The organism is Dactylosporangium darangshiense (genome assembly GCF_039537565.1).
Classification (GTDB): Bacteria; Actinomycetota; Actinomycetes; order Mycobacteriales; family Micromonosporaceae; genus Dactylosporangium; species Dactylosporangium darangshiense.
The window spans coordinates 1-54,759 of record NZ_BAABAT010000032.1 but is presented as its reverse complement, the minus strand read 5'-3'; the positions used below and the strand labels follow the sequence as shown (position 1 = coordinate 54,759).

The window sequence follows — 54,759 nt, the reverse complement described above, 5'->3', positions numbered from 1 at the left end:
CTTCAGCGCGCAGAACACGCTGCCGGCCCTAGCGCTCTACCGCACGCACTTCCGCCCGTCGGCGCGCCTCGCCGAGCCGTACGCGATGGTCGCCGTCAGCGCGGTCGCGGCGCCCACCGACGAGGAGGCCGAGTTCCTGTCCGGCCCGAGCGCCCTGTCGTTCCTGAAGCTGCGCTCCGGGCGCCCCGAGCCCCTGGCCACGCCCGAGGAGGCGGCCGCCTACCCCTACAGCGAGCGCGAGCGGGAGTTCGTGCTGCAGCGCCGCGAAGGGCAGGCGCTGGGCTCGCCGGAGACGGTCCGCAAGCAGCTCACCGAGCTGCTGGAGGCGACCCGCGCCGACGAGTTCATGCTGACCTGCATGGTGTACGACTTGGAGGCGCGGGCCCGCTCGTTCGAGCTGATCCGCACCGAGGTCGCCCCGTCGCTGCGCACCGCGGCGGGCTGACACCCTGCCACGCCTCGCGGTAGCGTCACGCGATTACGGCGCAGCGCCCGATGGCGGCGTCCGCGAACTTCGGCGAAGATGGCGGGCGATCTTGCGGGCCGAGGTGAGGTGGGGAACCTGTGAACAACAAGACCTGGGTGCGGTTGCGGCCGGTGCTCGACGGCGACCTGGCGATGTTCCGCCGGTTCGCGACCGAGCCGGGCCTGGCCGGCGCGGCCTGGACCGGCTACCACGAGCCGAACGGCCCGGCGCGGCGCTTCGCGCACGACGGCTACCTCGGCGCCGAGGACGGCCGCCTCATGGTCGAGGCCGACGAGACCGCGGCCGGGTACGTGCACTGGTTCGCCATCGGGTCGGGGATGTCGCAGTACTGGGGCGTCGGCATCGTGCTGCTGCCGGAGTGGCGCGGCCGGGGGGTCGGTTGGCGCGCGCAGACGCTGCTGTGCGACTACCTGTTCGCGAGCACCCCGGCGCAGCGCGTCGAGGCCCGCGTCCAGCCCGAGAACATCGCCGAGCAGAAGGCCCTCGAAAAGGTGGGGTTCCTGAGCGAGGGCATCCTGCGCTCCGCCGAGTTCCGCGACGGTGCCTGGCGCGACGTGCTGGTCTACGGCCGCCTCCGCGGCGACCGCTGAGGAGGCGGCCTACTCGCCGTTGCGCGATCCGCGGGCGAACGCCACCGCGCCGGCCGCGACGACGACCGCCGCCACGACGACGCCGACAAGGGCCCACCGTCGCCGGCGCGGGCGGCGGATCTCGGGCAGGTGCAGTTGCTCTTCGCTGCTGAGGTCATGGGTCACGGCCGTGATGATGCTCGCCCGGCATGCGGAACGGATCGACCGCCCAGCCGACGTTTCATCGCCGAACGTCGGGGTGCGCCGCCAGGATCGCCTCGACGATCTCGTTCGGCGGCGGCTCGACCGGCACCACGGTCACGCCCTCGACCGGCTGCGGCGGCTCCAGGTCGGCGAACTGGCTGTCGAGCATCTCCGCGCGCATGAAGTGGCCGTGGCGGGCCGTGAGCCGGCGCGCGATCAGCTCGCGGGAGCCGTCGAGGAACACCACCCGCACCTGCGGGCGGCCCTCGCGCAGGCGGTCGCGGTAGACGCGCTTGAGGCCGGAGCACGTCACGACGCCGGGCTCGCCGGCGGCGGCGCGCTCGTCGATCCAGCGCCCGATCGCCGCCAGCCAGGGCTGCCGGTCGGCGTCGGTGAGCGGGACGCCGGCGGCCATCTTGTCCACGTTGGCGGCGGGGTGGAAGTCGTCGGCCTCGGCGTAGACCCATCCGAGCCGGCCGGCCAGCAGCGCGCCCACGGTGGTCTTTCCGGTGCCGGCGACGCCCATCACGATGAACACCGGCGGCGCGTCTGGCATGGCCACACGCTACCCGCGGAGGCGGGCGGCCACACCTGCGGCCGGGGTAGGGTCCGGTCGTGATCGTGCGCGACGCGACGGACGGCGACCGGGCCTGGATGGGTGCGGTGCTCGCGGCGAGCTGGGGCGAGGCCCGCGTCGTCGTGGACGGGCGCGCCCGCGACGCCGCGGCGCTGCCGGGGCTGGTGGCCGAGGACGGCGGGCGGCGGGCGGGGCTGCTGACGTACGAGATCGGGCCGGCCGGGCTCGAGGTCGTCACCCTCGACGCGCTCGAGCGCGGGCGCGGGGCCGGCTCGGCGCTGCTGGACGCGGCCCGCCGCACGGCCGCCGCGCACGGGCGGGCCCGGGTGTGGCTGGTGACGACGAACGACAACCTCGACGCGCTGCGCTTCTACCAGCGCCGCGGGATGCGTATCGCCCGCGTCCGGCCCGGTGCCGTGGACCGCAGCCGCCTGGTGAAGCCGGCGATCGCGGTCGACGGGGAGTACCACATCGAGATCCACGACGAGCTCGAGCTGGAGGTGACCGCGGCGCCCGCGCGGGTGCGCCCCGGCGGGCTCGACGATGTGCCGGCCGTGCTCGCGCTGCTCGACGGCGCGACCCGGTGGCTGGTTGAGCGCGGGCGGACCGGGCAGTGGGGCACCGAGCCGCACTCGGCGAACCCGCGCCGGCTGGCGACGCTGCGCAGCTGGGCGCCGCTGGGGCACCTGCATCTGGCCGAGATCGAGGGGCGCTGCGCCGGCGCGCTCGTCGTCGGCGCGGCACCCGACTACGTGCCGGCCGTCGAGGGGCCGGAGCTGTACGTCAACCTGCTCGTCACCGCCCGCGAGCACGCCGGCCTGGGGCTCGGCGGCCTGCTGCTCGACCACGCCCGGGCCCTGGCCGTGCGGCGCGGCCTGCCGCTGCTGCGCGTGGACTGCTACGCCGGCGACGACCGGGCCCTGGTGCGCTGGTACGAGCGGCAGGGCTTCACGCCCACGGAGCCGTTCACGGTCGGTTCCTGGCCCGGGCAGGTCCTCGAGCAACCCCTCTAGCTACGGTCGCAGAGGGCCTCCGCGAGGCGCTCCAGCAGCCACAGGTCGTACCGATAACCGGATGCGCCGGAGCGGCGCACGGCGACGAGGCCGCCGGCGCCGCCGTGCACGCGCACGTCGCGCCAGACCGGGCCGACCGCGGGCAGCGCGGCGAGCACGGCCGCCGCCGCCGGTGGGGCGCCCGCGTCGACGACGAACGTTCCGGCGGCGTTGCCGAGCGCCTGCAGATCGGGCACGGGGGCGCCGACCCGGGTGACCATCGCGCCGCCCTCGGCGCCGATCTCGACCGCCCGGCCGCCGCGGCTGCCGGCGAGGCGCACGCCGTCGTCGTCCTCGACCCGGGCCAGCCCGGCGGGCACGACCTCGGCGAGGAGTTCGGTCAGGCGCGCATCCACCCGTACAGGGTCACGGAGGGCGGCACCGAAAGCAGTGGTGCGCGCACCACAGTCAGCGGTCGGCGAGGTACAGCAGCACGGCGCCGACGCGGCGGTGGGTCTCGCCCTCCTCGGCGAGGCCGAGCTTGGCGAAGATGGAGTTGATGTGCCGCTCGACCGCGCGGACGGTGACGAACAGCCGGTCGGCGATCGTGGCGTTGTTCGCCCCGGTGGCCATCTCGGACAGCACCTGGCGCTCCCGGGCGGTCAGGTGGCGCAGCGCGCTGCTGGCCGGGCGGCTGCGGGCGGTGAGCATCGCCTCGACGATCCGCGGGTCGATGACCGAGCCGCCGCCGGCGACGGCGCGGACCGCCTCGGCGAGCTGCCCGGGCTGCGCGACGCGCTCCTTGAGCAGGTACGCCCGCCCGGCCACGCCGTCCTGCAGCAGGGCGGTGGCGTGCGCCGGGTCGTCGTACTGGCTGAGGACCACCACGCCGACCGACGGATGGCCGGCCCGCAGCGCGATCGCGGCCCGCACGCCCTCGTCGGTGTTCGTCGGCGGCATGCAGATGTCGGTGACCACGACATCCGGCGCCAATTGCTCCACAGTGGACAAAAGCTCGTCGTGGTCGGCGGCCAGTCCGATAACCGACAGGTCGGGCTGGTCGCTGAGCAGTGCCCGCACACCCTCCCGCACCAGCAGACTGTCATCGGCCACCACGACCCGGATTCCCATGGGTCCGTAACCTACCCGGAGCGACCCCGTGACACAGCGCCCCGCCGCCGACGTCGCCCTGCTGCTGCGCCTCGAGCACGCCGTCGCCGAGATCCTCACCGCGCCGCAGGCCGCCGCCGCGGTCCTCGACGCGATCGGGCAGGCCCTCGGCTGGAGCGCCGGCGCCCTGTGGCAGGTGCACGGCGGTGAGCTGCGCTGCGCCGCGACCTGGTCGGCGCCCGGGCGCGACTTTGCCGCGTTCGAGGCCGCCACCCGCACGCTCACGCTCGCGCCCGGCGAGGGGCTGCCCGGCGCCGTGTGGCGGGCCGGCGAGCCCGCCTGGGTGCGCGAGTTCGGCCGCGAGGCGTCGTTCCCGCGGGCCGCCGCGGCCGCGACGGCCGGCCTGGAGGCCGCGTTCTGCTTCCCGCTGCTGTCGGCCGGTTACGGCGTCGAGGGCATCGTCGAGTTCTTCACCGGCCGGCTCGAGGACCCGCCGGCGGAGCTGCTGGGCACCGCGAAGAGCCTCGGCCGGCGCATCGGCGAGGCCCTGGCGCGGGCCCGGGCCGACGAGGCCGTGCGCCGCAGCGAGGCGCAGCTGCGCGCCGTGCTGGACTCGGCGCTGGACTGCATCGTCATCGCCGACGCCGACGGCACCGTGCTCGAGTTCAACCCGGCGGCGTGCCGGACGTTCGGCTACGCACGGCACGAGGCCGTCGGGCGGGAGCTCGCCGAGCTCATCATCCCGCCGCAGTTGCGCCAGTCGCATCGTCAGGGGCTGCAGCGGTACCTCGAGTCGCAGCAGCCCCGCGTGCTGGACACACGGGTGGAGATCACCGGCATGCGCAGTGACGGCACGCAGTTCCCGGTCGAGCTCACCATCACCCGCGTCGCCGTGGAGGGCCGGCCGGTCTTCAGCGGGTACCTGCGCGACCTCAGCGCGCAGCACGCCGCCGCCGAGGAGCTGCGCGCCTCGCGCCGGCGCATCATGGAGGCCGCGGTCTTCGAGCGGCAGCGCCTGGAGCGTGACCTGCACGACGGCGCGCAGCAGCGCCTCGTCGGGCTCGGCATGACCCTCGCGCGGGCGCGCACCGCCCTGCCGGACTCCCCGGCCCGCGCCGCGGCGATCCTCGACGACGCGATCGGCGCCCTGGAGGAGGCCGCGATCGAGCTGCGCAACTTCGCCCGCGGCATCCACCCGAGCAGCCTGACCCGCTACGGCATCGGCGCCGCCCTGGCCGACCTGGCCCGGCGCAGCCCCGTCGAGCTGCGCGTCGGCGACCTGCCGGGCGAGCGCTTCCCGGCGGCGGTGGAGTCGGCGGCGTACTTCGTCATCAGCGAGGCCCTGACGAACGTGGCGCGATACTCGGGTACCGATGCGGCGCTCGTCACGGTCGCGGTCGAGGACGGCCGGCTCGTCGTCAGCGTCGCCGACGAGGGCCGCGGCGGCGCGGACGCGCAGCTCGGCAGCGGGCTGCGCGGCCTGGCCGACCGCATGGCGATGCTCGACGGGTCGCTGGAGGTGCACAGCCCCGCCGGCCAGGGCACGCTCGTGCGGGCGCGCATCCCCGTGTAGTGCTGGCACCACATCGGCGGTTGGTGCTCGCGCCCTGCGCCGCCGCACGGTTTTCGCGAAGACTCTGCATCGACGGCAACTCGAGATGGAGAGGAACGCACCGTGTACACATGGGCCGGCCCGACGCGCTAGTTTTCGTCAGACGCTGACCGCCGCGGCACCCGGGAAACGGTGCACGGCCAGCACCGCCGACATCGGCAGCGGGGCGTACAGGTGCGGGAACGTGCCGCCGCGCGGGCTTTCCTCCCAGCGCAGCCGCTCCCCCAGCGCCTCCGCATCAACGGCCAGGACGACGAGGTCCGGCTCCCCGGCGAAGTACCGCGCCGCGGTACCGCTCACCTGCTCACCGGTGGACAGGTGCACGTACCCGTCGGCGAGGTCCAGCGGCGACCCTTCGAACACCCCGGCGGCCTGGAACGCGTCCCACTGCGCCGGCAGCAGGATCTTGTAGATCGGCATCCGCCCACTGTGCCATTTCACCCGCCGCGGGTGAGCGCCGGGCGGCGCCGCCTCACCCGCCCGCGGCCTAGCGTGCCCCAACGATGAGCACAAGGGCATGGCAGTGCGTCGCGGGCGCGGCGCTGGTGGTCGGCACGCTGAGCGCGGCACAGGCGGCGAGGCGCCCCGACCCGCCGCCGATGGTGGAGCGCTCGAACACCACCACGATCGACCCGGGCGGCCCCGCCGGCGGCCTCTCACCCACCGACGACGTGCTCCTGGTCCTGTCCGGCTCCGGCCTGCTGGCCTTCGGCGGCATCGTCCTCGTCGGCGGCGTCGTCGGCCTGGGCGGCCTGCGCGTGCCCGGCGGCGTCTCGATGGCCGTCGGGCGGTCCCGCCTGTGGTACCGCAACGCGCGCCGTATCGGCACCCACCGCGCCCTCTGAGGTCAGATGGCACCGGGGCCGCCCTCGCGATGAGGACGGCCCCGGTGTTCAGTGTTGAGGCAGGTACGGCTAGGCGACGGGCTTCCACGGGCCGTAGGGGTCGCCGGGGGCCTGGTTGCGGGTCCACCACTTGGCGACGTACTTCTTGCCCTGGTACACCACGACGTCGCCGCTGGTGAAGACGCGCGTCGGGGTCCACACGGCGGTGCCGTCGGCGGAGACCACGATCTCCTGCCACGGGCCGTACGGGTCGCCGGGCGCCTGGTTCTGGGTCCACCACAGGGCCTGCCACGTCGAGCCCTTGTAGGAGACCTTGTCGCCCGCGGTGTACACCTTCGACGCGCTCCACGCGGGGGCGGTCGGGGTGACGGGCGGGTTCAGGCCGACGACGACCGGGTCGTGGTCGGAGGCGGCGAACGGGTCGCTGCCGTTGAACAGCAGGGTGGCGTTGTAGTTGTAGCGGCTGTAGGCGTACGCGATCGCCTCCTGCGCGTTGATCTGCCACACGTCCGCGCCGGTGACCAGGGCGCGGGCGCCCGCGTTGGCCAGGACGTGGTCGAGGGAGCCCTGCAGGCTGTTGAACGAGTACGTCGACTCCGACGGGTCGAAGCTCGAGCCCAGGTCGGTGTACCCGGCCGCGTAGAGCACCTGCATCGGGTCCTCCTGCGTGTAGGCGTTGAAGTCGCCGACGAGGAAGATGCGGTTGGTGCCCAGCGCCGCGGCGGTCTGCGACGCGAACGCGCTCGCGTCCTGGGCCTCGCGGACCCGGGTGGCGTTGAACGCGCCCTGGTCGACGGCCGGGGACGAGGTGTCCTCGGCGTCGCCGTCGTAGAGCGGGGTGCCGCTGCCCTTGGACTTCCAGTGGTTCGCCACGACCAGGAACGCGTCGGCGTCGGTCGCGCCGGACTTCTTGAAGGCCTGCGCGAGCGGCTCGCGGGCGATCGAGAACGGCTGGCCGGGGCCCGAGGACGTGGTGAGGATCTTCGAGGTCCCGACGAGCGCGACGTCGGCCGGCTTGTAGATGAACGCGGTGCGGATCACGTCCTCGTCGGCGACCGCCGGGCGCTGGTCGGCGGCCGGCGAGGGCACGTACGCCCACACGGTCGCGCCGGCGGCGGCGTTGAGCGCGTCGACGAGGGTGGCGAGCGCGGCGTCGCGGTCCATGCCGAACTTCGCCGAGTTCTCCACCTCCTCCAGCGACACGACGCTGGCGCCGAGGCGGTTGATGCCGGTGACGATCTTCGCCTGCTGCCGCAGGAAGCTGGCGTCGTCGGCGGCGCCGCGCGGCCCGGCGCTGTCGCCGGGGCCGGTGCAGGTGTTCACGGCGATGTGGTTGCCGGCGCGGTCGTTGTAGTACGTGCAGGTGCCCAGGCCCCGCGCGACGTACTCCTGCCCGGTCAGCGGGAAGTAGTTCTCGACGTTGAAGGTCGCCAGGCGGATCTCGCCGCCGACCATGGCCGGCTGCTGGTTGCCGGCCCGGGTGTCGCTGAAGCTCGCCACCGCGGTGCCGTCGTCGGTCACCTGCTTCGTGGGCTGGAAGTTCCAGAGCGAGAAGCGGTACTCCAGGATCACCGGCTGGTGGAACGTGACCTTCGACCCGACGCTGGCGGTGTTGCCCGCCGTGAACCACGGCAGCGGCGTGCCCGAGTTGGCGGCGGTGCTGTAGTTGACGCTCGCCCCGTCGTCGAGGGTCACCATCCGCGCCGCGTTGTCGGCGACGACGGCCTGCGCCTCGGCGCTGCCGGCCTTCCCGGCGTCGGTGGGCTGGCGCAGCGGCGTGTCGCCGGCGGCGAGGGTGAACGAGCCGTACCAGTTCGTGTCGAAGTTGTCCGACACGGTGAAGGTGCCCTGCGGCGCGACGAGCTCGCCCTCGTGGGCCTCCTTCTGCGCGTCGCCGGCCAGGCTCGCCCACGCGATGGTGTCGGGCCTCACGGCCGGCAGCGCGGTCGCGAGCTTCGTCACCGACGGCGAGGAGATCTCGGTCTCGCCCTGGAACTCCTGCACGGTACCGCTGACGCGCACGCTGTCGCCGATCGCGACCTGGGCGGCCGAGGCCGAGCCGAAGACGAACACGGCGTCGGAGGCGCCGGGCGTGGCGTCCTCGGACTCCGCGCCGCCGCTGCCGCCGGTCTGCAGGAAGAAGCCGTTGAACCCGCCGGTGGTGTAGACGGCGGTGACGACGCCCTCGGTGGTGACCGGCTGGCCGACCAGCGGCGACGTGTTCGTGTCGGTGCCCTGGATCGCGGCGATGGACACGACGGTGGTCGCGGCGGTCACGGTGTAGCCGAACGTCGCCGAGCCGCTCGCGCCGGTCGAGTCCGTCGCGGTGGCCGTCACCGGCGAGGTGCCGGCCGCGGCGGGCGTGCCGGAGACGACGCCGTCCGCGGAGATCGCCAGGCCCGCCGGGAGTCCGGTCGCCGTCCAGGTGTACGGCGGGGTGCCCCCCGAAGCGGCGAGCGTCAGCGGCGCGATCGCGGTGCCGGCCGTGGCGTTCTGTGCGCCCGGGTTCGTCACCGTCACCGGGCTGCTGCCCCCGTCGGAGGCCGCGTTCTGCGGCTGCGGGGCCGCGGTGCGGAAGTCGGCGACGTTGTTGTCGGTGTCGGCGCCGGCGTCATCGCGCTGGTAGCTCAGCACCAGCGAGTTGCCGGCCGCGGCCGTCCCCTCGGGCGCGTTGCTGGTCCCCCAGCCGATCCGGTCGATGACCGAGGCGTCGGTGGGCAGCACGCCGGCGGCGCTGGCCGCGATGAACAGCGTGCCGCCGCCTGCGCCCGGGTTGACGGCGGTGCCGGTGCTCAGGTCGGCCGCCGGCAGCGGCGCGCCCGGATTGGTGCTGGCGTTGTTGCTCGGCAGCTGGATGAGGAAGTGCCCGTGCGCGGCCACCGTGCCGGACAGCGCGAACACCTGCTGCCCGCTGGGCACCACCGTGCTGGTGGGCGCGCGGTACTGCAGCGTGTCCCCGCTGAGCGAGATCGGGCTCGACGTCGGGTTGTACAGCTCGACGAACTTGTTGAGGTAGCTCGCACCCGACGAGCCGCCGTTGACGTACGCCTCGCTGATGACGAGGCCGGTTCCGGCCGGGTTGGCGGCGGCCGGGCCGCCGAGTAACGGCCAGGCCAGCCCGGCTGTGGACAGTGACACGGCGAGGGTGACTCGCCGGACGAGCGCACGGGACATGGACCCGGACCTCCAGGTGGTCGGTGATTCGGCGCCGCGTCGTCGGCCCGACCTACGGGACGCTGGCGCCCGGGGGCTACCGCGCGGCGGCCGAAGTCTGAACGGCGTGTGACACGCTAAGGCACCTTCGCGGAATTGAACCCCGTGCCCATCCCCTATCGACGATTTGTATGTTTTCCGGCTCGCCGCGGGAGGTCATTCGAGGCCGTTCGCCCGGATCAGGGCGGCGTACCAGTGTGCGCTGCGCTTCGGGTGGCGCCGCTGGGTCGGGTAGTCGACGTAGTACAGGCCGTAGCGCACGCCGTAGCCCGAGGCCCACTCGAAGTTGTCCATGAACGACCAGGGGAAGAAGCCGATCAGCGGCACGCCGCGGGTCAGGGCGTCGTGTGCGGCGCGGACGTGGCCGTCGAAGAAGGCGATCCGCTCGTCGTCGGCGATCTCGCCGTCGGGGCCGGCGTAGTCGTGCAGGGCCAGGCCGGTCTCGGTGACGACGAGGGGTAGCTGCGTGTACTCCTTCGCGACCCGGTCGAGGATCTCGCCGAGGCCCTCCGGGTGCACGCCGATGCCGGTCACCGTCGGCCGCTCGGGCGGGACCCGCTGCCAGCCGCGGTCCGGGTCGCCCGGGTCGGCGCGGGCGTGGTGGCGCTCGTAGTAGTTGATGCCGAAGAAGTCGATCGGGGCCGCGATCTGCTCGAGGTCGCCGTCGCGGACGAAGCCGAAGTCGGTGACCGGAGCGTAGTGCGCGGCCGCGTCGTCCGGGTAGGCGCCGCGCAACAGCGGGTCGAGGTACATCCGGTTCTCGTGCAGGTCGAGCCGGCGCGCCGCCGCCACGTCGGCCGGGTCGTCGCTGGCCGGGTGCACCGACGTGAGGTTGCACGTGATGCCGACCCGGCCGGTCACCCCGCCGGCGCGCAGGGCGGCGACCGCCTTGCCGTGTGCCAGCAGCAGATGGTGCACGGCCGTCACGGCGATGCGCTCGTCGCGCAGGCCGGGGGCGTGGCGGCCCTCGAGGTGGCCGACGACGGCCGAGCAGTACGGCTCGTTGAGCGTCAGCCAGTACGGCACCCGATCGCCGAGCCGGGCGTGCACGACGGACGCGTAGTCGGCGAAGTGCTCGGCGGTGTCGCGCTCGGCCCAGCCGCCGGCCTCCTGCAGGGCCTGCGGCAGGTCCCAGTGGTACAGCGTGAGCATCGGCGTGATGCCGCGCTCCAGCAGCCCGTCGACGAGCCGCTCGTAGAAGTCCAGGCCGGCCGGGTTGACCGGTCCGGCGCCGGAGGGCACGACGCGGGACCAGGCGACCGAGAACCGGTACGCCCCCACGCCGAGCCCGGCCAGCAGGTCGAGGTCCTCGCGCCAGCGGTGGTAGTGCTCGCAGGCGACGTCGCCGGTGTCGCCGCGCAGGACCGCGCCCGGGGTGTGGCTGAAGGTGTCCCAGATGGACGGTCCGCGGCCGTCCTCGGCGACAGCCCCCTCGACCTGGTACGCGGCGGTGGCCGCACCCCAGAGAAAACCGTCGGGAAAGCGCATGGTGGTGGTTGCCTCTCTCTTATGCGGCCGCACCGCGGGCGAGGCGCCGGCGGCGGCTGACGGCGTCGAGCACGACGGCGACGACGAGGATGACGCCCGTGGCGATGTTCTTCACGGCGGCGGGCTCGCCGAGCAGGTCGAGGCCGTTCTGCACGCTGCCGACGACGAGCGCGCCGAGGATCGCGTGGTGGACCCGCCCGAGGCCGCCGAAGAGGCTGGTGCCGCCGATCACGGCGGCCGCGATCGCGTTGAGCTGCAGGGTCCCGCCGCCCAGCGCGTTGGAGGCGGAGAACTGCCGGGAGGCCTCGACGACGCCGGCGAGCGCGGCGATCGCGGAGACGAGGACGAAGACGACGATGACGGTCCGGTTGACCGGGATGCCGGCGCGGCGGGCCGCCTCCCGGTTGCCGCCGATCGCGGTGACGTGCCGGCCGAGCGGGGTGCCGGTCATCAGCACCCCGGCGCCGCCGGCGAGGGCGAGCAGGAGCACGAAGACCCACGGGATGCCGAAGTACGAGTTCAGCAGCCAGGTGACCGCGCCGACGAGCGCCGCCACGGCGGCGAGCGCGAGGGCCTCGCCGGACAGCGGCGGGTTGGCCAGGCCGTGCCGGGCGCGGCGCCGGCGGCGCAGCGCCCGCAGTCCGGCGAACCCGGCGACGACGAGCAGGGCGAGCACCCAGCCGAAGCCGGGCACGACGTAGCTCGACGCGATCGAGCGGATCGCGGTGTCCCGGATCGGGATCTGCCCGCCGTCGCCGACGAGGGCGAGCTGCGCGCCCTGCCAGACGAGCAGCCCGGCGAGGGTGATGATGAACGACGGGATGCCGGCCGCGGTGATGATCGTGCCGTGGACCAGGCCGATCGCCGCGCCGGTGAGCAGCGCCAGCGCGACGGCGAGCCAGGCGGACGCCCCTTGCTCGGCGATCAGCCGGGCCAGGACCGCGGCGCTGACGCCCGCGACCGCGCCGACCGACAGGTCGATCTCGCCGAGGACGAGCACCATCACCATGCCGACCGCGAGGGTGCCGAGCACCGCGATCTGCAGCAGCAGGTTGGAGAGGTTGCGCGCGGACAGGAAGTGGTGGTTGAGGGCCTGGAAGCAGCCCCACACCAGGACCAGCCCGACCAGGACCGTGACGGTACCGCTGCCCCGGCGGGTCACGACCGGCTCCCGGTGATCGCGGCGACGACGTCGTCGGTGGTGTCGCGGCCGGGCCGGAACTCCCCGGCGTTGCGGCCCAGCCTCAGCACGCTGATGCGGTCGGCGACGGCGAAGACGTCGGCCATGTTGTGCGAGATGACCACGATGGCCAGGCCGCGGTCGCGCAGGCGGCGGATGAGGTCGTACACCATCGCCGTCTGCGCCACGCCGAGCGCCGCGGTGGGCTCGTCGAGCAGCACGATCCGCGAGCCCCACAGCGCGGCCCGGCTGACTGCGATGGCCTGGCGCTGCCCGCCGGACAGCGCCGACACCGGCTTGTCGAGGTCGGGCAGGTGGGCGGCGAGGTCGGCCACGACGGCGGCGGCGTGGGCCTGCATCGCCTCGCGGTCCAGCAGCGCCGAGTGCCGCCGGCGCCGTTCCCGGCCGAGGTACAGGTTGGCGGTCACGTCGAGGTTGTCGCACAGGGCGAGGTCCTGGTAGACGGTCTCGATGCCCAGCGCCGAGGCCTCCTTCGGCGAGCCGATGGCGACCGGCTCGCCGTCGATCAGGATCTGGCCGGCGTCGATGCGGTGCGTGCCGGCGATGGCCTTGACGAGGGTGGACTTGCCGGCGCCGTTGTCGCCGACCAGGGCCACCACCTCGCCGGCGGTGGCCGTGAAGGCGACCTCGGTGAGCGCCGCGACGTGGCCGTAGCGCTTGACCACGCCGCGCAGCTCGAGCGTCGGGGGACTTACAGCTTGCACTGCTCGGCCGCCAGTCCCGCGCAGATCTTGTCCTTGGTGCTGTACCCGTCCTTGATCACCACGTCGGCGATGTTCTCCTTGGTGACCGCCACCGGGTCCAGCAGCAGCGCCGGGACCTTGCCGGTGCCGTTGTCGACGGTGACGGTGGTCAGCGCGGTGGCCCCGGCGGTGTCGCCCTTCGCGAGGGCCACCGCGATCTTCGCGGCCGCCGTCGCCTCGGCGCGGATGGACTTGTACACCGTCATCGACTGGTTGCCGGCCAGGATGCTGCCGAGGCCCGCGTCGGTCGCGTCCTGCCCGGTGACGAGGACCTTGCCGTTGAGCTTGCGGGCCGTGAGCGCGGTGATGACCGCGTTGGCGAGGCCGTCGTTGGGCGCGATGACGCCCTGGACGGCGTCGGCGAGCTTGGTCAGCCCCTGCTCCATCGCCTGCTGGCCCTTGGCGGGGTCGAAGCCGGGGGTGTCGGACTCGTAGCCGAGCTTGAGCCGGCCGGACTGGAACGCCGGGTCGAGGATCTTGTGCGCGCCGGCCTTGAACTCCCGGCCCGGCGCCGAGGTGATGTCGCCGTTGATCATCGCGACGGTGGCGCCCGGCGGCAGCTTGTCGAGCAGGTACTGGCCCTGCAGCTCGCCGACCTTCTCGTTCTGGAAGGAGATGTAGGCGGCGGGCAGCGCGCCCTCGATCGCGCCGTCGTAGGCGACCACCTTGGCGCCCGCGGCGTCGGCCTTGGCCACGATCGACGCGCCGGCCTCGGCGGTGAACGGGCTGACGACGAGGACCTTGGCCCCGTTGGTCAGCGCGGACTCGGCCTGCTGCAGCTGTGCCGCGGCGTCGCCCTGCGCGTTGCCGGCGATCACCTTGATGTTGGGGTCGATGGCCTTGACGGCCTCTTCGAAGTACGGCTTGTCCTTGCTCTCGAAGCGGTCGGCGCAGGTCGAGCAGGGCATCAGGAAGGCGATGGAGAGGTCCTTGGCGGGCGCGGCGGGGTTGTCCGCCGCCGGCGATCCCTGCGTGCAGGCGGCGGTGGCCAGGGCTAAGGCCAGCGCGGCCGGGGCGAGGAGGCGTCGCAGCATCGGGGTGTCCTTTTCTGGGTGTGCGGAAACCGCGCCGCCGGCTCGGGCCGCGGCGCCGGGGTGTCGGGTCTGTCTCAGGCGGTGAGGCGCTCCACGCCGGCGCCGGACTCGATGAGCTGGCTGATCGGCAGCGTGGCAGCGCCGAGAACCGCCGCCGCCGGGCCGAGCTGGGAGCGCACGAGGACGACCTCGCCGCCCGGCTGGTCCAGCGCGTAGGCGCGCACGGCGGCCTGCAGCTCGTCGAGGAGCTCGGCGGCGATCCGGTCGCCGAACCAGCCGCCGACGATGATCTTCTCGGGGTTGTAGAGGTTGACAAGGTTGGACAGTGCGAGCCCGAGGTGGCGCACCAGGCCGTCGATCGCGCGCTGCGCGGCGGGATCGCCGTCGCGCCAGGCGGTGAGGATCGCCTCGACGCCGTCGGTCTCGCGGCCGAGCCAGGTCTCGTCCGGCCCGCGCCACTGGTTGAGCACGGCCGACGCGCCGACGAAGGTCTCGACGCATCCGGCGCGGCCGCACCGGCAGTGCGGGCCGTCCAGGCTGATCTTCGTGTGGCCCCACTCGCCGGCACTGCTGGAGAAGCCGCGGTAGAGCCGCCCGTCGGTGATGATGCCGGCCCCGGCGCCCTCGCCGATGAGCACCATGACGGCGTGGTCGGTGTCGCGGGCCGCGCCGAACCACGCCTCGGCCTGCGTGGTCGACTTGGCGCCGTTGTCGATGTAGGCAGGGATGCCCAGGTGCTCGCCGAAGCCGGAGAAGTCGGCGCCGTGCCAGCCGACGACCTCGGCGTGCACCAGCTGCCGGTCCTCCTGCACGACCCCCGGCACGCCGAGGCCGAGCCCGACGACCCGCCGGGCGTCGACGCCGAGCTCGGCGAGCATCGCGGTGACCTGGTCGGTGATCGCCGTGCGGGCCTCGGCGACCTCGATGCGGCGGCCCTTGAACGGGTAGGTGCGGGCGGCGAGCCGGTTGAGGCCGAGGTCGAACACCTCGACGCCGATCTGTGTCTCGCCGACGTCCGCCCCGACGACCAGCCCGGCGTCGTGCGCGATGCGCACGATCGCCCGGCGGCGCCCGCCCTCGGAGTCCAGGAAGCCCTCCTCGCGCACGGTGCCCTCGGCGAGGAGCTCGTTCATCAGGTTGGTGACGGTGGCGGGCGACAGGCCGGTCGCCGCGCCGACCTCGCTGCGCGAGGTGGGGCCGCCGAGCCAGACCTGCCGCAGGATCAGCGCGCGGTTGCGCCGCCGCACGTCCTTGACCGACGCCTTCTTGGCCACCGCGACTCCAATCATTGGTTCAATGATTGTTTTATAGTCTGAAAAAAGTCCGGCCGCAAGACCCGCTAGGGCGTCATGACGAGCTTGCCGGTGGCCCGGTTGTCCTCCATGTACCGGTGGGCCTCGGCGAGGTCCTCCAGGGCGTAGACGCGGTCGATGTTGGGGCGGTAGACGCCGGCCTCCACCTCGTGGACGACGCGGCGCAGCACCGCCGCGCCCGCGGCGCCCTTGAGCGTGTCGCTGTGGAACGCGGTGAGCCTCGTCCCGGACGGGATCATCGCCACCGGCTCGAACCCGGGCAGTGCCCAGCCGCTGAGCGAGCCGGCCACGCACACCGTCCCGCCGCGGCGGACCAGGCGCAGCGAGTCGACGACCGTGTCCGCCCCGACGAGGTCCAGCACGTAGTCGGGGCCCTCGGGCCAGACCGCCGGCGAGGTGCCGTCGTCGACGAGCACGTGCTCGACGCCCAGCGCCGTCAGGGCGGCGGCCTTGCGGCGCTGGCGGGTGGTGGCCGCGATCTGCATGCCGTAGCCGGCCGCGATCGTCGCGGCGGCCATGCCCACCGACGAGGTGCCGCCGCGGATCAGCAGCCGGCCGCCCGCGCCCGGGACGATGCCCAGGGCGTCCAGGGAGCCGTGCGCGGTCAGGTAGGTCTCGGGCAGCGCGGCCAGCACGTCCCAGGCCAGCTCGGTAGTGAGCGGCATGAGCAGCGCGTTCGGCAGGAGCGCGTACTCGGCGTAGCCGCCGTCGAACGCCCGGCCCATCTCGCCCATCATCGCGGCGACCGTCGTGCCCTCCGGCAGCCCGGGATCGGTGGAGACGGCCACGGTGCCCACGCACTCGATCCCGAGCACGCGGGGGAACGTCACGCTCGGGGAGTGGCCCTGCCGCGTTCTCAGCTCGGACCGGTTCAGGCCGGCGCCCCGCACCCGCACCAGGCTCCAGCCGTCCCGGACCTCGGGCACCGGCAGGTCACGCAGCCGCAGCACATCCGGGTCGCCGGGCTGCACACAGACCATCGCTCGCATCGTCATGCGGGCAACTGTCGCCGGGGACTCCCCTGGCGGGCTACCGATAGAATGCCAGGCTATGCCCATAGACCGCCAAGGCCCGGTGTCGCGCCTGTGGCCCTCCGGGGGCGCGCACCTGTGGGCGTCGGGCGGGACGAGCGCCGCGGACTCGCATGCGCGCGGGCATCTGGTGTACGCGGCGCGTGGCGTGCTGTCGGTACACACGGCACGAGGCACGTCGATCGTGCCCGCGAACCGGGTCGGGTGGACGCCGGCGGGGTTCGCGCACCACCACCGCGCGCACGGGCACACCGACATGCGCATCGTGTTCCTGCCGGCGTCCCTGGCCCGCCTGATGCCCGGGCGGCCGGCCGTGTTCATGGTGTCCGGCCTGGCCCGCGAGGTCCTGCTCGCCCTCACCGGCGAGGACGGGCGGGGCGAGGGCGCGAGCGACCGGCTTCGCCGGGTGCTCGTCGACGAGCTGCACGAGGCGCGCGAGCAGGCGTTGCAGCTGCCGGAGCCGCGCGACGACCGGCTGCGGGGCGTTGCGCGGGTGCTGTACGAGAACCCGGCGGACACCACGTCGCTGGCCGGGCTCGGGCGGTCGGTCGGCGCGAGCGCCCGCACCCTCAGCCGGTTGTTGCACGACGAGCTCGGCATGACGTTCTACGAGTGGCGCACGCAGCTGCGCATCTACCACGCGCTGGTGCTGCTCGCCGAGGGGCACGACACCACCCGCGTCGCGCAAGCCTGCGGATGGGCCAACCCGAGCGGCTTCATCGCCGCGTTCACCGACGTGGTCGGGACGACGCCCGGGCGGTACCGAAGCGCAAGGACGTAAGGGGCCAAAGACGTTAAAGGGCCGGTGTGGCGGCTGCCGTGCTGCGGAAGGCGGATGACCCCGGTGGGTGTCATCTGCCGTCAGACCGGCCCGGCACCCACCTCACCACTTGAGGGCGGTCACACGGAAGGCGCCGCGCTGGGCCGTTTCGCCAAGCCTGCATCCACCGGATGGACGTTACTCGAACATCGAGTGGCGCTGGCCGTCCTCGCGGTGGCGGGCGCGGCGGCGCAGCTCGACCACGACCGCGTCGACCACAGCGGTCGCGGCCAGGACGAACAGGGCGATCGCCAGCCAGACGAAGCCGGCGGACAGGGACAGGGCGCCGAGCACGGCGCTGGTGAAGAAGCCGAACGTCGCCAGCGCCAGGCGGAGGTTCAGGGCGCTGTACGGGTGGCCGACGGTGCCGCGGGCGCCGCGGGGCTGGGCGCGCATCGAGGTCATCCCCTCACTTCAGGGTCGTGATCTTGTCCTTGAGGATCGTGGTGGCGATCGCGGCGCGGTGGGGCTGGCCGTGCAGGAACGCCTCGGCGAAGCGGACCGCCTGCTGGTAGGTGACCTTCGCGGGCATGGGGGGCTCGTTGGCGTCGACGGCGACGTCGACCAGGGCCGGGCCGTCGTGCGCGAGGGCCTCGGACAGGGCGCGGGGCAGGTCGGCGGGGTCGCTGACCTTTGCGCCGTAGCCGCCGCAGCCGCGGGCCCAGGCGGCGTAGTCGGGGGCGGGGTCGCCGAACCGGACACCGTACTCCGGGAAACCCAACACCATCTGCTCCCAGACGATCATGCCGAGGGCGTTGTTGTTGTTGATGACGACCTTGACCGGCAAGCGGTAGCGCGCGGCGGTGTGGAACTCGCCCATCAGCATGGCGAAGCCGCCGTCGCCGACGAGGGCGATGCACTGGCGGCCGGGGTACTCGTGCTGCAGCGCGATCGCGTAGGGCAGGCCCGGCGCCATGGTGGCCAGGGTGCCGGACAGGTAGAACTCGCGGCGGCCGACGATCTGCCAGTGCCGGGCGGCCCATGTGGCCACGGTGCCGGAGTCGCAGCACAGGATGGCGTCGGGCGCCGCGGCCCGGTCCAGGGCGGCGGCGAGGTACTGCGGCGCGATCGGGGTCCGCTCCGCGTTCTCCAGCGCTGCCATGCGCTCGCGCCAGTCGCGCATCTTCTCCTGGTACTTGCGCAGGTGCCGGCGGTCCTCGCGGCGGCGCAGCCGCGGCAGCAGCGACTCGAGGGTGGCCGCGGCGTCGCCGACGAGGGGCACGTCGGTCGGCACGCGGGTGCCGGCGCGGGTGGCCTCGGCGTCGATCTGCACCACGTGCGCCTGGCCGGGCTCGGGCAGGAACTTCGTATACGGGAAGTTCGTGCCGACCATGAGCAGCGTGTCGCATTCGTCCATGAGGTCCTCGCTGGGCGCGGTGCCGAGCAGGCCGAGGCCGCCGAGCGCGAACGGCGAGTCGTCGGGCACGACCATCTTGCCCAGCAGCGACTTGACGACCGGCGCGCCGAGCACGTCGGCGGTGAGCTCGACCAGGGCGCCGGCGCCGCGCGCGCCGATGCCGGCCAGGATCGCCGGGCGTTCGGCGACGTTGAGCAGGTCGGCGGCGGCCTGCAGGTCGTCGTCGGCGGGGCGGCTCGGCGCGGGCACCCACACCGGGGCGGTCGCCGGGCGGCGGACCGGGCCGACGTCCTCGTACGGGTTGTCGCCGGCCACGGCGACCTGCACGTCGTTGGGCACGGTCAGGTGGGCCACGCCGCGGCGGGCCAGCGCGGTGCGGATCGCGATGTCGACGAGGGCGGGCACCTGGGCCGGGTTCACGACGGGCTCGTTGTACTCGGCGACATCGGCGAGGAGGCGGTCCAGGTGTACCTCCTGCTGATAGGCGGTGCCGAGGACGCCGGACTCCTGGGCGCCGGTGATCGCGAGCACCGGGGCGTGGTCGAGCTTGGCGTCGTAGAGGCCGTTGGCAAGGTGGATGCCGCCGGGGCCGGAGGTGGCCAGGCAGACGCCGAGGCGGCCGGTGGCCTTGGCGTGCGCGACGGCCATGAACGCGGCCGCCTCCTCGTGGTGCACGAGCACGAAGCGCACCCGGTCGGCGTTTCGCCGCAGCCCCTCCATGAGGCCGTTGATCCCGTCGCCGGGCAGGCCGAACACGGTGTCGACGCCCCAGGCGGCCAGTCGCGCGATGATCGCCTCGCCCACGGTCTGCTTGGTCATACCCGCAGGCTTTGCCGGATAACGCGTGTCCAAACCTCCGCGGCGTGATCCGGTAGCGTGCTGGGCCATGGGACTGCTCGACCGGCTCGTGGGCTCGCCCGAGGACCGCTTCGCCCGCCGGGTGCTCACCGCGATGCGCGACGCTGGCGTGGCGCAGGCGCGTTACCTGCCCGAACAGTTCGCGATCGAGGTGCGGCGGGACTCGAAGGCGGAGTCGCCGGCCATCGCCTACCTGGGCAACCTCTACCGCGAGTGCGCCCGCGCCGCCCGCGGGGAGCGGCGCGCGCGCATCGCCACGTTCCTGTCCGCGATGATCTACAACCCGGGCACGCCGCAGTCCTGGGAGGAGGTCGCCCCGCTGCTGCGGCCGCTGCTGCGCACCGTCACCTTCGGCGGCGGCGTGGAGCGCGAGCAGGCGCGGCCGCTGCGCCGCCCGGCGTGGCCGTACCTGGCCGAGTTCGTGGTCGTCGACCAGCCCACCTCGATGGCCTACGTGACGCCGAAGCAGGCGCGGGACTGGGGGGTCACCGAGCGCATCGTGTACGACCAGGCCCGGCGCAACATGGCCGAGCTCGCCCGGCGCACCGGCGAGGCGAGCGACGCGCCGGGGCCGCGCCCGCTGATCCGCATGGTCGAGTCCGGCGACGCGTACTGGGCCTCGCACCTGTTCGTCGACGGCTGGCTGGCCGGGCAGCGCTCCAGGGTCGGCGGCACGCCGCTGCTGTTCGTGCCCGACACGACCGCGGTGCTGCTCGTCGGGCGCACCGCGCAGGACACCCCGGAAAGTCTCGCGAAGCTGTTCGAGCTGGTGGAGGCGGAGTTCCGCGACGCGCCGCGGCCGATCTCGCCGATGGCGTTCACCGCCGGCGACGACGGCGCGGTGGTGCCCTACCTGGCGCCGCCGGGCGACCCGATGTACGACATCACGCACCGCTCGGCGGTGCTGATGGCCTCCTCGGAGTACGCGGCGCAGGCCCAGCACCTGCAGACGGAGGCGTTCGTGGCCTCGTGCGGGATCGCGCAGCGCCAGGACGGCACGGTGTTCTCGTGGGCGAGCTGGGCCGAGGGGGTCGACACGCTGCTGCCGCGCGCCGACTTCGTGGCGTTCACCGCCGAGGCCGAGGACGCCGAGCCGTTCCTGGTGGCGTGGGACGTGCTGGAGCGCGAGGTCGACCTGGAGCCGGAGCCCGGGGTGGAGCCGGAGCGCTACCGGCTGCGCGGCTGGCCCCACCCGGGCGTGGTCGAGCGGCTCAGGCGGGCCGCGACGCATCCCTGAGCGCGGTGTCCTCCCGCAGTACCGCACGAAGCCGCGCCCGCACCGTGGCGTCCTTCGCGTCGGGGTGCGGCTCGCCGACCCGTTCGCCGTCGAAGAAGAGCCCGGTGCGCGTCTCGGCCAGCACCAGCCGCAGCGTCGGCGGCCCGCCGTCCTCCACCGTCGACAGCGGCACCCGGAACCCTTCGCGGACCATCCCGGTGTCCATGAAGGTCGCCGGGTGGATGCAGTTGGCGGTGACCCCGGCGCCGGCCAGCTCCTCGGCGAGGTCGAACGTCCACGCCGCGAGGGCGAGCTTGGCCCGCCGGTAGGCGTTCACCCCGTCGTAGTGCCGCTCCAGCTGCAGGTCGTCGAAGTCGATCGGCTGCTGGCCGATCGAGCCGACGTTGACGATCCGGGCCGGCGCGTTGGCCTTCAGGGTGGGCAGCAGCGCCTCGGTGAGGCGCACCGGTGCGAGCAGGTTGACGGCCCAGCGCAGCTCGTAGCCGTCGGCGGAGACCTCGCGGGCGGCGTCGGGCGGGCCGAAGCCGACGCCGGCGTTGTTCACCAGCACGGTCAGCGGCCGGTCGCGCACGGCGGCGGCGAGGCGGCCGACGTCGGCGAGGGAGGCCAGGTCGGCGACGAGGCCTTCGGCGCGGCCGCCGACGGCCTCGACCTCGGCCACCCCGCGGGCCACCTTGCCGGGGTCGCGGCCGTGCAGCAGGACGGTGAGCCCGGCGGCGCCGAGCCGGGGCGCGAGCCAGCGCCCCAGCCCGGAGGTGGCGCCGGTCAGCAGCACATCGCTCATGCCACCGAACGTAGCGCGATCACACCGTGTACCCGGCCGCGCCGGTGGCGTCGATGTCCTGGCCGCTGAGCCAGCGGGCGCCGGCGGAGGCCACCAGCGCGACGATGTCGGCGACGTCGGCGGGCTGCCCGACACGGCCGAACGGCGACATCTGCTCGGTGTGGCGGCGGGCCTGCGGGTCGGCGAGCCACTGCGCGTTCACGTCGGTCTCGATGACGCCCGGCGACACCGAGTTGACGGTCGCGCCGAGCCGGGCGATCGCCCGGTCCTGTGCCAGGGTCATCGAGAACGTGTCGAGGGCGCCCTTCGTCATGGAGTACGCGATGATCTGCGGCATCGCGACCCGCGTGGCGCCGGAGGAGATGTTGACGATCCGGCCGCCGGGGCGCAGCCGGGACAGGCCGTGCCGGACGATGAAGAACGGTGCCCGCACGTTCACCGCGAAGACCTCGTCGAACTCCTCCGGGGTGATCGCGTGCAGGTCGGCCGAGCGGGCGATGCCGGCGTTGTTGACGATGACGTCGACGCCCGGCTCGGCGCCGAGCCCGGCCAGCCCGGCGTCGAAGGCGGACCACAGCCGCTCGGCGTCGCCGGGCTCCCCCAGCGGCACCCCGATCGCGAACGCGCGCCCGCCGGCCTCCTCGATCAGCCCCACCGTCTCCTTCGCCGCCGCCTCGTTGCCGTTGTAGTGCACGGCGACGAGGAGGCCCTCGGCGGCCAGCCGCCGCGCGATCGCCCGGCCGATGCCCCGGCTCGCCCCGGTGACCAGTGCTGTGCGCATCCCGCACTCCCTTTCGTAGTGCTCACTATGAAATTCGACCCTAGCCGAGTTTCGTAGCGCGCGCTATACAATTGCCGGTGTGGCACAGGCGACACGAGGACGACCGCGGGGCTTCGACCGGGACACCGTGCTGGAGCGCGCGATGCTCGCGTTCTGGGCGCACGGCTACGAGGCGACGTCGGTCGCCGACCTGACCGCGGCGATGGGCATCACGCCGCCGAGCCTCTACGCGGCCTTCGGCGACAAGAAGGGCCTCTTCCGGGAGGCGGTGCGCCACTACCAGCGGACCTTCGGCGGCGACCCGGGGCAGGCGCTGGACGCCGCCGCCGAGGTGCGCGAGGGGGTGCGCGGCATGCTGCTGGTCATCGCCCGGGTGTACACCGACCCGGCGCACCCGCGCGGCTGCCTGGTCATCAGCGCGGCGACGAACTGCACGCCAGCCGACGCCGATGTCGAGGCGGAGCTGCGGGAGCTGCGCAACGCCAACGTGGCGGCGCTCGCCCGCCGGCTGGCCGACGGCGGCGTGCCCGGCGCGGAGGCGTTCGCCCGCTACCTGGGCGCCGTCATCCAGGGCATGTCGCAGCAGGCCCGCGACGGAGCGACGAAGGGCGACCTCGAGCAGATCGCCGAGGCCGCCCTTCGCGCGTGGCCGATGTCCTAGTTGCCTACCGGGTCAGTTGCCGCCGACGTTGAGACCGCCGGACGGGTCGGGGGCCTGGATGTCGAGGACGTCCACGTAGAAGCGCAGGTCCCCGGCGGGGGCGCCCTGCTGCTGCGGCGTGTCGCCGTAGGCCTCCTTGGCCGGGATGTCCAGGATGACCCGGCTGCCGACCTTCACGCCCACGAGGCCGCGGTCCCAGCCCTCGATGACCTGGGGCTGCTGGTTCTGCTCGGCCATGCCGACCTGCACCGGGAACGTCTGCTTGCGGGTCCAGGACGAGTCGAAGACCTTGCCGTCCTTGTAGGTCGCGCCGATGTAGTTGACGACGATCGTGTCGCCCGGCTTGACGGTCTTGCACTTGCCCTGGATGAGCACCTTGACGTTGCGCACGCCGACCCGGTCGGTGCCGCCGGCCTCGACCTTGGGCTCCGTCGCCAGGCGCTTGTCGAAGCCGCCGAGCAACGGCGGGTAGGACGACTCGGCCGGCGGCTTGCACTCGGTCTTCTTCTGATCGGCACGGTCGCCGAAGTACCACACGCCGGCGAGCGCGCCGCCGATGGCGAGCAGGACGATGAGCGTGCCGGCGATCGCCGCGCCGACCTTGCGGCGGTTGGCGGCCTTGCGGGCGGCGACGCGGGCCGCGGCACGCACCTCGGCCTTCGTCAGCGGCGCCGGCTCCTTGCTCTTCTTGCTCTTGCCCGACTTCTCCGGCTCGTCCTCGGACTCGGCCGGCTCGTCGCCGGCGGCGTCCGACTCGGCGTCCGACTCGGCGTCCGACTCGGCGTCCGACTCGGCGGCGTCCGCCTCGGTGGCGTCCGCTGAAACTTCCTCGGCGGTCTCGTCCGCGCCGGCCTCTTCCGCGGCGGCGGTCGCGTCGGTGACCTCGTCCTCCGTCGATGCGTCCGGCCCCGCCGGCGTCGCTTTCGGCGGGGTGGCCTTGGTCGACCTTGCCGGGCGGCGGTTCCTGCCCCGATCGCTCACAGTTCGTCGACTCCCCTGGTGGACGGCCCCGCACGGCGACGGACCCGAAATTTGTTCGGCCGAGCTTCCCATACCACACGCCTCGCGGCACGCACCGGGGTACCGGATGATATGGCCTAAGGTCGGTCGTATGGGCAACGCTACGGGCGTCGAGATTACCGGACCGTTCGGGGATCGCTTCGCCGAGATCCTCACCGAAGAGGCTCAGAGTTTCCTGGCAGATCTGCATCGCGCCTTCGACGCGCGGCGGCTGGAACTGCTCGGCCTGCGCACGCAGCGCGAGGCCGCGCTCGCCGCCGGGGGCACACTCGGCTTCCTGCCCGAGACCCTCGCCGTGCGCGAGGGCGACTGGCGCGTCGCCGAGCCCGCGCCCGGCCTCGTCGACCGCCGGGTGGAGATCACCGGGCCGACCGACGCGAAGATGAGCATCAACGCGCTGAACTCGGGCGCGAAGGTATGGCTCGCCGACCACGAGGACGCCAACACGCCGCTGTGGGACAACGTCGTGCAGGGGCAGCTCAACCTGCGCGACGCGATCGCCGGGACGCTGTCCTACACGTCGCCAGAAGGTAAGCAGTACCGGCTCGGCGACGGGCCGCGGCCGACCGTCGTGGTGCGCCCCCGCGGCTGGCACCTGCCGGAGAAGCACATTCTCGTCGACGGCGAGTCCACGTCCGGCTCGCTGACCGACTTCGGCCTGTACTTCTTCCACAACCACCTCGCCACCCGGCCGTACTTCTACCTGCCGAAGATGGAGTCGCACCTCGAGGCTCGGCTGTGGAACGACGTGTTCACCTTCGCCGAGGAGCGCTTCGCCCGCCCCACCGGCACCATCCGCGCCACCGTGCTCATCGAGACGTTCCCGGCCGCGTTCGAGATGGAGGAGATCCTCTACGAGCTGCGCGAGCACTCCGCCGGGCTCAACGCCGGCCGCTGGGACTACATGTTCAGCGTCATCAAGAAGTCGTGTTTCCTTGATGAACGTCGCCGCCGCGACTTCATGCTGCCAGACCGCAACACGGTGACGATGACCGTGCCGTTCATGCGCGCCTACACCGAGCTGCTCGTGCGCACCTGCCACAAGCGGGGCGCGCACGCGATCGGCGGGATGGCCGCGTTCATTCCGAGCCGCCGTGACCCCGCGGTCAACACCGTCGCCCTGGAGCGGGTGCACAACGACAAGACCCGCGAGGCCGGCGACGGCTTCGACGGCTCCTGGGTCGCACACCCCGACCTGGTGCCGGTCTGCCGCGAGGTCTTCGACGGGGTGCTCGGCGAGCGGCCCAACCAGCTCGACCGGCTGCGCGAGGACGTGTCGGTGACCGCCGCCGACCTGCTCGCCGTCGGCGCGACCCCGGGGCAGCGCACCCAGGCCGGGCTGCGCAGCGCGGTCAGCGTCGGCGTGCAGTACCTCGCCGCCTGGCTGCAGGGCACCGGCGCGGTGGCGATCAACAACCTCATGGAGGACGCGGCGACCGCCGAGATCTCCCGCTCGCAGGTCTGGCAGTGGCTGCACAACGACGTCACGCTCGACGACACCGGCGAGCGGGTGACGAAGGAGCTCGTCGAGCGCATCGCCGACGAGGAGCTCGCCAAGCTCGACGGGGACCTCGCCGCCGCCCGCGCATTGTTCATGGAGGTGGCCGTGGCCGACGATTTCGTGGACTTTTTGACCATTCCGGCGTACGAACGAATGCCATGAGCCTCGATGCATTCGCCGCAGCGGTGCGGGAGGTTCTGCTACCGGATCAGGTGATCACCGACCGGCAGGAGCTGCGCACGTACGAGTGCGACGGGCTGGCGCACTACCGCGTCGTCCCGGGCATCGTGCTGCTGCCCCGCACCGCCGAGGAGTGCGCGGCCGTCGTGCGCGCCTGCGTGCGCCACGGCGTGCCGTTCGTGGCCCGCGGCTCCGGCACCGGCCTGTCCGGCGGCGCGCTGCCGCACGCCGACGGCGCGCTCATCGTCACCTCGCAGCTGCGCGCCATCCGCGAGATCGCGCCGCTGGACGAGCGGGCGGTGCTCGAGCCCGGGGTCATCAACCTGCAGGTCAGCCGGGCGGCCAACCCGCACGGGTACTACTACGCGCCGGACCCGTCCAGCCAGCAGATCTGCTCCATCGGCGGCAACGTCGCGGAGAACTCGGGCGGGGCGCACTGCCTGAAGTACGGCTTCACGACCAACCACGTCACCGGCGTGCAGATCGTGACGCCGGACGGCGACCTGGTCCGCCTCGGCGGCCGCGCGCCCGACGCGCCCGGCTACGACCTGCTCGGCGCGTTCGTCGGTTCCGAGGGCACCCTGGGCATCGCGACCGAGGTCACGGTACGCCTGGTGCGCCTGCCGGAGACCGTGCGCACGCTGCTCGCGGCGTTCAACGGCACCGACGAGGCCGGCGCGGCCACCTCGGCGATCATCGCGGCCGGCGTGGTGCCCGCCGCCGTGGAGATGATGGACGCCCTGGCCATCGAGGCCGCCGAGGCCGCGGTGCACTGCGGCTACCCCGGCGGCGCCGGCGCGGTGCTCATCGTCGAGCTCGACGGCCCCGCCGCCGAGGTCGACGCCCAGTTCGCCGCCGTCGAGCAGTTCTGCCGCGCGCACGGCGCCTTCGAGATCCGCATCGCCGCCGACGACGCCGAGCGGGCGCTGTTCTGGAAGGGCCGCAAGTCCGCCTTCGCCGCGGTCGGGCGCATCTCCCCCGACTACATCGTGCAGGACGGCGTCATCCCCCGCACCGCGCTGCCGCAGGTGCTCACGCGCATCGGCGAACTCGCCCGCGAGCACGGCGTGCGGGTGGCCAACGTCTTCCACGCCGGCGACGGCAACCTGCACCCCCTCGTGCTGTTCGACGAGGCGGTCGCGGGCCAGGCCGAACGGGCCGAGACGGTCTCCGGGGCGATCCTCGACATCTGCGTCGAGCACGGCGGCTCGATCACCGGCGAGCACGGCGTCGGGGTCGACAAAGCCAAACACCTGCCGCGGATGTACACCGACGACGACCTCGACACGATGCAACTGCTGCGCTGCGCCTTCGACCCGCGGGGCCTGGCCAACCCGGGCAAGGTGTTCCCGACACCGCGCCTGTGCGGCGAGGTACCCGGCCGGCACAAGGGCGTCCATCCACAGCACTCCCCGGGGGTGGAGATCTTTTGATGCTCGCTGAGATTGCCGGAGTGCCCGCCGCGGCGGTGGCCTCGCCGTCCACGACCGCCGAGGTGGCCGACGTGGTGCGCGGCGCCGCCGAGGACGGGCTGGCCGTCGTCGCCCGCGGCGCCGGCACCCGCCAGGACTGGGCGCTGCCGCCACAGCGCCTCGACCTGATCGTGGAGCTGGGCGGCGTCTGCGGCCTGGTCGAGCACGCCGCCGGCGACCTCGTCGCCGTCGTGCGGGCCGGCACGCCGCTGCGCGAGGTGCAGGAGGCGCTGCGCCCCGCCGGCCAGCAGCTGGCCCTGGACGAGCCGCTGCCCGGCGCGACCGTCGGCGGCACCGTCGCCGTCAACGCCTCCGGGCCGCGCCGGATGCTGTACGGCACGGTCCGCGACCTGCTCATCGGCGTCACCGTGGTGCGCGCCGACGGCGTGGTCGCCCGGGCCGGGGGCAAGGTGGTGAAGAACGTCGCCGGGTACGACCTGGGCAAGCTCGTCGCCGGGTCGTACGGCACCCTCGGCGTCATCACCGAGTGCGCCTTCCGCCTGCACCCGCTGCCCGCCGCGTCCCGCTTCGTCTCGGCCCGCGCCGCCGGCCCCGAGGAGGCCGGCCAGGCCGTCGCCGCGGTGCTCGGCGCGCAGGTGGTGCCCAGCGCCCTCGAGGTCGACATGGACCCAGACTCCGGCCCGCTCACGGTCACCGCGCTCGTCGAAGGCGTACCGGCCGGTGTCGAGCGCCGCGCCGCCGACCTCGAGAAGCTGCTCGGCGAGGACGCCGCACAGGACGAGGCACCGCCGTCCGGCTGGGGCGAGTACCCCTGGTCGCCCGGCGACGTCGGCATCAAGCTCACCTGCGCGCTGTCGCGGGTGTCCTACCTGCTCACCGCGGCCGGCGTGACCGCACAGTTGCACGACGTCCCGCTGCGGGTCCGCGGCTCGGCCGGCACCGGCGTGCTCTACGCGGGGCTGCCCGGCCGCACCGAGCCCGGCGTCGTGGCCGGCGTCATCAGCGACCTGCGCGCCGCCACCCGCGCCGGCGCCGGCCACTGCGTGGTGCTCACCGCGCCGCCCGCCGTGCGCGCCCGCATCGACGTCTGGGGCCACGTCGACGGCCTGGACCTGATGCGCCGCGTGAAGGACCAGTTCGACCCGGCCGGCACGCTGGCGCCGGGCCGCTTCGTCGGGGGGATCTAGTCATGTCCACTTCTCGCGACGACCTCATCAGCGACTGTGTGCACTGCGGCTTCTGCCTGCCGACCTGCCCGACGTACGTCCTGTGGGGCGAGGAGATGGACTCCCCGCGCGGGCGCATCCAGCTGATGCTCCAGCAGTCCCAGGGCGAGCCGCTGTCCCCGTCGATGACCGCCCACTTCGACGCCTGCCTCGGCTGCATGGCGTGCGTCTCCGCGTGTCCGTCGGGCGTGCAGTACGACAAGCTCATCACCGAGACCCGCACGATGGTCGAGCAGGTCCGCCCGCCCGCCGGCCGGGCGCTGCGCGCCGCCGTCTTCGCGCTGTTTCCCTATCCGCGCCGGTTGCGGGCGGCGAAGGCGCCGCTGGTGGGGTACCAGCGGATGGGTCTGCCCTTGAAACGGCGCCTGCCGGCGACCTTGCAGACGCTGGTCTCACTGGCCCCGCCGGTCCGCCGCGCCGTCGCGCTCCCGCCGCTCGTGCACGCCCTCGGCCCTCGCCGCGCGCGGGTCGGCATGCTCACCGGCTGCGTGCAGCACGCCTTCTTCCCGTCCGTGAACGCCGCCACCGCCCGGGTCCTGGCCGCCGAGGGCTGCGACGTCGTCATCCCGCCGTCGCAGGGTTGCTGCGGCGCCTTGAGCCTGCACAGCGGCCGCTCCGCCGAGGCCGCGCGCTTCGCCTCGGCGCTGCTCGACTCGTTCGCCGACGTCGACTTCCTGATCGTGAACGCGGCGGGGTGCGGGTCGTCGCTCAAGGAGATCGCCGCGCTGCTGCCCGACGATCCGCGGGCGGCCGCGCTGGCGCCCAAGGTGCGTGACCTGTCGGAGTTCCTCGTCGAGCTGGGCCCGGTCGCGCCGCGCCACCCTGTCCCGGTGGCCGCCGCCTACCACGACGCGTGCCATCTTGCGCACGCTCAGGGGGTGCGCGCTCAGCCGCGCGCCCTGTTGCGGGCCATTCCCGGCCTGGACCTGCGGGAGATCCCGGACCCGGAGATCTGCTGCGGCTCGGCCGGCATCTGGAACATCCTGAATCCCGGGCCGGCTGCGGCTCTGGGCGACCGCAAGGCGCGCGACGTCCTGTCGACGGGCGCGTCACTGCTGGTCACCGCAAACCCCGGCTGCCTGATGCAGATCGCGGCGGCGGCGACGCGGGCGGGCGCGTCGCTGCGTTTGGCCCACACCGCGCAGGTGCTGGACGCCTCGATCCGCGGCGTACGCCCCGAGGTCCTGTCGTAGCTCGCCTGCCGCACCCACGGAGTTCCGCCGCACCTTCCGGGCGCTCGGGCGGCGTTTCCGCTCTGGAAAATGGCAGCCGTCGTTCGGCGCCGGGCCATCAGCGGCCGGCGACAGACCTCGACACCCGATCTTGTCAGAGGTCTGTATGGAGTCGAGCGTGGATGTGCATGTCGTGCCAACCATCGGTGTGCAGCATGTACCCGCGCAGCGTTCCTTCGGCGGGAAATCCGCAATTGAGCGCGACGCGGCAGGACGCCGGGTTGGCGGTGGAGTGCAGCAGGAACACGCGGTGCAGCCGTAACACCTCGAAGGCCCAGTGAGTCAGGGCACGCGTGGCGCGGGCGGCTACACGAGCGCCGCGAGCGGCGGGTACGACCCAATACGAGACCTGGGCTTGAGCGGCGAAGAGCGCGAGCGAGCGCAGGCTTGCCTGACCGATCGCCTGGTCGTCACTGGTGCGGGCGATTGCCCAGCCCGCGTCGGTCTCGGCGTGCCATGAGGTGGTCCAGTCTTCTATCCACTGGTGGACTTCGTCGTCGCCATCGATGCTGCGCATATGCCAGCGTTGAATGTCGGGCGTGGCGAAGGCCGTACGGATCGCGTCGGCATCGTCAGCGCGCCAGGGGCGCAGCGTCAGGTCGTCGTCGACGACCAGTCGCGGCTGCGTGAGAGCGCGTAGAGCGCCGGCCGGAAGCGCGGGGTTGACCAAGCCAGGCACATCGACCACCGTAGCGGTCGTCGACTTGGATGAGCCGGCGAAGCCCGGCCGGAACCACGATGACTCCACCGGGGGCAGGCCGGTAGCTCATCAAGCACCTTTCGGGCTCGCAGATCCGGTTCGGAGAATCAGTCACCCGGGGCCGGACCAGAGCCAGGCCGTGGCGCGGTACGTCTTGTTCTCCACCTCGCACGCCGAGAACTCGGCTGCGTGGAGGCCGGGATGGCCCTCGGCCACCACGTCGCGGAACAGGCGGTCGGAGATCACCGTGACGACGTCGGCGTCGGGGCGGGACCCCGCCGCCGCGCGCAGTGGTGGGGAGTCCAGCAGGCGGCCGGCCTCCACGATCGTGCCGCCGCTGAAGCCCATCGACGCGCGCGCGATCGGGCCCGCCGTTGCCGACAGGCGCATGCGGATGCGGTGGCCGGGGTGGGAGGCGTTGTCGGCGGCGAGGGCCGCGCGCCAGCCGTGCAGCAGGGCCGGCAGCACGCGGTGCAGCTCCAGCGCCGGCGGCAGGACGACCATCATGCCGTCGCCGCTGGGCTGGTGGTCGGCGTCGGCCGGGCGTACGCCCACCCGTTCGAGGACCCGGTCGACCAGGGCCGCCACGCGGGACTGCACGGCGTCCTGCTCCGGGGCGGGGCGGGCGCTGTAGCCGATCACGTCGACGCCGAACACCAGGCAGTGCTGGATCGAAGCGGACGGCGGCGGCGCGGCGGCGGCGGGCGGCGGGGACGAGGAGGCCAAGGCGCGCAGGCGATCCGAGCGCTCGTGGGCGGCCGCCAGAGGCTCGGCGTCGTCGGACAGCTGGTGCGTGAGCCACTCGGACAGGGCGGCGTCCGTGGGGAGCGGCGGGTCCAGGTACGCGGTCAGGTTCGCGCGGGTGATCTCGACGGCTCGGGTCAGCAGGCGCAGGCGTTCCAGCGTGTCGGTCAACGTGGCGGCGCCGGCGGTCAACGCCGGCGCGGAGTCGCGCGGGGACGACGCGTCGCGCAGGTGGTCGGCGAGGCGGTCGAGCTGCGCCGCGGTGTCCTCGCGCAGGCGCAGCAGCTGGCTGCCGTCGCCGCGGACCCGGGCGAGGTAGCGCAGCCAGGAGGCGTGCAGGAGGTACCGGCCCAGTGGGGGCAGGGCCGTGTCGCCGCCGCTCCAGGTGAAGCGGCTCAGGTCGGCGTCCTCGCCGGGGCGGGCGACGACGACCAGGCGGCGGGCGGCATCGAAACCGCGCGGGGTCGTCTCCCACAGCGTGAAACCGTCGGCCTCGACGGAGCGAGCCCACCATGCTCTGGCGTCCGCAGCAGCAGCCGGGAGGTCGGCGCGGACGTCGGCGGCGGGCGGGTCCTCGGACTTGGCCTGGAAGATCGTGACGGCGCCGAGCAGCGGTGCGGGGTCGCCGGCGGTGAGCAGGCGCCAGCGGGAGGCGAGCTGCTGCCAGGTGGGCGGTGCGGACGTGCTGGACGGCAGCGGCGTGGCCATCACCAGGGACAGGTTCAGGGCGTCGCGCTCGCGGCGCAGGATCGCCTGGTGGTCGGCGGCCGGGTCCTGCAGGGCGGCCAGCGGGCCCTCGACGGCATCGTGCACGTCGCCGGGCCAGCGGGCGCCCAGGCCGGCCTCGGCGATGCCGCGGGTCATGCCGAGCTCCTCGCGGCAGGCCGACCAGATCCCGGCGAGGCGCTCGAGCGCCGGGGCCGCCTGCGGGCCGGTCAGCGGCGCGAAGACGTGCGCGACGAGCTCGTGCTCAACGAGCACGGCCGTCCTCCGGTGGCTCGTCCGCAGGGGCGTCCACCAGGGCGTGCACGAGGGTCATCTGGCGTTCCAGGACCTGCGGGGGGATGCCGCCGACGTCGTCGCTGCCGATGCGCAGGGCCTTGATGCGGCCGCTGGACTCCAGGCCCGCCACCGCGCGACGCAGGGAGTACGCATCGGCGTCGGCCAACGCGGTGGCGATGCGGTCGAGGAAAACCTCGGCGCGTTCCCAGCCCTGCGGCGTCAGTTCCCAGTCGGTGAGATCGCGCAGGACGCGAACGGCGTCCGCGGTCGCATCGGCGTCGAGGCGGTCCATGCTCGTCACTGTACAAAGCGGCGCGGGCCGTGGGCCTCCACCGAAACCACGACACGTTCCGGGACGGCGTCGGGTTGGCGACGATGGTGAGCCGCGAGCGGGGACCGCCCGTCACCAGAGGCATGGAATCGAACCTGGTGGACTGCCCCGAGTGCGGGCTTCCGGCGACCAAACGGTCCGAAGGACTGCTGGCGAGCACCGCCGGCCCGGTCGAGCACGTGCGGCTGCGCTGCGTGCTCGGGCACTGGTTTCTCGGGCCGTCGGACATCCTGCTGCACCGGCGGCGGCGCTGAGGGCGGGCGGCCCGAGGTCGCCCGCCCCCTGCAACGATCAGTTCGGGCGCAGCGGACGGCCCTGGCCGTCGACGGGGCGGCCGGCGAGCATCATGACGCCGTCGATGACGAACCAGAGCCACAGGCCGCCACTGATGAGGAACGGGAAGAGCAGGAAGAAGCCGCAGATGAAGGCGACCCAGCCGATGACGATGCTCAGCACGAGCTGGGTCACGCCGAGGGCGATGTTGCCCGCGTAGAGGCGGCCGATGCCGCCGATGACGAAGAGGCCCGGGAGCAGCTGCAGCAGGCCCGCGACGAGCTTGCTCTTGTCCGAATAGGGCTGGCCGGTCAGCGGGTCGTAGGCGGCGGCAACAGCCATCGGGTAGCCGACGGGCTGGCCGTAGCCGGCCTGCTGCGCGTAGGCGGCCTGGCCGTAGGGGTCGTATCCGCCCGAGGTCGGCACGCCGGAGACCGGCGGCATCTGATAGGCCGTCGAGTAGGGCTGGCCGGACGCCGGCGGGCTCGAGGCCGGCGGCGCGGACATGGGCGGCGGCAGCGCGGGCTGGCCGTAGGGGTCTGACTGCTGGTAGGGCACCGGCTGCCCGTACGGCGAGGGCTGCTGCCCGTACGGATCCTGCTGCCCATACGGATTGGGGGATCCATACGGTGGCTGCGTCATGACCAGCAGGCTACATCGACCGTGCGACGTTTTCCGCCCCCGGTTCGGCTGTGACGCGGTCGACGCTTCGACCGACTTCCCCGGCCGAGGCGCGTACCAAAAGAATGGTGGCCATGGAGTTCGACGGCCGCCGGCCCGCTCGCACGCTGCTGCGGCTGCTCGCTCAGCGACGCTCGCGCCTGGCGTTGGCAACGCTCGCGTTCGCGGTGAAGGACAGCCCGATGTGGCTGTTACCGCTGCTCACGGCCAACATCATCGACGTGGTCGTGCAGCATCGGCCGGTGACGCAGCTGTGGCTCAACGCCGGGGTGCTCGCGGTGATCCTGCTGCAGAACATCCCGATGCACATGCTGTGGGTGCGCCAGATGAGCCTGATCGTCCGGCACCTCGGCACCGACCTGCGCTCCGATCTGGCCGGGCGGCTGCAGCAGCTGTCGATCGCGTTCCACACGAAGGCGGGCGCGAGCCTGCTGCAGACCAAGGTCGTGCGCGACGTCGAGAACGTCGAGATGATGCTGCAGCAGGTGGCCGCCTCCGGCACCTCGGCGGTGCTCACGCTGCTCGGCGCGCTCACGCTGACCGCGGTCCGGGTGCCGCAGTTCGTGCCACTGTTCCTGCTTGTGGTGCCGTGCACGGCGGCCCTGGTCGCGGCGGTGCGCCGCCGGTCGGGCGCGCGCAACGAGGAGTTCCGCCGCCGGGTCGAGGACCTCTCCGCGCGGGTGGACGAGATGGCGCACCTGATGCCGATCACCCGGGCGCACGCGCTGGAGCAGGAGGCGGTACACCGGCTGCGCGGCACCGTCGAGGAGGTCCGCACCGCCGGCCTGCGCCTGGACATGGTCAACGGGCGGTTCGGCGCGATGTCGTGGGTGACCTACCAGCTGCTCGGCGCCGCCTGCCTGGTCGGCGCCGGCTGGGCGGCGTGGAGCGGCGTCGCACCGGTGAGCGCCGGCGACGTGGTGCTGCTCAGCACGTACTTCGCCGTGCTCACCAGCTCGGTCATCGGGCTGTTCGGGCTGGCGCCGATCGTCACCAAGGGCCTGGAGTCGATCCGCTCGATCGGCGAGGTGCTCTCCGCGCCCGACCTCGAGCTCAACGAAGGCAAGCAGACCGTGGCGGGCGTGCGCGGCGAGATCGCGCTCGAAGGTGTCGGCTACCGCTACCCCGAGTCGGCCGCGCCGGCGCTGAGCGGCATCGACCTGCGCGTGGCCGAGGGCGAGACGGTGGCGTTCGTCGGGCCGTCGGGCTCGGGCAAGTCGACGATGCTGAACCTGCTCATCGGGTTCATCCGCCCGAGCGCGGGCCGCATCCTGCTCGACGGGCAGGACATGGAAAGCATCGACCTGCGTTCATACCGAAAGTTCGTTTCCGTGGTACCCCAGGAGCCGGTCCTCTTCGACGGCACGATCTGGGACAACGTGACGTACGGCGGCCGGGACCTCACGCAGGAGTCGGTGACCCGGGCGCTGCGCGACGCCAACGCGCTCGAGTTCGTCGAGGACCTGCCGCACGGGTGGGACACGATGGTCGGCGAGCGCGGCGCGCTGCTGTCCGGCGGGCAGCGCCAGCGGCTGGCGATCGCCCGGGCGCTCGTGCGCGACCCGCGGGTGCTGCTGCTGGACGAGGCGACGTCGGCGCTGGACAGTGAGTCGGAGGCGCTCGTGCAGGAGGCCCTCGCCCGGCTCATGCGCGGGCGGACCACGTTCGTGGTCGCGCACCGGCTGGCCACGATCCGCAACGCGGACCGGATCGCGGTCCTCGCCGGCGGGCGGCTGGCGGAGCTGGGCACGCACGCGGAGCTGATCGCGGCCGGCGGGATCTTCGCGCGGCTGCACGGCCTGCAGTCCGTCTAGGATCCGCCTCGCGGATCATGGTCGCGGATCGTAGAGTCGTCCGCGTGGATCTGCACGACACCGCCGCCCGGCTCGGGGTGCCCGTCGAGGACGTCGAACGCGTGCACCAGCTCGCCGGGGACCATCCGACGGCTGCGCTGCCCGCCAAGGCCGACGCGCCCGCGATCCTCGACCGGCTCGCGGTGGCGCCGGACGACGCCGCCGAGATCATGGCCGGCTGGCCCGACCCCGGCTCGGCACTGTGGACGCCGGAGCTGCGCTGGCTGCTCGACCGCTCGATCGCCCTGGTCCGCGCCGATCTCGGCGGCCACGGCTGGCTGTCGCCCGGTCCGGAGCTGCCGCGCGAGCGTGGCCCCGCCTGGCGGCACCTCTACGTGTACGCGTACCTGGCCCTGGTCGACGTCGTCAGGGAGTACCACCGCGACCACGGCGTCGCCGACGCGGTGTCGTGGGCGACGCTGGCGGACCTGGGCCGCAACCTCGCGATCGACCGGCGGATGCACCGCGAGGGCTGGCCGGTCATGCAGAGCTGGCTGACGCTGCACGCGCGCGGCGGCCTCTACGAGCTGGGCCGGCTGCAGCACCAGCGCGGCGGCGACGCCATCGACCTGCACATCCCCGACTCGGGGCCGCTGAGCCCGGAGGCGGTCGCGGCGTCGCTGGACGAGGCCCGCGCGTTCTTCCCGCGCCACTTTCCCGGCGAGGACTACACGGCGTTCGCCTGCGGCTCGTGGCTGCTCGACCCGCAGCTGCTGGAGTACCTGCCCGGGGACTCCAACATCGTGCGGTTCCAGCGCAGATTCGAGCTGGAGCCCTACGAGGAGCCCGAAGGGCTGGACGCCGACGTCGAGGTGCTGCGGTTCGTGTTCCGCACCCTGACCACGCCGCTGGAGCAGCTGCCGCGCCGCACGGTTTTGCAGCGCGCGGCCGTCGAGCACCTGCAGGCCGGCCGCCACTGGCAGTGGCGCCGCGGCCGCTTCCCGATCTAGACGCGCACCTGGGTGGAGCGCGGCAAGCTGTCGGCACGGCCTGCGGTCCCGTCTGCCACACTGTGACCATGAGAGACACCGGGGAGCTGGCCAGCGCGAGCCTGGTCGAGCTGGCGGTGTCGCGGCTGACCCGGGAGATCCTCGGCGGCGGCGCCGAGCCCGGCGAGCGGCTGGTCGAGGAGCATCTGACGCGCCGCTTCGGCATCAGCCGGGCGCCGCTGCGCGAGGCGCTGCGGCTGCTGGCGCAGCGCGGGCTGGTGGAGCACCTGCCGCGGCGGGGCGTGCGGGTGGCGATCCTGTCCGACGCCGACATCCGGGAGCTGTACGCGGTGCGCGACGTGCTGGAGCGCCACGCGGTCGAGGCGACCCCGCCGGACGCCGACCTGAGCGGGATCGCGTCGGCGATGAAGGCGATGCAGGGTGCCGACGCGCGCGGCGACCTGTTCGACGTGGCCACGGCGCACCGGGAGTTCCACGTCGCGGTCGTGGCCCGGGCGGGCAACCGGCAGCTGACGTCGGTGTACGAGTCGATCCTGGTGAAGATCCAGCTGTACATGGCGATGAACCTGCGCCGGGAGGCCGAGGTGGCCCGGCCGCACGACGGCGTGCACCGCCACGAGCGGCTCTTCGACGCGGTGTCCGCCCGCGACGCCGACGCGGTGCTGGCGGCGCTGAACGAGCACGGGGCGCGCTCCTACCTGGTCTGAGCCCTCCCCCATCTCGCCCGGCCGCATTTGAACGGTCGGACATCAATGCGTTACATCGCGCGACTTGGCGCGTAACAGGATTGTCGACAATCGACAGTATGACCAGCACCGCCATCCGCAGCGGGATCGCCGCCCTCCGCGAGGCCTACCGCCGCGGCGACCTGCGCGTCGCCGACGTGGCCGAGCGCGCCGCGACCGCCGAGGCGCCCGACGGGGTGTGGATCAGCCGCGTCGAGCCGGGGGCGCTGCGCCGGCGGGCCGCGGAGCTTCAGGGTAAGGAGCATCTGCCGCTGTACGGAATCCCGTTCGCGGTCAAGGACAACATCGACGTCGCCGGAATGCCCACCACGGCGGCCTGCCCCGCGTTCGCCTATCCGGCCGCGCGCACCGCGCCGGTCGTCGAGCGGCTCCTGGAGGCCGGGGCGATGCTCGTGGGCAAGACCAACCTCGACCAGTTCGCGACCGGGCTGACCGGGACGCGCTCGCCGTACGGCGCGGTGCAGAGCGTCTACGGCGGCGGCCTCGTCGCCGGCGGCTCCAGCAGCGGCTCCGCCGTCGCGGTCGCCGCCGGGCTGGTCGCGTTCGCGCTCGGCACCGACACGGCGGGCTCGGGCCGGGTGCCGGCCGCCATGAACGGCATCGTCGGGCTCAAGCCCACCCGCGGCCTGCTCAGCACGCTCGGCGTCGTCCCCGCCTGCCGGTCCCTGGACTGCGTGTCGGTCTTCGCGCTCGACGTCGCCGACGCCGCCGCGGTGCTCGGCGCGGCCGCGGGCCCGCAGGACGGCGACCCCTGGTCCCGGACCGGTTCCTTCAAGAGCCAGGAAGCGGCGACGGTACGCCTGGGGCTCGCCCGCCCCGACACGCTGGACTTCGAGGGCGACCGCGGGCAGGCGGAGCGGTACGTGGCGGCCGGCGTCGCGCTGTCGCGCATCACCGCCGACGCCACCGCGGTCGACCTCGGGCCGCTGCTGGAGGCGGGCGCGCTGCTCTACGAGGGGCCGTGGGTCGCCGAGCGCCTCGCCGGCCTCGAGGACTTCCTGCGCGAGCACGCGGAGGACGTGCTGCCGCTGACCCTCGGCATCCTGCGCAGCGGGGGCTCCTTCGCCGCCACCGACGCGTTCCGCGCCCAGCACCGGCTGCGCGAGCTGCGGGCGGCGACCGCGCGGCTGTTCGAGCGCATCGACGTGCTGGCGCTGCCGACGGTGCCCACGACGTACACCATCGACGAGATCGCCGCCGAACCGCTGCGGCGCAACGCGATCCTCGGGCGGTACACCCAGTTCGCCAACCTCCTCGACCTCGCGGTGCTGACCGTCCCCAATGGACACACCCCGGACGGGCGGCCGGCCAGCCTCTCGCTCATCGGCCCCGCGTTCGCCGAACCGACCCTGCTGGCGCTCGGCGCGGCGCTGCTGGGCGAGGCTCATGCGGTACACCTCGGCAAAACGCAGGACGTCGAGCTCGCGGTGGTCGGGCACCACCTGCGCGGCGAGGCCCGCAACGGCGAGCTCGTCGCGCTCGGCGGGCGGTACGCGCGCACCACCCGGACCGCGGACTGCTACCGGCTGTACCGGCTGCCCAGCGGCGTGCCGGGGCTGGTGCGCGCCGGCGCGGGCGAGGGCGCGCCGATCGAGGTCGAGATCTGGCGGCTGCCCGCCGCGGCGCTGGGCCCGCTGCTGGGCAGCGTCGCGGCGCCGCTGTCGATCGGATACGTGTCCACCGTGGACGGTGCGAGCGTGCAGGGCTTCCTGTGCGAGGCGTACGCGGCGGCGGGCGCGCAGGACATCACCGCCGGCGGCGGCTGGCGGGCCCACCGGCAAGAGGAGGGATCGTGAGCGCAACCATCGGCCCGGTCGTCGGCGCGCAGCCGTACGCCTGGCCCTACGACGGCAGCGTGCCGGTCGAGCGCACCGCGCTGCTGTGCATCGACTGGCAGACCGACTTCTGCGGGCCGGGCGGCTACGTCGACAGCATGGGCTACGACATCGGGCTCACCCGGGCCGGGCTGCCGGCCACGGCGAAGCTGCTCGACCACGTGCGCGGCCTGGGCATGCTGGTCGTGCACACCCGCGAGGGGCACGACCCGGACCTGTCCGACCTGCCGCCGAACAAGCGCTGGCGCTCGGCGCAGATCGGCGCGGAGATCGGCTCGACCGGCCCGTGCGGGCGGATCCTCGTCAAGGGCGAGCCCGGCTGGGAGATCGTGCCGGAGGTCGCGCCGGCGCCCGGCGAGGTCGTCGTCGACAAGCCCGGCAAGGGCGCCTTCTACGCCACCAACCTCGACCTGGTGCTGCGCACCCGCGGCATCACGCACCTGATCCTGACCGGCATCACCACCGACGTCTGCGTGCACACGACCATGCGGGAGGCGAACGACCGCGGCTTCGAGTGCCTGATCCTGTCGGACTGCACCGGCGCCACCGACCCCGGCAACCACGCCGCCGCGCTGCACATGGTCACCATGCAGGGCGGCGTCTTCGGCTGCGTCGCCACGTCCGCGGACGTCATCGCGGCAACGTCCTTTTAGGAGCGTCCACAGTGGCCTCTCTCGATGCACTCCCCTTCACCTACACGTTCGATCCGGCGTCCACGGCGCTGCTCGTCATCGACATGCAGCGCGACTTCCTCGAGCCCGGCGGCTTCGGCGAGACCCTCGGTAACGACGTCGGGCAGCTGCGGCGCACCATCGAGCCGACCGCGGCGCTGCTGGCGGCCTGCCGCGCGGCCGGGCTGACGATCATCCACACCCGCGAGGGCCACCTGCCCGACCTGTCGGACTGCCCGCCGGCGAAGCTCAACCGCGGCGACCCCAGCCTGCGCATCGGCGCGCCCGGGCCGATGGGCCGCATCCTCATCCGCGGCGAGGCCGGCCACGACATCATCGGCGAGCTCGCGCCGGCCCCGGGCGAGCCGGTCATCGACAAGCCGGGCAAGGGCGCGTTCTACGCGACCGAGCTCGGCGAGATGCTGACCGCCAAGGGGATCACGAGCCTCGTCGTCACCGGCGTGACGACCGAGGTCTGCGTGCACACCACCGTCCGGGAGGCCAACGACCGCGGGTACGAGTGCCTCGTGCTCGCCGACTGCGTGGGCTCGTACTTCCCGGAGTTCCAAGCGGCGGGCCTTTCGATGATCGCCGCGCAGGGCGGCATCTTCGGCTGGGTCGCCGAGTCCCCGGCGTTCATCGCCGCCCTGCAGTCAACGCTTTCGAGGACGTGACATGGAAACTTCGTTGAAGATCCCGTGGTGGGTGCGCGGGGACACGAACGCCTTCTTCGGCTTCGGCGTCAACGTGCTCGTCAACGTGCTGACCCTGACCGCGCTGTGCCTGGGCGTGGTCAAGCTCAGCGAGCACGACGTGTTCCACGCGATCCTGCCGGCGCTGGGCATCGCCCTCGTCGTCGGCAACGTGTACTACACGTTCCTGGCCCGCCGGCTCGCCCGGCGCGAGAACCGCACCGACGTCACGGCCCTGCCCTACGGCCCCAGCGTCCCGCACATGTTCATCGTCATCTTCGTGATCATGCTGCCGGTGTACCTCAAGACGCAGGACGCCACCAAGGCGTGGAAGGCCGGCCTCGCCTGGGCGTTCATCATCGGCGTCATCGTGCTGATCGGCGCCTTTGTCGGCCCGTACATCCGCAAGTACGCACCGCGCGCCGCCCTGCTGGGCACCCTCGCGGGCATCTCGATCACGTTCATCTCGATGCTGCCCGCGGCCCGCATGTGGAACCTCGCGTGGGTCGCCCTGCCGGTCTTCGCGCTGCTGCTCATCGGCCTGCTCACCGACACGAAGCTGCCCGGCAACTTCCCGATCGGCCTGGCCGCGCTGCTGCTGGGCACCGCGATCGGCTGGATCGGCGGCGCGATGGACGGCAACGCGGTCAGCACCGCCGCGCACGAGATCGGCTTCGCGATCCCCGGCGTGCACCTGGACCTGCTGTTCTCCGGCCTGTCCGACGTTGCGCCGCTGCTGGCCACCGCGATCCCGCTCGGCGTCTACAACTTCACCGAGGGCATGTCCAACGTGGAGAGCGCCGCGGCGGCCGGCGACAACTACAACCTGCGCAGCGTCCTGCTGGCCGACGGCGCCGGCGCCATCATCGGCTCCGCGCTGGGCTCCCCGTTCCCGCCGGCCGTCTACGTCGGCCACCCCGGGTGGAAGAAGGCCGGCGGCCGCAACGGCTACTCGATGGCCACGGGCATCGTCATCGCGCTGCTGTGCTTCCTGAGCATGTTCGGCCTGCTCGGCGCGATCCTGCCGATGCCGGCGATCGTGCCGATCCTGCTGTACATCGGCCTGCTCATCGGCGCACAGGCCTTCCAGTTCACCCCGAAGGCCCACGCGGCCGCGGTCATCGCCGCCCTCATACCCAACATCGCACAGTGGGCGACCAGCCAGATCGACAACTCCCTGGCCGCCGCCGGCACGACGGCGACGAAGGTCGGCGAGGCCGCACTGGAGGGCAACGGCGTCGTCTACTCCGGCCTGCTCACCCTGGGCCAGGGCGCCATCCTGGCCGGCCTGGTCTTCGGCTCGATCGTCGCGTTCGTCATCGACAAGCGCTTCATCCACGCCGCCGTCTTCGCGGTGGCCGGCGCCCTGCTGAGCTTCGTCGGCCTGATACACGCCGAGCAGATAGCCTGGAACGCCGACGGCCCGGTCGCGCTCGGCTATCTTTTCATCGCGGCGGTCTGCGGCCTGTTCGCCCTGACCCGCCCGGCCCCACGCCCGAAGGACCCCGACGAGCTGGAGCTGGACCGCCTCGAGTCCCCCTCCCCTGCCTCCTCCCCCGAGCCCGCCACCGTCTAGGAGCCTTCACAGTGGACATCGATCGCCCCGACGTCGTGGCCGAGGTCACGGCCGCGTTCACCGACTACGAGAAGGCCCTGGTGGCCGGCGACGTCGGGGCGCTCGACGCCTGGTTCTGGAACTCCCCGCAGGTCACCCGCTTCGGCATCGCGGACCGGCAGGAGGGCGCGACGGCCCTGCACGAGTGGCGCGCCGCGCAGCCTCCGCTGCCCGCGGGCCGGCGCCTCTACGACACGCACGTCACCACGTTCGGCTCGGACCTGGCCACGGTCACGACGATGTTCGACTACCCCGGGTCGCAGGACCGTCCCGGCCGCCAGTCCCAGTCGTGGGTCCGCTTCCCGGAGGGCTGGCGCATCGTCCACGCCCACGTCTCGCACGAGCTCCAGTAGGCACGTTTTCTCCGATAAGTCGGGCGCTCCGCGCCACGACTTATCGGATTTATACCCCGACAGGTCATAAGTCCGATTCCACGTCGTCCTATGAACCCGAGGAGTGCGGGTCCGCCGGTGCCGGCCAGGCCAGCAACAGTGCGGCGGCCAGGGCGGCGCAGGCGGCAAAGCAGGCCAGGGCGGCGACCGTCGGCGGGTACCAGCGCGGCGCCAGCGCGTGCAGGTCCGTGGCCAGGTCGGCGGAGGTCACGCCCTGGCCGGGGACGCGCGGTGCGATGATCGTGCCGCCGCCGAAGAACACCGGCGCCAGGCCCGACACGAGCAGGGCGCAGACCAGCCAGGCGGGGCCGCGGACGGCGGCGCGCAGGCGGGCGGCGGCGTAGAGGCAGCAGCCGGCGGCCGCGGTGCCGAGGATCGCGCCTGCCGCGAGGGCAAGGCGGGAGCGTTGCAGGCCGGCATCGCCGTACTCCAGCACGTACGCGGCGGCGACGCTCCCCCGCGCCACCAGGCCCGCCAGCCCGCCGGCGAGGGTCGCGGCGCCGGCGGCGAGCAGCACCCACCGCGCCAGGCGGACCGAGAACGGCATGGCGCCATTGTCGTCCAGGGGAGGCCCGATCACGGAACCAGGAGGGCGCCGGCGCTCTTGACCCGGCGTACCAGCGGCGTCGTCTCGGCGGACAGGACGCCCTGCAGCGAGCCGACGCCCTCGGCCAGGTAGTCGTAGAGCTCGTCCAGGTCCCGGCAGATCACGACCGCGGCGACGCTCGCCGGGCCGGTCACGGCGGCGGCGAACGCGATCTGGGGGTGGGTCGCCAGGGCGCGGGTCACCGGGGTCAGGGCGGACGGTGCGACCGTGAGCCACAGCGCCGCCTCGGCCGTGTAGCCGAAGAGCTCGGAGCGGGTGTCGACGTCGAAGTACAGGATGCCGGCGCGGCGCAGGGCGTCGAGGCGGCGGCGGACCGTGGTCTCCGACCAGCCCGTCGCCGCGGCCAGGGCCGGGTGGCTCGCGCGGCCGTCGCGGGCCAGCGCGGCGAAGAACGCGTCGTCGGCGGGGCCCACCTCGGCGGCGCTGCCGTCCGGTGCGGGCGGGAGCAGGGCCTCGACCTGCTCGGGGGTGAGCGCGGCGGTGCGGCCGGGCCAGCCGCCGACGCCGGCGACCGCGCGCAGCATGCAGTGCGCGCTCACGGCGGTGATGCGGGGCGTGCGCGGCAGCTTCTGCAGCAGCAGCTCGCCCTCGTCGGCCTGGCGGCGGGTGCGGGTGATGCAGTTGATCTCGGTACCGCCGGACATGATCGTCACCCAGGACGTGTCGGTGCGGCGGGCCAGGGCCACAGCGATCGGGACGGCGGCGTCGGGGGTGCAGCGCATGCGCACCATCCAGTCGACGCGACCGATCGCGGCGGCGTGCGGCAGGCCGACGACGCGCAGGGCGCCGGCGGAGCGCAGGCGGTGGTAGCGGCGCGCGACGGTGCGGTCGGAGGCGCCCAGCACCTGGCCGATGCGGCTGAAGGGTGCCCGGCCGTCGACCTGCAGCGCGTGCGCGAGCTGCCGGTCGAGCTCGTCCAGCGTGAGTGGATCCACCGCAGACACGGTACCGCGTGCCGGATTCCGCCGCGAACGGCCGCGGACGCGACGGCGCCGCGCCGAGTCGCGCACGCTCACCGGCATGCGCAAATGGTTGCCGTTGCTCGCGGTCTCGCTGAGCACCTTCATGCTGCTGGTCGACCTGACGATCGTCAGCATCGCCGCACCCGACCTGGGCCGGGAGCTGCACACGTCGTTCGCCGCGCTGCAGTGGACCGTCGACCTCTACGTCCTGGTGCTCGCCGCCCTGCTCATGGCCGCCGGGTCGTTGTCGGACCGGCTCGGGCACCGGCGGGTCTTCATCGGCGGGCTCGTCGTGTTCGCCGCCGCGTCGCTCGCCTGCGGGCTGGCGCCGGACGTCGGCACGCTCATCGCCGCGCGGGGCGTGCAGGGGCTCGGCGCCGCCGCCATGTACGCCACGAACGCCGCCCTGCTCGGCATCACCTACGCCGGCCGGGACCGCTCGGTGGCCTTCGGCGTGTGGGGCGCGGCCAACGGCGCGGCCGCCGCGGCTGGGCCGATCCTCGGCGGGCTGCTGACCGAGCACGTGGGCTGGCGCTCGATCTTCCTCGTCAACCTGCCGGTCGCCGTGCTGGCCGTGATCCTGGCCCGCACCGCGCTGCCGAGCGCCGTGACCGACCGTGTACGGCGCACGGACGTGCCCGGCGTCGTGAGCTTCACCGTCGCCGCGACGCTCGTCGTGTACGGCCTGATCCGCGCCGGCGACGCGGGCTGGGGCGATCGGGTCACGGTCGCCGCGCTGGCCGGCGGCGTGGCGGCGGTCGCGGTGTTCCTGCTGCTGGAGCGGCGGCGAGCCGAGCCGATGCTGGACCTGTCGCTGTTCCGGCGCCCGGCGTTCGCCGCGCTGATGTTCGGTGCGGCGGCGCTGACCGCGTCGGCCTTCGCCAACCTGGTGTTCGTCTCGCTGTGGGCGCAGTCGGTGCTCGGGCTCGGTGCGATGGCCGCCGGGCTGGTGCTCGCGCCGATGGCCGTCGTCGCGTTCGTGGTGGCCGGGGCCGGCGGGCGGCTGCTGCACGCGGTGGCGCCGCGGTACACCATCGGCCTGGGCCTGCTGCTCGTCGCCGCCGGCACGGCGCTGTGCACGCTCGTCGGCCCGGGCTCGGGCTGGACGGCCCTGGTGCCGGGCCTGTGCGTGACCGGCGTGGGCGTCGGGCTGAGCACGCCGGTCCTCGCGTCGGCGGCACTGGCGGTGGTACCCCCGCAGCGCGCCGGCATGGCCAACGGCGCCTCGAACACGTTCCGCCAGCTCGGGTACGCCCTCGCGCTGCCGGTCCTCGCCACCGTGGTGTCCGGCCGCGCCCGCGACGTTCTGGCCGGCGGCGGCGTCGCCGCGCCCGAGGTGGCCGCCCGGCGGCTCACCGGCGGCGGCTTCGGCGGCCTGCTCGGCGAGGCCCCCGCCGGGCTGCTGCGCGCCGCCTACGCCGCCGGCCTCGACCGCATCTTCCTGGCCAGCGCCGCCCTGGCCGCGCTGGGCGGGATCGCGGTCCTGGTACTGCTGCGCCCGGCCCGACCGGCAGACGCCGGGCGACGCACGGCACAGCGCGACACGGTTGACGCCGTAATTCTGGATAGTTAGTGTCCAGGTATGCGGATGAGCGAGGGCGTCGAGTGGGCGCTGCACGGCTGCCTCAACCTGACCTGGCTGCCGCCGGGGCGTGCGGTGCCGGCGGCGAAGCTGGCCGAGTTCTACGACCTGCCCGCCGCATACCTGAACAAGCAGTTCCAGGCCCTCGCCCGGGCCGGCATCGTCGCCTCGACGCCCGGCAAGCGCGGCGGGTTCCGGCTGGCCCGCGACCCGGAGCGGATCACGCTGCTGGACATCGTGGTGGCCATCGAGGGCGGCGGCGAGGCCTTCCGCTGCGACGAGCTGCTGCGGCGCGGGCCCGGCGCCGACCCCGGGACGGACTACCGCCAGGCGTGCCTGGTGTCGCAGGCGATGCGCCGCGCCGACCTGGCGTGGCGGCGGGAGCTCGCCGCGCAGACCCTCGCCGGGCTCAAGGCCGACGTCGAGCGCCGATACCCGGCCGCGCCCGAGAACACCCGGGCGCGCTTCGCCGAACTGATGACTCCTGAAGGGACCACTGCATGAGCGACCACCTGCGCGACGCCGTTCGCGGCGCGGTGCTGCTGCCCGGCGACCCCGGGTTCGACGCCGCCCGCCGGCCCTGGAACCGCGCCGTCGAGCAGCCCGTCGCCGCCGTCGTCGAGGCGGCCGACGCCGAGGACGTGGCCGCGCTCGTGCGCCACGCCGCCGCGGCCGGCCTGGGCATCGCCACCCAGCCCAACGGCCACGGCGCCACCGGCCGCACCGGCGGCACGATCCTGCTGCGCACCGGGCGCCTCGACGCGCTGGAGCTCGACCCCGGCGCCCGCCGGGCCCGCATCGGCGCCGGCGTCGCCTCGGGCCGGCTGCAGGCCGCCGCCGCCGAGCACGGCCTGACCGGCCTGCCGGGCAGCTCGCCCATCGTCAGCGTCGCCGGGGTCGCCCTCGGCGGCGGGCTGAGCTGGTTCGGCCGGGCGCACGGCTGGGTCGCCGAGAGCGTCGCCGCGTTCGAGGTCGTCGACGCCGCCGGCCGGGCGCGGCGGGTCAGCGCCGAGGACGACCCGGACCTGTTCTGGGCGCTGCGCGGCGGGGGCGGCGACTACGCCGTCGTCACCGCGCTGGAGCTGGACCTGCATCCCGCGCCGGCGCTGTACGGCGGCCGGGTCCTGTGGGACGGCGCGCAGGCGCCGGAGGTGCTCGACGCCTTCCGGCGCATCACCGCGACCGCGCCGCCGCAGCTGTCCGCCTGGTTCGCGGTGGCGAAGTTCCCGGGCGGCGAGCCGGTGGTCGTCGTCGACGTCGCGCACCTCGGCGCGCAGGACGAGGCCCGCGAGCTGCTCGCCCCGCTGCCGCCGGGCGCGCGCGCGGACACCCGGCGGGTCATGTCGGTCGCCGAGGTCGGCTCGATCACCGCCGACCCCACCGACCCGAGCCCCGGGCAGTCCCGCGCCGAGCTGCTCACCGTCCTGGACGACACGGCGGCCAAGACGCTGCTGGCCGACCCCGTCGCGCCGATGCTGGCCATCCAGGTGCGCCACCTCGGCGGCGCCCTGGCCGGGCCGGCGCACGGGCCGCACGGGCCCCTGACGGAGCCGTTCGCGGTGTACATGCTGAGCCTGCCCGGCGACGGCGTCCTGGAACGGCAGCGCGAGCTCGCCGCGGCGCTGCCGGTGAGCGGCCGCAAGCCGCTGACGTTCCTCGCGCCCCACGAGACGGCGGCCGACGCGTTCGCGCCGGACGCCCTGGCCCGGCTGCGGGCGATCAAGCGCGAGCGCGACCCGGGCAACGTGTTCCGCAGCAACTTCCCGGTGACGGGAACTCCGGCATAACCGAAAAATCCGATATGTCCGTCACGAAGTAGCGGACATATCGGATTCAAATGTCGGACAACCCTGCTCAGTGCGCTGCTGCCATCCGGCCGCGGCCCGAACCCTGGTGGGTCAGCTGGTACGCGGCGACCAGCAGCAGCACGCCGCTGATGATCGCGTAGAGGCCGATCGCCCAGGCGATGGCGAGCGCGCCCGCCGCCGGGCGCACCATGATGAACAGGCCGGCCACGATCGCGAGCGCCCCGATGAGCGCCAGCGACCAGCCGCCGTGCTGGCGGGTGGCCAGCCACAGGTCCGACAGGCCCGTCACGACCGCCCAGGCGCCGACCAGGATGGCCAGCACGATGCCGGTGATGCCGGGCCACATGATGGCCAGGACGCCGAGCACCACGCCGATGCCCCCGGCCAGGCCGCGGGCCAGCCGCGGCCCGGTGCCGTCGGCGAACCCGGTGACCGGGTTGGACGGGCCGGGCGCCGGGCGGATCGCGTGCACGAGCTGCTCGACGCCGGTGACGATGGCGAAGATGCCGAACAGCAACGCCAGCGCGATCACCGTCACCCCGGGCCAGATCACGGCGAGGACGCCGAAAATGATCGCGAGCACCCCGCGGATGCCCAGCAGCCACGCTTCCCTCTTGAGCATGTGATCCCTGCCTTTCTGCAATGCGCTACACGAGAGCAATGCGCTACATGAGACGGGCGTCGAAGGGCGACTCTCGGGCGAGCGAGCTGTAGAGCGCGTGCTCGCCGGGGGTGAGCCGCTCCGGCACCACGATGCGGATCTCCGCGAACAGGTCGCCGGCCGCGCCGCGCGGGTTGGGCAGCCCCTGCCCGCGCAGGCGCAGGCGCCGGCCCGAGGACGAGCCGGGCGGCACGTCCAGGCGCAGCTGCCCGGCCGGCATGCCGACCGGCACGACCGCGCCGAGGGCCGCCTCCCAGGGGCTGAGCGGCACCTCGACCATGACGTGGCGCCCGGACACCTTGAACCGCGGGTGGGGCGCCAGGCGCACGACGAGGAACAGGTCGCCGGGCGGCCCGCCCCGGTCGCCGGGCGCGCCCTGGCCGGGCAGGCGCAGCTTCTCGCCCTCCACGACGCCCGGCGGCACGGCGACGTCGTACTGCCGCGGGCGCCCCGCCGGGCCGGGCAGCGTCACCCGGTGCCGCCCGCCGGTGTAGGCGGTCTCCACGCCGATGGTGAGCTCGCCGCGCGCGTCGGCGCCGCGGGTGCCGCGGAACAGCCCGCCGCTCAGGTCCGCGTCGTTGTTGCCGCTGCGGTACCGCTGGTAGCGGCTGCGGCGCGCCGCGTCGTACTCGCGCCGGCGCTTCGGGTCGGCGAGCACGCGGTACGCCGCGGTGATCTCCTTGAACCGCTCCTCCGCGCCGGGTTCGGCGCTGACGTCGGGGTGGTGGCGGCGGGCCAGGCGCCGGTACGCGCGCTGGATCTCCTCCCGTCCCGCGCCCCGCGCCACGCCGAGCACCTCGTAGGGGTCGCGGAAGTCCACGGCCATGGCGGCCGCTCCCGGGTCGGTCCGGTCCGCCTCAGCCCATCGAGGAGCGGCCGACCTGGCCGGTACTGCCCGTGCCCGACGGTCCTGCCGAGCCGGGCCGCGACTGGCCCTCCTTCATCTGCTTCGCCGCCGCCGCGGGGTTGTCCGGCGAGCGCAGCTGGTCGGTGGAGGGCTCCTGCGGTACCACCGTGGACTCGACGACCGGCGTCTCGCCCTTGCGATGCACCTCGATCCGCCGCGCCTGGCGGCCGCTCGCCTTCGGCGCCACGATCGTGAGCACGCCGCCGTCGAGGTCGGCCTCGACACCGTCGGGATTGACGTCGCCGGGCAGCGCGATGAGGTACTCGAACTCACCCGTTCGCCGCGCCTGATGGCGCAGCGTCCCCTCCCGCTGCCGCTCGGCGAACGCGCCGAAGACGCGGATCTCGTTGTCGCGCAGCTCGATCTGCACGTCGCCGGGTGCCACGCCCGGCAGGTCCAGCTCGACCCGGAACGCGTCGCCGGTCTCCTCGATGTCGACGGGCGCCCCGCTCGAGACGGGCAGGCCCAGCGCCGGGTACATGCCCAGCGACCGGCGGGGACGGGTGACCAGCAGTGTCATGGTGACGCCTCCCAAATCCTCGGGCTGCATGTACAGCGCAATGCTGGGCGAGGAGCGGGTGAGGCGTTCCCACCCGCCGCGGGTGACCCGCCGCGGCCGCCGACGCCTGCCACGGCCCCGTCCGCCCCGCCGAGTGATGGCCGCTCACCTACGCGCCCGGCAGCGTTCGCGGCATGTACGAAGACGTGTTCATCGCGGAGGTACGCGACAAGACCGGCATCACCGACCCCGAGCGCGCACGGCGGGCCGTGCGCGGAGTCCTGCACGCGCTGGCGAACCGGCTGCCCGACGGCTGGGTGCACCAGCTGGCGGCGGAGCTCCCGCCGACCCTCGCCGAGCCGCTGTGGTCCTTCCAGCACCTGTACGACCAGGAGGTACACCTGGACTTCCTGTCGGACGTGGCGGCCCGTGCCGCGGTCGCGCCGGCGGACGCGGAGCGCGTGGCCCGGGCGGTGTTCGCCGTCGTAGCGGGTGCCTGCGACCCGGCCCTGCTGCGCCGCGTCTACCAGCCGCTGACCAGTGACGTGGTCGCGCTGACCGAGTCGGACTCGTCGCTGCTGCCGGTCTGATCGCCGCATCGCGGCGCGGCCCGGTCCCCGCGGAACCGGCCGCGCCGCCGACCAAGGACAAGGCTCAACCGCGCAACGGCGCGAAGGCGAAGCCGCGCAACCCCTCCCCCGGACCGATCGCGGCCGCGAAGCCGAGCTCGCGCCGCGCCCGCGCCGGCGACGCGACCACGTGCCGGACGTCGCCCGCGCGGAACTCGCCGGTGACGACGGGCTCCGGGCCGGCCATCGCCGCGGACAGGGCCGCCGCCATCGCGCCGACCGTCGTCGGTTTTCCGGAGCCGATGTTGTACACCCGGAAGCCCACGTTCTCCCCCGTCGCCCCGACGGCCGCCACGTTCGCCGCCGCGACGTCGGCGACGTGCACGAAGTCCCGTCGCTGGCCGCCGTCCTCGAACACCCGCGGCGCCCGGCCCGCCTCCAGCGCCGAGCGGAAGATCGCGGCGACCCCGCTGTAGGGCGTGTCGCGCGGCATCCCCGGCCCGTAGACGTTGTGGTAGCGCAGCGCCACGACCGATCCGTCGCACGCGCGCGCCCACGCCGCCGCAAGGTGCTCCTGCGCCGCCTTCGTCGCCGCGTACACGCTGCGCGGCCGCATCGGCGCGTCCTCGCCGACCTCGCCCGGCTCGAGCCACGCACCGCAGGACGGGCAGCGCGCCTCGAAGCGCCCGCCGGCCAGGTCCTCGGCGGTGCGCTCGGCGGGCTCGGCCGGGCCGTGTGCCGGGCAGGCGTACGCGCCCTCGCCGTAGACGACCATCGAGCTGGCCAGCACGAGCCGGCGCCGCCCCGCGCAGGCCATCGCGGCGAGCAGGACCGCGGTGCCCAGGTCGTTGCAGCCGACGTACTCCGGCAGGTCCGCAAGGTCCACGCCCATGCCGACGACCGCCGCCTGGTGCACGACCACGTCCACGCCCGCCAGGGCCGCGGACACCGCATCGGCGTCGCGCACGTCCGCGCGCACGAGCCCCTCCGGCGCGCCGGGCGACGGGGCCCGGCCGTGCGCCTTCGGGTGCAGCACATCGAGCCCGACGACGTCGTGCCCGGCCGCGCGCAGGGCGGCGGCGACGTGTCCGCCGATGAACCCGGCCGAGCCGGTGACGAGAATCCGCATGCCGTCACGCTAGGTTCGCCCGGCCGTCGCCCGCGGCCCACGTTCGCGCTTCGTAATGGTGCGTCACCTCTTCGTAAGACTTTGCGGCCCGGTCCGTGCGTAGCGTCCGCACCGTGCCTGATGTCGTACTGCCCTGCCTCGATGAGGCCGCCGCCCTGCCGTGGGTGCTGTCCCGGATGCCCCAGGGCTTCCGCGCGATCGTCGCCGACAACGGTTCCACGGACGGCTCCCCAGCGATCGCCGCCGCGTTCGGCGCCACGGTCGTACACGCCGAGCCGCGCGGCTTCGGCGCCGCCGCGCACGCCGGCCTCACCGCCGCCACCGCCGACGTCGTGTGCTTCATGGACGCCGACGGCTCGTTCGACCCGCGCCAGCTGCCGAGGGTCGCCGCGCCGATCGCCGCCGGCTCGCACGACCTGCTGCTCGGCCGCCGCCGCCCGACGCGCCGCGCCGCCTGGCCGGCACACGCCCGCCTCGGCAACGCCGCCGTGGCCTGGCGCCTGCGGCGCACCACCGGCATGGTGGTGCACGACCTGGGCCCGATGCGGGCCGCCCGCCGCGAGGCGCTGCTCGCCCTCGCCCTGACCGACCGCCGCTTCGGCTACCCACTCGAGATGCTGGTACGGGCGGCCGAGGCCGGCTGGCGCATCGGCGAGGTCGACGTCGACTACGCACCGCGCGCGACCGGCTCCCGCTCGAAGGTCACCGGCACCGTGCGCGGCACGCTGCGCGCGGTCCGCGACATGAGCCGCGTGCTGGCATCATGACCGCGCCCCGTGTGCAGCTGCTGCTGCTCGCCAAGGCGCCGGTGCCCGGGCGGGTCAAGACCCGGCTCTGTCCACCGTGGACACCCGCGCAGGCGGCCGAGCTCGCGGCGGCCGCGATCGCCGACACCGTCGAGGTGCTCGCCGCGACGCCCGCCGTCGCGCGCACCCTCGTCGCCGACGGCCCGCTGCCCGCACCGCCCGGCTGGGGCCGCGTCGAGCAGCGCGGCGCCGGGCTCGGCGAGCGGCTCGCGGCCGCGTACGCCGACACCGCCCGCCCCGGCGTGGCCACCCTGCTCGTCGGCATGGACACCCCGCAGCTCGGCGTCGCCGACCTCGTCGCCGCCGCGGCCGGCCTCGCCGCCGCCGACGCGGTCCTCGGCCCGGCGCAGGACGGCGGCTGGTGGACCCTCGCGCTACGCGACCCGTCCGCCGCCGCGGTGCTGCCCGAGGTGCCGATGTCCACTTCGGACACGTTCGCGCGCACCCGCGCGGCCCTCGCCGGACGCGGCCTGACGGTGGCCACCACGGCGACGCTGCGCGACGTCGACACCGCCGCCGACGCGTACGCGGCCGCCACCGCCCGCCCCGGCACCCGCTTCGCCCGGGCTCTGGCCGAGATCCGGGCCCAGTCCGAGGCACGGCCGCAGTCCGGAGCGCGAGCATCGTCCGAGGTCCAGGCGCAGTCCGGGGCGCGGACGCGGTCCGAGGTCCGGGCGCTGTCCGAAGTGCGGGCGGGGCGATGACGGCGCCGGTGGCGGTGTTCGGGGAGGCGCTGCGGCGGGCCGAGCGCGGCGAACCGGCCGGGCTGCGCCTGCTCGGGCCGGACGGTGCCGCGGTGCGCGCCGTCGACCCGGGCGCGTGGCACGCCGGGCACCGGCCCGGCGACGGCGCGCTGCTGGCCCGCTGCCCCGACGGCACCGTCGACCTCGGCTGCGGGCCGGGGCGCCTCGCCGCCGCGCTCGCCGCGACCGGGCGGCGCGTCCTCGGCGTGGACGTCAGCCCGCAGGCGGTCCGCTACGCCCGCCGCCGCGGCGCGCCGGTGGTGCGCCAGGACCTGTTCCGGCCGCTGCCCGGCGAGGGCGGCTGGCGCGCCGCCCTGCTCGCCGACGGCAACATCGGCATCGGCGGCGACCCGGCCCGGCTGCTGCGCCGCTGCCGGCGCCTCGTCGGGCCGGCCGGCGCCGTCCTCGCCGAGGTCGACCCGCCGGGCGCCGGCAGCTGGGCCGGCCCCGTCGCGCTCGCCGGCCCGGGCCGCACCAGCGCGCCGTTCCCGTGGGCGTTCGTCGCCGCCGACGACATCGCCGCGATCGCCGAGCGGGCCGCCCTGCGGCTCGCCGAGACCTGGACGGAGGCCGGTCGATGGTTCGTCCGCCTGAGCTCCTGACCCGCCCACCGCGCCCGGCCCACGCGCCGAGCGCGGCCGCCCGACCGTTCACCAGGCCGCTGCGCTCTGCCGAGTCTTGGACGGAGGCCGGCCGATGGTTCGTCCGCCCGAGCTCCTGACCCGCCTGCCCCGCCCCGCCCGAGCGCTGGGCGCGGCCGGCCGGCGGCTCACCGGCCGGCTGCGCTCGACGCGGCTCACCGCACGACTCGAGACGTGGCTGGGCGCCGCCGGGCGGCGGTTCACCAGCCCGCTGCGCTCGACGCCGCTCACCGCACGACTCGAGACGCGGCTGGGCGCCGCCGCGCGGCGGTTCACCAGCCCGCTGCGCTCGACGCGGCTCACCGCGCGCCTCGGGATGTGGCTGGGCATCGCGTTCGCCGTCTGCTTCGTCACCGGCGTGCTCAGCCACCTGATCCAGCACCCGCCGGGGTGGTTCCACTGGCCTTCGCGGCCGGTCCAGCTGTACCGCGTGACCCAGGGACTGCACGTGGCGAGCGGGCTGGCCGCGGTACCGCTGCTGACCGCGAAGATCTGGTCGGTCTTCCCGAAGCTGTTCGCGTGGCCGCCGGTGCACGGCCTCGGGCACGCGCTGGAACGGGCAGCGGTCGGGTTGCTGTCCGCCGCGGCGGTGTTCGAGCTCGTCACGGGCGTGCTCAACATCGCCTACTGGTACTCCGCGATGCCGTTCGGCTTCCTCGGCGCGCACTACTGGACGGCGTACCTGCTCGCCGGCGCCGTGCTGCTGCACCTCGCCGCGAAGCTGCCCGTGCTGCGCGCGGGCCGCCCGCCGGACCCGCACGGCGACAGGGGCCGGCGGCGAGTCCTGCTCATGGCCGGCGCCGCCGCCGCGACCGTCACCGTCGCGACCGTCGGGCAGACGCTGTCGCCCCTGCGGCGGTTCTCGCTGCTCGCGCCGCGGCTGCCCGGCGTCGGGCCGCAAGGGCTGCCGGTGAACAAGACCGCCGCCGCGGCGCGGGTCGCCCGGGCCGGCGACTCGTACCGGCTGGTCGTCAGCGGGCCCGCCGGCCGGCACGCGCTGGGCCTCGCCGACCTCCTCGCGATGCCGCAGGCCACGGTCGAGCTGCCGATCGCGTGCGTCGAAGGGTGGAGCGCCACCGGCACCTGGTCCGGCGTGCGCCTCGCCGACCTGCTGCGCCTCGTCGGCGCCGAGGACGCCGACCGGCCGGTGCGGGTCGAGTCGCTGCAGCCCGACGGCCCGTACCGGGAGTCCGTCGTGGAGCCCGGGCCGGCCCGCGACCCGCTGACGCTGCTCGCGCTGCGTCTCGGCGGCGAGCCGCTGCACCTCGACCACGGCTTCCCGTGCCGGCTCATCGCCCCGAACCGGCCCGGCGTCCTGCAGACCAAGTGGGTCGCTGCGATCACGGTGCTGCCGCGATGAGGGCGGCGATGCTCCTGCGCGCACTGCTGGCCGCGGCCGGCCTGGCGCTCATCGCCTACGGGGTCTCCGGCTGGCTCGACGCGCCCGCCGCCGAGCTGCGCGGCCGGCTCGTGTTCGCCGCGGCCGCCCTCGTTGCTCACGATTTCGTGGTGGTACCGCTGGTGCTGGCCGCCGGCGCGTTGCTGGCCCGAGTCGTCCCGGCGCCCGCCCGCGGGCCCGCCCGGGCGGCGCTGGTCGTCGCCGCCGCGGTGAGCGCGGTCGCGCTGCCGTTCGTCGTCGGCGCCGGGCGGATCGCCGACAACCCGTCGGCCTTCCCGCAGCACTACGGCCGCAACCTGCTGATCCTGCTGGCGCTCGTCGCCGTCGCCGCCGCCCTGCCCGCCATCCCGCCCGCGGCGCGCCGGCTGTGGCGCCGGGCCCGGCGGCCACGGTGACCGCCCGGCGCGCGGCCGCGCTCGTCGCCGACCTGCGCGCGATGCTGCTCGCGGCGC

Annotated in this window: 57 protein-coding genes (1 of these 57 only partly in view); 30 read left to right on the top strand and 27 right to left on the bottom strand. The window is 74.1% G+C overall.

Annotated features, from left to right (window positions below; translation table 11 throughout):
- Positions 1–445 carry the final stretch of an LLM class flavin-dependent oxidoreductase gene (locus ABD901_RS40170; RefSeq protein WP_345135671.1) on the top strand. It extends 563 nt beyond the left edge of the window, so only the last 445 of its 1,008 coding nucleotides appear in the window; the start codon falls outside the window, past its left edge; its stop codon occupies positions 443–445.
- A gap of 119 nt (positions 446–564) precedes the next feature.
- Positions 565–1,077 (top strand): GNAT family N-acetyltransferase, encoded by a 513-nt coding sequence (locus ABD901_RS40165; protein ID WP_345135669.1) that lies wholly within the window; start codon positions 565–567, stop codon positions 1,075–1,077.
- A 9-nt stretch (positions 1,078–1,086) separates the two neighbouring features.
- Here ABD901_RS40165 and ABD901_RS40160 read toward each other — a convergent pair whose 3' ends face one another.
- Positions 1,087–1,242, bottom strand: a complete 156-nt coding sequence (locus ABD901_RS40160; RefSeq protein ID WP_345135667.1) for a hypothetical protein — start codon at positions 1,240–1,242, stop codon at positions 1,087–1,089.
- A 55-nt stretch (positions 1,243–1,297) separates the two neighbouring features.
- On the bottom strand, positions 1,298–1,816 hold the full coding sequence (locus tag ABD901_RS40155; protein WP_345135663.1) for a gluconokinase: 519 nt from the start codon (positions 1,814–1,816) through the stop codon (positions 1,298–1,300).
- A 59-nt stretch (positions 1,817–1,875) separates the two neighbouring features.
- Between ABD901_RS40155 and ABD901_RS40150 the strand changes: the two genes are divergently transcribed.
- Positions 1,876–2,850 (top strand): GNAT family N-acetyltransferase, encoded by a 975-nt coding sequence (locus ABD901_RS40150; protein WP_345135660.1) that lies wholly within the window; start codon positions 1,876–1,878, stop codon positions 2,848–2,850.
- On the opposite strand, the gene ABD901_RS40145 is transcribed toward ABD901_RS40150, so the two are convergent.
- Both ABD901_RS40145 and ABD901_RS40140 read right to left on the bottom strand, forming a co-directional pair.
- Positions 2,847–3,245, bottom strand: a complete 399-nt coding sequence (locus ABD901_RS40145; RefSeq protein ID WP_345135657.1) for a hypothetical protein — start codon at positions 3,243–3,245, stop codon at positions 2,847–2,849. The two genes, ABD901_RS40150 and ABD901_RS40145, sit on opposite strands and share 4 nt — an antisense overlap.
- A gap of 52 nt (positions 3,246–3,297) precedes the next feature.
- A complete protein-coding gene (locus ABD901_RS40140; RefSeq protein WP_345135655.1) occupies positions 3,298–3,960 on the bottom strand; it encodes a response regulator transcription factor in 663 nt (220 codons plus the stop codon).
- Between the two features lie 28 nt (positions 3,961–3,988).
- Here ABD901_RS40140 and ABD901_RS40135 point away from each other — a divergent pair, with 28 nt between their 5' ends.
- Positions 3,989–5,512: a PAS domain S-box protein gene (locus ABD901_RS40135; protein WP_345135653.1), complete on the top strand. Its 1,524-nt coding sequence runs from the start codon at positions 3,989–3,991 to the stop codon at positions 5,510–5,512.
- Between the two features lie 138 nt (positions 5,513–5,650).
- Here the strand turns inward: ABD901_RS40135 and ABD901_RS40130 are convergent, their stop codons facing one another.
- Positions 5,651–5,971, bottom strand: coding sequence for a DUF952 domain-containing protein (locus tag ABD901_RS40130; RefSeq protein ID WP_345135651.1), 321 nt, complete (start codon positions 5,969–5,971; stop codon positions 5,651–5,653).
- Between the two features lie 83 nt (positions 5,972–6,054).
- On the opposite strand from ABD901_RS40130, the gene ABD901_RS40125 reads away from it, so the two are divergent.
- Positions 6,055–6,396 (top strand): hypothetical protein, encoded by a 342-nt coding sequence (locus ABD901_RS40125; RefSeq protein WP_345135649.1) that lies wholly within the window; start codon positions 6,055–6,057, stop codon positions 6,394–6,396.
- A gap of 69 nt (positions 6,397–6,465) precedes the next feature.
- Here the strand turns inward: ABD901_RS40125 and ABD901_RS40120 are convergent, their stop codons facing one another.
- The 7 genes from ABD901_RS40120 to ABD901_RS40090 all read right to left on the bottom strand — a co-directional run bounded on the left by ABD901_RS40120 (position 6,466) and on the right by ABD901_RS40090 (position 16,383).
- Complete coding sequence (locus ABD901_RS40120; protein WP_345135646.1) at positions 6,466–9,570, bottom strand: ExeM/NucH family extracellular endonuclease; 3,105 nt, start codon at positions 9,568–9,570, stop codon at positions 6,466–6,468.
- Positions 9,571–9,765: 195 nt separating this feature from the next.
- Positions 9,766–11,097 carry a GH1 family beta-glucosidase gene (locus ABD901_RS40115; protein WP_345135643.1) on the bottom strand — a complete coding sequence of 444 codons (1,332 nt, stop codon included), beginning with the start codon at positions 11,095–11,097 and terminating at the stop codon, positions 9,766–9,768.
- Between the two features lie 19 nt (positions 11,098–11,116).
- Complete coding sequence (locus ABD901_RS40110; protein WP_345135641.1) at positions 11,117–12,259, bottom strand: sugar ABC transporter permease; 1,143 nt, start codon at positions 12,257–12,259, stop codon at positions 11,117–11,119.
- Positions 12,256–12,963 (bottom strand): ATP-binding cassette domain-containing protein, encoded by a 708-nt coding sequence (locus tag ABD901_RS40105; protein WP_345135639.1) that lies wholly within the window; start codon positions 12,961–12,963, stop codon positions 12,256–12,258. The genes ABD901_RS40110 and ABD901_RS40105 overlap by 4 nt, the downstream gene beginning before the upstream one ends.
- A gap of 26 nt (positions 12,964–12,989) precedes the next feature.
- Complete coding sequence (locus ABD901_RS40100; protein WP_345135637.1) at positions 12,990–14,075, bottom strand: sugar ABC transporter substrate-binding protein; 1,086 nt, start codon at positions 14,073–14,075, stop codon at positions 12,990–12,992.
- A 74-nt stretch (positions 14,076–14,149) separates the two neighbouring features.
- Positions 14,150–15,364: an ROK family transcriptional regulator gene (locus ABD901_RS40095; protein WP_345135634.1), complete on the bottom strand. Its 1,215-nt coding sequence runs from the start codon at positions 15,362–15,364 to the stop codon at positions 14,150–14,152.
- A 50-nt stretch (positions 15,365–15,414) separates the two neighbouring features.
- A complete protein-coding gene (locus tag ABD901_RS40090) occupies positions 15,415–16,383 on the bottom strand; it encodes a zinc-binding dehydrogenase (RefSeq protein WP_345135632.1) in 969 nt (322 codons plus the stop codon).
- A 55-nt stretch (positions 16,384–16,438) separates the two neighbouring features.
- Between ABD901_RS40090 and ABD901_RS40085 the strand changes: the two genes are divergently transcribed.
- Positions 16,439–17,200 carry an AraC family transcriptional regulator gene (locus ABD901_RS40085; RefSeq protein ID WP_345135630.1) on the top strand — a complete coding sequence of 254 codons (762 nt, stop codon included), beginning with the start codon at positions 16,439–16,441 and terminating at the stop codon, positions 17,198–17,200.
- 177 nt (positions 17,201–17,377) lie between these two features.
- On the opposite strand, the gene ABD901_RS40080 is transcribed toward ABD901_RS40085, so the two are convergent.
- Both ABD901_RS40080 and ABD901_RS40075 read right to left on the bottom strand, forming a co-directional pair.
- Positions 17,378–17,635 (bottom strand): hypothetical protein, encoded by a 258-nt coding sequence (locus ABD901_RS40080; protein ID WP_380139730.1) that lies wholly within the window; start codon positions 17,633–17,635, stop codon positions 17,378–17,380.
- A gap of 13 nt (positions 17,636–17,648) precedes the next feature.
- Positions 17,649–19,415: a thiamine pyrophosphate-dependent enzyme gene (locus ABD901_RS40075; protein ID WP_345135625.1), complete on the bottom strand. Its 1,767-nt coding sequence runs from the start codon at positions 19,413–19,415 to the stop codon at positions 17,649–17,651.
- 67 nt (positions 19,416–19,482) lie between these two features.
- Between ABD901_RS40075 and ABD901_RS40070 the strand changes: the two genes are divergently transcribed.
- The gene (locus ABD901_RS40070) at positions 19,483–20,691 is read left to right on the top strand and encodes a hypothetical protein (protein ID WP_345135622.1); all 1,209 of its coding nucleotides are present in this window, start codon (positions 19,483–19,485) and stop codon (positions 20,689–20,691) included.
- Here the strand turns inward: ABD901_RS40070 and ABD901_RS40065 are convergent.
- Together ABD901_RS40065 and ABD901_RS40060 are read right to left on the bottom strand one after the other, a co-directional pair.
- Complete coding sequence (locus tag ABD901_RS40065; RefSeq protein ID WP_345135621.1) at positions 20,666–21,475, bottom strand: SDR family NAD(P)-dependent oxidoreductase; 810 nt, start codon at positions 21,473–21,475, stop codon at positions 20,666–20,668. The genes ABD901_RS40070 and ABD901_RS40065 overlap by 26 nt on opposite strands.
- A 19-nt stretch (positions 21,476–21,494) precedes the next feature.
- On the bottom strand, positions 21,495–22,256 hold the full coding sequence (locus tag ABD901_RS40060; protein ID WP_345135619.1) for an SDR family oxidoreductase: 762 nt from the start codon (positions 22,254–22,256) through the stop codon (positions 21,495–21,497).
- 79 nt (positions 22,257–22,335) lie between these two features.
- Between ABD901_RS40060 and ABD901_RS40055 the strand changes: the two genes are divergently transcribed.
- Positions 22,336–22,917 (top strand): TetR/AcrR family transcriptional regulator, encoded by a 582-nt coding sequence (locus tag ABD901_RS40055; RefSeq protein ID WP_345135616.1) that lies wholly within the window; start codon positions 22,336–22,338, stop codon positions 22,915–22,917.
- Between the two features lie 12 nt (positions 22,918–22,929).
- Here ABD901_RS40055 and ABD901_RS40050 read toward each other — a convergent pair whose 3' ends face one another.
- A complete protein-coding gene (locus ABD901_RS40050) occupies positions 22,930–23,898 on the bottom strand; it encodes an FKBP-type peptidyl-prolyl cis-trans isomerase (protein ID WP_345135613.1) in 969 nt (322 codons plus the stop codon).
- A 130-nt stretch (positions 23,899–24,028) separates the two neighbouring features.
- Between ABD901_RS40050 and aceB the strand changes: the two genes are divergently transcribed.
- The 4 genes from aceB to ABD901_RS40030 are packed head-to-tail and all read left to right on the top strand — an operon-like array spanning position 24,029 to position 29,470.
- Positions 24,029–25,600, top strand: a complete 1,572-nt coding sequence (gene aceB, locus ABD901_RS40045) for a malate synthase A (RefSeq protein ID WP_345135611.1) — start codon at positions 24,029–24,031, stop codon at positions 25,598–25,600.
- Positions 25,597–27,051 (top strand): FAD-linked oxidase C-terminal domain-containing protein, encoded by a 1,455-nt coding sequence (locus ABD901_RS40040; RefSeq protein ID WP_345135609.1) that lies wholly within the window; start codon positions 25,597–25,599, stop codon positions 27,049–27,051. The genes aceB and ABD901_RS40040 overlap by 4 nt, the downstream gene beginning before the upstream one ends.
- On the top strand, positions 27,051–28,238 hold the full coding sequence (locus ABD901_RS40035; protein ID WP_345135607.1) for an FAD-binding oxidoreductase: 1,188 nt from the start codon (positions 27,051–27,053) through the stop codon (positions 28,236–28,238). Before ABD901_RS40040 ends, ABD901_RS40035 begins: the two co-directional genes overlap by 1 nt.
- Before the next feature lie 2 nt (positions 28,239–28,240).
- The gene (locus ABD901_RS40030) at positions 28,241–29,470 is read left to right on the top strand and encodes a (Fe-S)-binding protein (RefSeq protein WP_345135604.1); all 1,230 of its coding nucleotides are present in this window, start codon (positions 28,241–28,243) and stop codon (positions 29,468–29,470) included.
- 133 nt (positions 29,471–29,603) lie between these two features.
- Here the strand turns inward: ABD901_RS40030 and ABD901_RS40025 are convergent, their stop codons facing one another.
- The 3 genes from ABD901_RS40025 to ABD901_RS40015 form a co-directional block, all read right to left on the bottom strand.
- Positions 29,604–30,188, bottom strand: coding sequence for a GNAT family N-acetyltransferase (locus ABD901_RS40025; RefSeq protein WP_345135603.1), 585 nt, complete (start codon positions 30,186–30,188; stop codon positions 29,604–29,606).
- A gap of 132 nt (positions 30,189–30,320) precedes the next feature.
- Entirely contained in the window at positions 30,321–31,934 is a 1,614-nt protein-coding gene (locus tag ABD901_RS40020; protein ID WP_345135601.1) for a CATRA conflict system CASPASE/TPR repeat-associated protein, read from the bottom strand.
- Positions 31,924–32,247: a CATRA system-associated protein gene (locus tag ABD901_RS40015; protein WP_345135599.1), complete on the bottom strand. Its 324-nt coding sequence runs from the start codon at positions 32,245–32,247 to the stop codon at positions 31,924–31,926. The genes ABD901_RS40020 and ABD901_RS40015 overlap by 11 nt, the downstream gene beginning before the upstream one ends.
- 29 nt (positions 32,248–32,276) lie before the next feature.
- Here ABD901_RS40015 and ABD901_RS40010 point away from each other — a divergent pair, with 29 nt between their 5' ends.
- Positions 32,277–32,540, top strand: a complete 264-nt coding sequence (locus ABD901_RS40010) for a hypothetical protein (protein ID WP_345135597.1) — start codon at positions 32,277–32,279, stop codon at positions 32,538–32,540.
- Between the two features lie 37 nt (positions 32,541–32,577).
- On the opposite strand, the gene ABD901_RS40005 is transcribed toward ABD901_RS40010, so the two are convergent.
- Positions 32,578–33,201, bottom strand: coding sequence for a hypothetical protein (locus tag ABD901_RS40005; RefSeq protein ID WP_345135596.1), 624 nt, complete (start codon positions 33,199–33,201; stop codon positions 32,578–32,580).
- Between the two features lie 113 nt (positions 33,202–33,314).
- Here ABD901_RS40005 and ABD901_RS40000 point away from each other — a divergent pair, with 113 nt between their 5' ends.
- The 8 genes from ABD901_RS40000 (at position 33,315) to hpxZ (ending at position 41,955) form a co-directional block, all read left to right on the top strand.
- On the top strand, positions 33,315–35,054 hold the full coding sequence (locus ABD901_RS40000; RefSeq protein WP_345135594.1) for an ABC transporter ATP-binding protein: 1,740 nt from the start codon (positions 33,315–33,317) through the stop codon (positions 35,052–35,054).
- 44 nt (positions 35,055–35,098) lie between these two features.
- Positions 35,099–36,043, top strand: a complete 945-nt coding sequence (locus tag ABD901_RS39995; protein ID WP_345135592.1) for an acyltransferase domain-containing protein — start codon at positions 35,099–35,101, stop codon at positions 36,041–36,043.
- A 68-nt stretch (positions 36,044–36,111) separates the two neighbouring features.
- Entirely contained in the window at positions 36,112–36,750 is a 639-nt protein-coding gene (locus ABD901_RS39990) for a GntR family transcriptional regulator (RefSeq protein WP_345135591.1), read from the top strand.
- A 98-nt stretch (positions 36,751–36,848) separates the two neighbouring features.
- Positions 36,849–38,585 (top strand): allophanate hydrolase, encoded by a 1,737-nt coding sequence (atzF, locus tag ABD901_RS39985; protein WP_345135589.1) that lies wholly within the window; start codon positions 36,849–36,851, stop codon positions 38,583–38,585.
- A complete protein-coding gene (gene biuH / locus ABD901_RS39980; protein ID WP_345135587.1) occupies positions 38,582–39,277 on the top strand; it encodes a biuret amidohydrolase in 696 nt (231 codons plus the stop codon). The genes atzF and biuH overlap by 4 nt, the downstream gene beginning before the upstream one ends.
- Before the next feature lie 11 nt (positions 39,278–39,288).
- Entirely contained in the window at positions 39,289–39,969 is a 681-nt protein-coding gene (locus ABD901_RS39975) for a cysteine hydrolase family protein (RefSeq protein ID WP_345135585.1), read from the top strand.
- A gap of 1 nt (position 39,970) precedes the next feature.
- Positions 39,971–41,563: a SulP family inorganic anion transporter gene (locus tag ABD901_RS39970; RefSeq protein ID WP_345135583.1), complete on the top strand. Its 1,593-nt coding sequence runs from the start codon at positions 39,971–39,973 to the stop codon at positions 41,561–41,563.
- An 11-nt stretch (positions 41,564–41,574) separates the two neighbouring features.
- Positions 41,575–41,955 carry an oxalurate catabolism protein HpxZ gene (gene hpxZ / locus ABD901_RS39965; RefSeq protein WP_345135580.1) on the top strand — a complete coding sequence of 127 codons (381 nt, stop codon included), beginning with the start codon at positions 41,575–41,577 and terminating at the stop codon, positions 41,953–41,955.
- A gap of 88 nt (positions 41,956–42,043) precedes the next feature.
- On the opposite strand, the gene ABD901_RS39960 is transcribed toward hpxZ, so the two are convergent.
- On the bottom strand, positions 42,044–42,541 hold the full coding sequence (locus tag ABD901_RS39960; protein WP_345135578.1) for a hypothetical protein: 498 nt from the start codon (positions 42,539–42,541) through the stop codon (positions 42,044–42,046).
- 29 nt (positions 42,542–42,570) lie between these two features.
- Positions 42,571–43,536, bottom strand: coding sequence for an Lrp/AsnC family transcriptional regulator (locus ABD901_RS39955; protein ID WP_345135576.1), 966 nt, complete (start codon positions 43,534–43,536; stop codon positions 42,571–42,573).
- Positions 43,537–43,621: 85 nt separating this feature from the next.
- On the opposite strand from ABD901_RS39955, the gene ABD901_RS39950 reads away from it, so the two are divergent.
- Genes ABD901_RS39950 through ABD901_RS39940 form a run of 3 tightly spaced genes read left to right on the top strand, consistent with a single transcriptional unit; the run spans position 43,622 to position 46,932 of the window.
- Positions 43,622–45,136 (top strand): MFS transporter, encoded by a 1,515-nt coding sequence (locus tag ABD901_RS39950; protein ID WP_345135573.1) that lies wholly within the window; start codon positions 43,622–43,624, stop codon positions 45,134–45,136.
- 9 nt (positions 45,137–45,145) lie between these two features.
- Positions 45,146–45,649 (top strand): RrF2 family transcriptional regulator, encoded by a 504-nt coding sequence (locus ABD901_RS39945; RefSeq protein ID WP_345135571.1) that lies wholly within the window; start codon positions 45,146–45,148, stop codon positions 45,647–45,649.
- Entirely contained in the window at positions 45,646–46,932 is a 1,287-nt protein-coding gene (locus ABD901_RS39940) for an FAD-binding oxidoreductase (protein WP_345135569.1), read from the top strand. The genes ABD901_RS39945 and ABD901_RS39940 overlap by 4 nt, the downstream gene beginning before the upstream one ends.
- A gap of 67 nt (positions 46,933–46,999) precedes the next feature.
- Here the strand turns inward: ABD901_RS39940 and ABD901_RS39935 are convergent, their stop codons facing one another.
- The 3 genes from ABD901_RS39935 to ABD901_RS39925 are packed head-to-tail and all read right to left on the bottom strand — an operon-like array spanning position 47,000 to position 49,041.
- Entirely contained in the window at positions 47,000–47,575 is a 576-nt protein-coding gene (locus tag ABD901_RS39935) for an HdeD family acid-resistance protein (RefSeq protein WP_345135567.1), read from the bottom strand.
- A 43-nt stretch (positions 47,576–47,618) separates the two neighbouring features.
- The gene (locus ABD901_RS39930; RefSeq protein WP_345135565.1) at positions 47,619–48,440 is read right to left on the bottom strand and encodes a DnaJ C-terminal domain-containing protein; all 822 of its coding nucleotides are present in this window, start codon (positions 48,438–48,440) and stop codon (positions 47,619–47,621) included.
- Between the two features lie 31 nt (positions 48,441–48,471).
- Positions 48,472–49,041 carry an Hsp20/alpha crystallin family protein gene (locus ABD901_RS39925; RefSeq protein ID WP_345135562.1) on the bottom strand — a complete coding sequence of 190 codons (570 nt, stop codon included), beginning with the start codon at positions 49,039–49,041 and terminating at the stop codon, positions 48,472–48,474.
- 173 nt (positions 49,042–49,214) lie between these two features.
- Between ABD901_RS39925 and ABD901_RS39920 the strand changes: the two genes are divergently transcribed.
- The gene (locus ABD901_RS39920) at positions 49,215–49,610 is read left to right on the top strand and encodes a DUF2267 domain-containing protein (RefSeq protein ID WP_345135561.1); all 396 of its coding nucleotides are present in this window, start codon (positions 49,215–49,217) and stop codon (positions 49,608–49,610) included.
- Between the two features lie 64 nt (positions 49,611–49,674).
- Here the strand turns inward: ABD901_RS39920 and ABD901_RS39915 are convergent, their stop codons facing one another.
- Complete coding sequence (locus tag ABD901_RS39915; RefSeq protein WP_345135558.1) at positions 49,675–50,718, bottom strand: NAD-dependent epimerase/dehydratase family protein; 1,044 nt, start codon at positions 50,716–50,718, stop codon at positions 49,675–49,677.
- A 113-nt stretch (positions 50,719–50,831) separates the two neighbouring features.
- Here ABD901_RS39915 and ABD901_RS39910 point away from each other — a divergent pair, with 113 nt between their 5' ends.
- The 5 genes from ABD901_RS39910 to ABD901_RS39890 all read left to right on the top strand — a co-directional run bounded on the left by ABD901_RS39910 (position 50,832) and on the right by ABD901_RS39890 (position 54,702).
- Complete coding sequence (locus ABD901_RS39910; protein ID WP_345135555.1) at positions 50,832–51,485, top strand: glycosyltransferase family 2 protein; 654 nt, start codon at positions 50,832–50,834, stop codon at positions 51,483–51,485.
- Positions 51,482–52,228, top strand: a complete 747-nt coding sequence (locus tag ABD901_RS39905; protein ID WP_345135553.1) for a TIGR04282 family arsenosugar biosynthesis glycosyltransferase — start codon at positions 51,482–51,484, stop codon at positions 52,226–52,228. The genes ABD901_RS39910 and ABD901_RS39905 overlap by 4 nt, the downstream gene beginning before the upstream one ends.
- Complete coding sequence (locus ABD901_RS39900; RefSeq protein WP_345135551.1) at positions 52,225–52,869, top strand: methyltransferase domain-containing protein; 645 nt, start codon at positions 52,225–52,227, stop codon at positions 52,867–52,869. The genes ABD901_RS39905 and ABD901_RS39900 overlap by 4 nt, the downstream gene beginning before the upstream one ends.
- Positions 52,870–52,963: 94 nt before the next feature.
- Positions 52,964–54,268, top strand: a complete 1,305-nt coding sequence (locus ABD901_RS39895) for a molybdopterin-dependent oxidoreductase (RefSeq protein ID WP_345135549.1) — start codon at positions 52,964–52,966, stop codon at positions 54,266–54,268.
- A complete protein-coding gene (locus tag ABD901_RS39890) occupies positions 54,265–54,702 on the top strand; it encodes a hypothetical protein (protein WP_345135547.1) in 438 nt (145 codons plus the stop codon). Before ABD901_RS39895 ends, ABD901_RS39890 begins: the two co-directional genes overlap by 4 nt.
- Positions 54,703–54,759: the final 57 nt, after the last annotated feature.

Excerpts from the sequence above, each read along its gene's own strand:
- ABD901_RS40155 (WP_345135663.1), bottom strand. The coding sequence starts at position 1,816 with ATGCCAGACGCGCCGCCGGTGTTCATCGTGATGGGCGTCGCCGGCACC.
- ABD901_RS40140 (WP_345135655.1), bottom strand. The coding sequence starts at position 3,960 with ATGGGAATCCGGGTCGTGGTGGCCGATGACAGTCTGCTGGTGCGGGAG.
- ABD901_RS40130 (WP_345135651.1), bottom strand. The coding sequence starts at position 5,971 with ATGCCGATCTACAAGATCCTGCTGCCGGCGCAGTGGGACGCGTTCCAG.
- ABD901_RS40125 (WP_345135649.1), top strand. The coding sequence starts at position 6,055 with ATGAGCACAAGGGCATGGCAGTGCGTCGCGGGCGCGGCGCTGGTGGTC.
- ABD901_RS40120 (WP_345135646.1), bottom strand. The coding sequence starts at position 9,570 with ATGTCCCGTGCGCTCGTCCGGCGAGTCACCCTCGCCGTGTCACTGTCC.
- ABD901_RS40115 (WP_345135643.1), bottom strand. The coding sequence starts at position 11,097 with ATGCGCTTTCCCGACGGTTTTCTCTGGGGTGCGGCCACCGCCGCGTAC.
- ABD901_RS40100 (WP_345135637.1), bottom strand. The coding sequence starts at position 14,075 with ATGCTGCGACGCCTCCTCGCCCCGGCCGCGCTGGCCTTAGCCCTGGCC.
- ABD901_RS40095 (WP_345135634.1), bottom strand. The coding sequence starts at position 15,364 with ATGATTGGAGTCGCGGTGGCCAAGAAGGCGTCGGTCAAGGACGTGCGG.
- ABD901_RS40090 (WP_345135632.1), bottom strand. The coding sequence starts at position 16,383 with ATGACGATGCGAGCGATGGTCTGTGTGCAGCCCGGCGACCCGGATGTG.
- ABD901_RS40085 (WP_345135630.1), top strand. The coding sequence starts at position 16,439 with ATGCCCATAGACCGCCAAGGCCCGGTGTCGCGCCTGTGGCCCTCCGGG.
- ABD901_RS40080 (WP_380139730.1), bottom strand. The coding sequence starts at position 17,635 with ATGCGCGCCCAGCCCCGCGGCGCCCGCGGCACCGTCGGCCACCCGTAC.
- ABD901_RS40075 (WP_345135625.1), bottom strand. The coding sequence starts at position 19,415 with ATGACCAAGCAGACCGTGGGCGAGGCGATCATCGCGCGACTGGCCGCC.
- ABD901_RS40070 (WP_345135622.1), top strand. The coding sequence starts at position 19,483 with ATGGGACTGCTCGACCGGCTCGTGGGCTCGCCCGAGGACCGCTTCGCC.
- ABD901_RS40065 (WP_345135621.1), bottom strand. The coding sequence starts at position 21,475 with ATGAGCGATGTGCTGCTGACCGGCGCCACCTCCGGGCTGGGGCGCTGG.
- ABD901_RS40060 (WP_345135619.1), bottom strand. The coding sequence starts at position 22,256 with ATGCGCACAGCACTGGTCACCGGGGCGAGCCGGGGCATCGGCCGGGCG.
- aceB (WP_345135611.1), top strand. The coding sequence starts at position 24,029 with ATGGGCAACGCTACGGGCGTCGAGATTACCGGACCGTTCGGGGATCGC.
- ABD901_RS40040 (WP_345135609.1), top strand. The coding sequence starts at position 25,597 with ATGAGCCTCGATGCATTCGCCGCAGCGGTGCGGGAGGTTCTGCTACCG.
- ABD901_RS40035 (WP_345135607.1), top strand. The coding sequence starts at position 27,051 with ATGCTCGCTGAGATTGCCGGAGTGCCCGCCGCGGCGGTGGCCTCGCCG.
- ABD901_RS40030 (WP_345135604.1), top strand. The coding sequence starts at position 28,241 with ATGTCCACTTCTCGCGACGACCTCATCAGCGACTGTGTGCACTGCGGC.
- ABD901_RS40015 (WP_345135599.1), bottom strand. The coding sequence starts at position 32,247 with ATGGACCGCCTCGACGCCGATGCGACCGCGGACGCCGTTCGCGTCCTG.
- ABD901_RS40005 (WP_345135596.1), bottom strand. The coding sequence starts at position 33,201 with ATGACGCAGCCACCGTATGGATCCCCCAATCCGTATGGGCAGCAGGAT.
- ABD901_RS40000 (WP_345135594.1), top strand. The coding sequence starts at position 33,315 with ATGGAGTTCGACGGCCGCCGGCCCGCTCGCACGCTGCTGCGGCTGCTC.
- ABD901_RS39990 (WP_345135591.1), top strand. The coding sequence starts at position 36,112 with ATGAGAGACACCGGGGAGCTGGCCAGCGCGAGCCTGGTCGAGCTGGCG.
- atzF (WP_345135589.1), top strand. The coding sequence starts at position 36,849 with ATGACCAGCACCGCCATCCGCAGCGGGATCGCCGCCCTCCGCGAGGCC.
- ABD901_RS39970 (WP_345135583.1), top strand. The coding sequence starts at position 39,971 with ATGGAAACTTCGTTGAAGATCCCGTGGTGGGTGCGCGGGGACACGAAC.
- ABD901_RS39960 (WP_345135578.1), bottom strand. The coding sequence starts at position 42,541 with ATGCCGTTCTCGGTCCGCCTGGCGCGGTGGGTGCTGCTCGCCGCCGGC.
- ABD901_RS39950 (WP_345135573.1), top strand. The coding sequence starts at position 43,622 with ATGCGCAAATGGTTGCCGTTGCTCGCGGTCTCGCTGAGCACCTTCATG.
- ABD901_RS39945 (WP_345135571.1), top strand. The coding sequence starts at position 45,146 with ATGCGGATGAGCGAGGGCGTCGAGTGGGCGCTGCACGGCTGCCTCAAC.
- ABD901_RS39940 (WP_345135569.1), top strand. The coding sequence starts at position 45,646 with ATGAGCGACCACCTGCGCGACGCCGTTCGCGGCGCGGTGCTGCTGCCC.
- ABD901_RS39935 (WP_345135567.1), bottom strand. The coding sequence starts at position 47,575 with ATGCTCAAGAGGGAAGCGTGGCTGCTGGGCATCCGCGGGGTGCTCGCG.
- ABD901_RS39930 (WP_345135565.1), bottom strand. The coding sequence starts at position 48,440 with ATGGCCGTGGACTTCCGCGACCCCTACGAGGTGCTCGGCGTGGCGCGG.
- ABD901_RS39925 (WP_345135562.1), bottom strand. The coding sequence starts at position 49,041 with ATGACACTGCTGGTCACCCGTCCCCGCCGGTCGCTGGGCATGTACCCG.
- ABD901_RS39920 (WP_345135561.1), top strand. The coding sequence starts at position 49,215 with ATGTACGAAGACGTGTTCATCGCGGAGGTACGCGACAAGACCGGCATC.
- ABD901_RS39915 (WP_345135558.1), bottom strand. The coding sequence starts at position 50,718 with ATGCGGATTCTCGTCACCGGCTCGGCCGGGTTCATCGGCGGACACGTC.
- ABD901_RS39905 (WP_345135553.1), top strand. The coding sequence starts at position 51,482 with ATGACCGCGCCCCGTGTGCAGCTGCTGCTGCTCGCCAAGGCGCCGGTG.
- ABD901_RS39900 (WP_345135551.1), top strand. The coding sequence starts at position 52,225 with ATGACGGCGCCGGTGGCGGTGTTCGGGGAGGCGCTGCGGCGGGCCGAG.
- ABD901_RS39895 (WP_345135549.1), top strand. The coding sequence starts at position 52,964 with ATGGTTCGTCCGCCCGAGCTCCTGACCCGCCTGCCCCGCCCCGCCCGA.
- ABD901_RS39890 (WP_345135547.1), top strand. The coding sequence starts at position 54,265 with ATGAGGGCGGCGATGCTCCTGCGCGCACTGCTGGCCGCGGCCGGCCTG.